Consider the following 57,671-nt stretch of genomic DNA (forward strand, 5'->3'; position numbering starts at 1 on the left):
GTGGTTTAGGGCACCTTTGCGTCTGCTCGCGCTACCCCGCGGCCAGCCCGGCCCGCAGGAAGTCGGCGATCTGTGCGATGACGTGGTCGAGGCCGCCGGGCAGCGGAGCACCGCCCTGGGCCGGCAGCAGCACCACCATGGTCATGGCGACCATGACTTCACCGAGCACCTGGGTGTCCAGCCCCGGCCGCAGGTACCCGGCCTGCACCCCGTGATCGATCTGGTGCTGCCAGTCCCGCGCCACCGATTCGACGATCTCGATGACGCGGTTGGTCAGCGCATCGTCGATGGCCGCGGCGTCGAAGACGATCAACGACACCAACCGGTTGTTGACCATCGCGAACTCGTGCAGCGCCCGCAACGGCGCCGTCATGCCCTCGAGGAACTCCTCGAGGGTGGTGGCCGGCTCTGTGGGCGGCGTCAGCTGCGGGCCCAGCGACTCCAGCCCGTAGTCGATTGCGGCATCGAGGATCTCGCGTTTGTTGGTGAAGTAGTTGTAGAAGGAGCCGTGGCTGACGCCGGCCGCGGCGGCGATGTCGGCAACCGCGGTGTTGCGATATCCGCGGCTGGTGAACACCTCGAACGCAGCCTCGGCCAGCTGCGCGCGGCGGTCGATGGCTGCGGTCATTGCTCGGGTACCAGCAACGCGTGTTTGACGAAGTCGACGATGGCGTCGCGGTAGCGGGCACGGGCCGCCGTATCGAGCTGGCCCAGCACCTCCCGCAGCCCCGGCGGCAGCAGCATTTTCGTCACCAGCAGTCCGCACACCTGCGGGTCGACGCCCGGCCGCAACAATCCGGCCTCCTGGGCGTCCTCGCAGAGCCGCGCCGTCATCCGCGCGACGGTGGCCTCCAGGCCCAGCATCCGCAGCTTGAGCTCCTCGTCCATCGCGGCCGCCTCGACCGCGACCAGCGACAGCAACTCCGGACGCCGGCTGAACAGATCGGACAGCGCATCCATGGCCGCGTCGAAACGCCCCAGCAGCGCGGCCGGGTCGCTCGGCGGCTCGTCGAGTCGCAGCGCCGGTTCGGTGGCGCCGATGACCTCTTCCACCGAATAGTCGAAGACCAGATCGAGCAGTTCACGCTTGCTGGGCACGTATCGGTAGAGGGTGCCCTGACCGATGCCGGCGTGCTGGGCGATGTCGGCCATGGTGGTGTCCTGGTAACCGCGTTCGGTGAACACCTCGACCGCGGCCGAAATGATCTGGGCCCGACGGCGATCCTCGAGGCCGGGGCTGGGCGGACGGCCGCGACCACGGCGCGGGGCGCCGCGGCGATCGGCATCGACGGTCACCCTGACCTCCTTGCGAGCTGGTGGTGTCGAAAGTCTCGATGCTGTGCCACTATGAGTCCGGAATTGCCCGACTGGGTTGTCAATATTTACCCGAAATATAGCACCAGCAGGGGAGGCGCGGTGGCTGACACAGCTGATCAGACGCCGTTGCCGACGTCGCGGGTCAGCCGCGGCGCCGCGCTGGGCAAGCTCGCCGCCAAGCAGACCCTGCGCCGCGTCGTGATCAAGGCGGGGACGATCGCGGTATCGGAGACCCGGCGTGCCCAGCTGCTGGATGCCGCCGACCAGCGGATGGCCCGCGACTTCGTCGCCGTGCTCGGCGACATGCGCGGCGCGGCGATGAAGATCGGCCAGCTGCTGTCGTTCATCGACCTCGGCATCGTCGACGAGGCGTCCCGGGCGGCGTTCAGCCGGCAGCTGTCCCGGCTGCAGGGCTCGGTGGACGCCATGCCGTTCGCGATGCTGCGCCCGGTCATCGAAGCCGAACTGGGTCCGCTGGAGCAGGCGTTCGCGTCGTTCGAGACGACCGCTTTCGCGGCCGCGTCGATCGGCCAGGTGTACCGGGCCCGCACCCGTGACGGCCGGGCGGTCGCGGTCAAGGTGCAGTACCCCGGGGTGCGGGCAGCGGTGCGCGCCGACCTGAAGAACCTGGCGCTGTTCCTGCGGATGTGGAAGTCGCGGGTGCCGACGGTCGCCGCCCAGGACTTCCTCGACGAGATCAGCGCCGAGCTGACCCGCGAACTGGACTACCGGCAGGAGTTCGCCAACCAGGCGCGGGCCGCTGAGCGCTTCGCCGGCCACCCGTTCATCCACGTGCCGGCGCCGATCGCCGAACTGTCGTCGGACTCGGTGCTGACCACCGAATACGTCGAGGGGCTGACCGCCCAACAGGTGGCCGAGCTGCCCGACGCCGAGCGGGACCGGGTCGGCGAGATCATCTACCGGTTCTATCTGGGCTCGCTGTTCCGCGACGGCGAATTCAACGGCGACGCCCATCCCGGCAACTTCCTCTACCTGCCCGACCGGCGGGTCGCGTTCCTGGATTTCGGCTTGTACAAACGGATGCCGCCGGAGGCGGTCGAGGTGGAACGACGGGTGGCCCAGTTGTGCATCGCCGCCGACGGCGCGGGGTTGCGCGATCTGCTGGAGCAGACCGGGGTGCTGGGTCCCGACTCGACGGTCACCGCCGAGGAGTGCATGCAGTACACGCTGGATGCCGCCGGCTGGAACTTCGTCGACGACTACATCCGCATCAAGCCGCTCGATGTGAGCGCCGCGATGCTGGGCGCCACCTACCCCGGCAGCCGCTCATTCGAGGCGATGCGCAACGAACGGCTGCCACCCGAGCACCTGTTCTCCCGGCGGCTGGACTTCCTGGTGTTCGGCGCCATCAGCCATATCGGCGCGGGTGGCAACTGGTTTCGGGTGGCCTGCGAGTGGGTCTACGACGCGCCGCCGGTCACCGAGCTGGGCATCGCCGAGGCCGCCTGGCGCGCCGCCCAGATCCCGCGAGATTGAATCCTGGTACATGCGGGTGGCCCCGTGCCTGGCTGCAATTTCGGCGGGTAAAGGACTCAGCGCTGGTAGACGTAGTCGTCGAGGTCGAACGTCTTCGACGCGCGGGTGGCCTGGTAGGCGGTGGTGGGCCGCAGGAACGAGAAGTCGCCGTTGCGGTCCAGGTAGTAGCTGTTGGAGCCCACGCAGGCCGAACCGTGCATCAATGTCTGCGCGCCGGCCTTGGACACGAAGCGGTGGAAGCGATCGTTGGCCGCCTCCGAGATCTCCACCGCGGTCGCGTCCCGGCGCAGCGTTTCGTCGATGACGCGCAGCGCGTGCCGGGTGGCGTTCTCCACCATCACATGCCAGGAGCTGCCCGACCACGAGTACGGGCCGAAGATCATGAACGTGTTGGGCAGCCCCGGCATCGACACCCCCTCATAGGCGGCGGCGCGCTGTGTGTCGTAGAACGCGGCCAGGTCGAATCCGTTGCGGCCCTTGACCGGACGATGCCGGTACACCAGCGGGCTGTTGGACATCTCGAAGCCGGTCGCCAGCACCAGCACGTCGACGTCGCGCTGTCGGCCGTCGCGGGTGCGGACCCCGGTCGCGGTGATGGCCTCGATCGGGTCGGTCACCAGCTCGACGTGCTCGGCGGTGAAGGTCCGGTAGTAGATGTTGGAGACACTCGGACGCTTGCAGCCGAATCCGTAGTCGGGCGTCAGCTTGCGGCGCAGTTGCCGGTCGCGCACCTGGGTGAACAGGTAGGCCCGGCAGGCCCACTGGGCCGCCTTGGCGATCGGCTCGATCTGCTTGCCGTACACCGTGATCCCGACCAGTCCCATTTCCACCAGTCCGGCGACCGCGCCGCGGACCAGCGTCTGGGTGAACGGCAGATACGCAAAGATGCGTTGAACGGCGGTCGGGATTCCGAAGTCCGGTTTGGCGAACACCCAGATGCCGCGCCGCTGGTAGACGTCGAGCTGGGCGGCGACCTTGGCCAGCTGCGGGACCGCCTGCACCGCGGTCGCGCCGGTGCCGATCACCGCGATGCGCTTGCCGGTCAGGTCGAGGCTGTGATCCCAGGCCTGCGTCTGGATCACCGTACCGGCGAAGTCCTGCAGCCCGGCGATGTCGGGCACCCGCGGTTCGACGAATGCCCCCAGCGCGGTGATGACGAAGCGGGCCGTCACGGTATTGCCGTCGCTCAGGCGCAGCAGCCAGCGGTGGTTGTCCTCGTCCCATTCGCGGCTCATCACCTCGGTGCGCAGCCGCAGATGGGCATGCAGCCGGTACTTGTCGGCTAGGCCCGCGATGTAGGCCCGCACCTCGGCGCCCTTGGGGAAGGTCCGCGACCAGTTCGGGTTCTTCTCGAAGGAGAACTGGTAGACGATGCCCGGGATGTCGACGGCGACATCGGGATAGCGGTTGGTGTGCCAGGTGCCGCCGATCTCGTCGGCGCGCTCGAAGATGGTGAAGTCGGTGTAGCCGGCCCGCTGCAAGGCGATGGCCGCGCCCAGCCCGCCGACGCCGCCGCCGATGATCGCGACCAGCATGTCCGGGGCGGCGCTCATCGGGCCTGCTCCGGCGCCTCGTGCGCGTTGGCCTCGATGCGGGCGTCGTACTCGGCGCGCGCCGCCCGGTCGATCGGGCCCATGGTGCGGTCGGCGTTGACGGTGCGCCGACCGATCAGCCACAGCCGTTCCGGGACCAGGTTCGCCGCCGTCAGCAGCGGCGTGATGCCGGCCGGTGCCCCGGCCACCGGCGGGCGGGTCCGCACCGTGGTGACGATGCGCCGGGCCACCGTGGCCGGCTGGATCACCCCGGCCCGCAGCGAGCCCAGCGGGATGCCGTCCACCAGTTGGGTGTTGACCGCCGACGGCAGCACCGCGGTGACCGAGACACCGTCGGCGCGGACTTCTTCGCGCAGGCTGCGGCTGAACGCCAGGGCGGCATGCTTGGCCGCGGTGTAGCTGGCCAGCCCCGGGGAGTGCAGCCGGCTGGCCGCCGACGTGACGTTGACGATGTGCCCGCGGCCGCGGCCGATCATGGCCGGTGCCACCACCCGCGCGGCATGAAAGTGCGCGAACACGTTGACCGCGAACGTCGCCGCGGTGACATCCTCGGGCTCGTCGAGGAATGCCCCGATCGGCATGATCCCGGCGTTGTTGACCAGCACGTCGATCGGCCCCAGGTCGGTGTGCACCGCGTCGGCGAATTGCTGGTAGCTCTCGCGGTGGGCGACGTTGACCTGATAGCCGCGCGCCCCCGAGCCGATGGCGCACGCGGCGGCCTCGGCGCCGGCCCCGTCCAGATCGCCCAGCGCCACCACGGCGCCGCGCGCGGCGAACCGTTGCGCGGTGGCCAGCCCGATCCCGCGGGCCGCCCCGGTCACCGCGACGACGGCCCCCGACAGCGGGATCGGCGGATAGCCCCGGGTCACCGCGCCACCTGTGCGACGGCGTCTTCGTCGCCGGAGCCGGGCTCGGCGGCCTGGGCCGCCAGCGGGCGCCAGTCGTAGTCGCCGAACGGATACGACGTCGCGGCCCGCCGCGACTGCAGCGCGGTGGTCGGCCGCACATAGGGCATGTCGCCCTGGGAGTTGACGTAGTAGGTGCGCAGCCCCTTGTTGCGGACGCCGAAGTAGTGCTGGATGTTGCGGCCCTGCCGCTGAATCTTGTCGTGGTAGCCGCGCTGTGCCTCGGCGGTGACCTCCACCACGGCGGCACCGCGGCGGTCGGCCTCGCAGATCGCCCGCACCGCGTGCGCGGCCGAGGACTCCACCATGAAATGCCAGCCGGTGCCGGTCCAGGAGTACGGGCCGACCAGCATCCACCGGTTCGGCAGGCCGTGCACCGCGACGCTCTCGTAGGCCTGCAACCGGTGCTGGGCGTAGAACTCGCCGAGGTCGAAACCGTCGGCTCCGACCACCGTGCCGCGGCGGTAGGTCTCCGGGTCGGAGAACAGCTGGTAGCCGACCGCCAGCACCAGCGCGTCGAGCCGGTGCAGCCGCCCGTCGGCGGTGCGTACCCCGTCGCGGGTGATCTCGGTGACCGCCTCATCGGCCAGGGTGACGTTGTCGCGGTTGAACGCCTGCAGGAAGGTGTTGGACAAGGTGGGCCGTTTGCCCAGCACCCCGTAACGGGGGAGCAGGGCGCGCCGGGTGCGGCGGTCGCGGACGGCGACCCGCAGATAGCTGCGGTACAGCCCGCGGGCGCAGCGATCCATCACCGCCGCCCCGATCCGGCCCAGCGCCGGCGGGCTGTAGACCACCAGCCGGGTCAGCGCCTCGACCAGGGCCAGGGCGCCGCCGCTGACGGCGGTCTCACCGGCCCGCGACCCCAGCAGCGCCCCGAGCCGGACGTCGGGCTTGGGCCAGCACCACACCGGGGTGCGCTGGAAGACGGTCAGATGCTCCACCCGCGGCGCGATGGACGGGGTGATCTGCACCGAACTGGCGCCGGTGCCGACGATGCCGACGCGCTTGCCGGCCAGGTCGTAGTCGTGGTCCCAGTCCGTGGGCCGCAGCACCTTGCCGGCGAACGCGTCGAGGCCGGGAACGCCCGGGTCGGTCTTGGGGGTGATGAACGCCCCGATGGCGGACAGCACGAACCGGGCGGTGATCTGCTCACCGGCGGCGGTGTGCACCCGCCACAGCTGGGCCGCGTCGTCCCAGGTCTCCTTGACCACCTCGACGCCGAACCGCATGTGTGGGTAAAGCCCGAGGTCGCGGGCCACCTGCACGTGGTAGCCCTTCACCTCGGCGCCGCGCGGAAAAAGCCGTGACCAGGACGGGTTTTTGGCGAACGAGTACTGGTAGGTGAAGCAGGGCACGTCGACGCCGATGCCGGGGTAGTCGTTGTCACGCCAGCTGCCTCCGGGCTCAGCCGCCCGCTCGAGGATGACGAAGTCATCGTGGCCAGCTTGTTTGAGGCGGGCGCCGGCGGCGATCCCGCCGGGGCCGGCGCCGATCACGGCAACGAGGTAGTCCGGTTCTGACACGTTTGAATAATCGGACTGATGTATCACTCTGTCAAGCGGCCCGCCGGGGCGGCAGGCAGTGGGTGGAAATAGCGGGTAAACCCGGCGCGTCACCTCTTGACGCACGGGCGCAAACGGGTCACTCTGTTTCCCAGCATGGGTGCACGGGTAGGACAGGACGCCAGCCAGCGTCGATACACCCCGGTGCGCCGCGGTTGAGGAATGCGCGCTCCTGCGCTAGTGTTGGACGTTGCGCTGGCTACCTCCTGCCCACCTCACCGCACCCGACACCGTCGTCACACGCCTGAGCTCCTCGCATTCGGCGTCTGTGCGCGTGCGTGAGATCCGGACAGATCGTCCGCCAGCCGAACCGACACAGATATCGCGGCGCACGGACTTGGACCTTTCCAGGCTCGCCAGTCGCATGAGGTGCTGGAAGGATGCATCTTGGCAGTCTCGCGCCAGAGCAAGTCCGCTGAAACTACTAGCTCCAATTCCTCCGTTCCCGGAGCCCCTAACCGAATTTCCTTCGCCAAGCTGCGTGAACCGCTGGAGGTTCCCGGCCTGCTCGACATTCAGATCGACTCGTTCCAGTGGTTGATCGGTGCGCCGGGGTGGCGTGAGAAGGCGATCGCGCGTGGTGAGGCCACGCCGGTCGGTGGCCTCGAGGAGGTCCTCGAGGAGCTCTCGCCGATCGAGGACTTCTCCCAGTCGATGTCGCTGTCGTTCTCCGATCCGCGCTTCGACGAGGTCAAGGCGCCGGTCGACGAATGCCGCGACAAGGACATGACCTACGCGGCCCCGCTGTTCGTCACCGCGGAGTTCATCAACAACAACACCGGCGAGATCAAGAGCCAGACGGTGTTCATGGGTGACTTCCCGATGATGACCGAGAAGGGCACCTTCATCATCAACGGCACCGAGCGTGTCGTGGTGTCCCAGCTGGTGCGTTCGCCGGGCGTCTACTTCGACGAGAGCATCGACAAGTCCACCGAGAAGACGCTGCACAGCGTCAAGGTGATCCCCGGGCGCGGCGCGTGGCTGGAGTTCGACGTCGACAAGCGCGACACCGTCGGTGTGCGCATCGACCGCAAGCGTCGCCAGTCGGTCACCGTGCTGCTCAAGGCGCTGGGCTGGACCAACGAGCAGATCCGGGAGCGGTTCGGCTTCTCCGAGATCATGATGTCCACGCTGGAGAAGGACACCACCGCCGGCCCCGACGAGGCGCTGCTGGAGATCTACCGCAAGCTGCGCCCGGGCGAGCCGCCGACCAAGGAATCCGCGCAGGCCCTGCTGGAGAACCTGTTCTTCAAGGACAAGCGCTACGACCTGGCCCGGGTGGGTCGCTACAAGATCAACAAGAAGCTGGGCCTGAAGGCCGCGGCGACCGAGGTCACCACCACGACGCTGACCGAAGAGGACGTCGTCGCCACCATCGAGTACCTGGTCCGCCTGCACGAGGGCCAGTCCACGATGACGGTGCCCGGCGGCGTCGAGGTGCCCGTCGAGGTCGACGACATCGACCACTTCGGTAACCGCCGGCTGCGCACCGTGGGCGAGCTGATCCAGAACCAGATCCGGGTCGGCCTGTCCCGGATGGAGCGCGTGGTCCGCGAGCGGATGACCACCCAGGACGTCGAGGCGATCACGCCGCAGACCCTGATCAACATCCGCCCGGTGGTCGCCGCGATCAAGGAGTTCTTCGGCACCAGCCAGCTCTCCCAGTTCATGGACCAGAACAACCCGCTGTCGGGTCTGACCCACAAGCGCCGCCTGTCGGCGCTGGGCCCGGGTGGTCTGTCCCGTGAGCGGGCCGGCCTGGAAGTTCGCGACGTGCACCCGTCCCACTACGGCCGGATGTGCCCGATCGAGACCCCGGAAGGCCCCAACATCGGTCTGATCGGCTCGCTGTCGGTGTACGCGCGGGTCAACCCGTTCGGCTTCATCGAGACGCCGTACCGCAAGGTGGTGGACGGTGTTGTCACCGATGAGATCCACTACCTGACCGCCGACGAGGAGGACCGCCACGTCGTGGCGCAGGCCAACTCGCCGATCGACGGCAGCGGCAGGTTCACCGAGCCGCGCGTGCTGGTCCGCCGGAAGGGCGGCGAGGTCGAGTACGTGTCCTCGGCCGAGGTCGACTACATGGACGTCTCGCCGCGCCAGATGGTGTCGGTCGCGACCGCGATGATCCCGTTCCTCGAGCACGACGACGCCAACCGCGCCCTGATGGGTGCCAACATGCAGCGCCAGGCGGTTCCGCTGGTGCGCAGCGAGGCACCGCTGGTGGGCACCGGGATGGAGCTGCGTGCGGCCATCGACGCCGGTGACGTCGTGGTGGCCGACAAGGCCGGCGTCATCGAGGAGGTGTCGGCGGACTACATCACCGTGATGGCCGACGACGGGACGCGGCAGACCTACCGGATGCGCAAGTTCAACCGGTCCAACCACGGCACCTGCGCCAACCAGCGTCCGATCGTGGACACCGGCCAGCGGGTGGAGGCCGGCCAGGTCGTCGCCGACGGTCCCTGCACCGACAACGGTGAGATGGCGCTGGGCAAGAACCTGCTCGTGGCGATCATGCCGTGGGAGGGCCACAACTACGAAGACGCGATCATCCTGTCCAACCGCCTGGTTGAGGAGGACGTGTTGACCTCGATCCACATCGAGGAGCACGAGATCGACGCCCGCGACACCAAGCTGGGCGCCGAGGAGATCACCCGGGACATCCCGAACGTCTCCGACGAAGTCCTCGCCGATCTTGATGACCGCGGCATCGTCCGCATCGGCGCCGAGGTCCGCGACGGCGACATCCTGGTCGGCAAGGTCACCCCGAAGGGTGAGACCGAGCTGACCCCGGAGGAGCGGCTGCTGCGGGCGATCTTCGGTGAGAAGGCCCGCGAAGTCCGCGACACCTCGCTGAAGGTGCCGCACGGCGAGTCCGGCAAGGTCATCGGCATCCGGGTGTTCTCCCGCGAGGACGACGACGAGCTGCCCGCCGGGGTCAACGAACTGGTCCGGGTCTACGTCGCGCAGAAGCGCAAGATCTCCGACGGTGACAAGCTGGCCGGCCGGCACGGCAACAAGGGTGTTATCGGCAAGATCCTGCCGGTCGAGGACATGCCGTTCCTGCCGGACGGCACCCCGGTCGACATCATCCTGAACACCCACGGTGTGCCGCGACGGATGAACATCGGCCAGATCCTGGAAACCCACCTGGGCTGGGTCGCCAAGGCCGGCTGGCAAGTTGACAGCTCGGCCGGGATTCCGCCCTGGGCGGCCAAGCTGCCCGCGGATCTGCTGTCGTCCGAGCCGGACAGCATCGTGTCCACCCCGGTGTTCGACGGGGCGCAGGAGGCGGAGCTGCAGGGTCTGCTGGCCTCGACGCTGCCCAGCCGCGACGGCGAGGTGCTGGTCGACGGTGACGGCAAGGCGCGACTGTTCGACGGTCGCTCCGGCGAGCCGTTCCCGTACCCGGTGACGGTCGGCTACATGTACATCATGAAGCTGCACCACCTGGTGGACGACAAGATCCACGCCCGCTCCACCGGTCCGTACTCGATGATCACCCAGCAGCCGCTGGGCGGTAAGGCGCAGTTCGGTGGCCAGCGGTTCGGTGAGATGGAGTGCTGGGCCATGCAGGCCTACGGCGCGGCGTACACGCTGCAGGAGCTGCTGACCATCAAGTCCGACGACACCGTCGGCCGGGTCAAGGTGTACGAGGCGATCGTCAAGGGCGAGAACATCCCCGAGCCGGGTATTCCCGAGTCGTTCAAGGTGTTGCTCAAGGAGCTGCAGTCGCTGTGCCTCAACGTCGAGGTGCTGTCGAGTGACGGTGCGGCGATCGAGCTGCGCGAAGGCGAGGACGAGGACCTGGAGCGCGCTGCCGCGAACCTGGGTATCAACCTGTCCCGCAACGAATCCGCCTCCGTTGAGGATCTTGCGTAGATCTGGCCTTATTCGAAATTTCCACTGAAAACCCGCAAGGGGAAAGGGAGTTACGTGCTCGACGTCAACTTCTTCGATGAACTCCGGATCGGCCTGGCTACCGCCGAGGACATCCGGCAATGGTCCTACGGCGAGGTCAAGAAGCCGGAGACCATCAACTACCGCACGCTCAAGCCGGAGAAGGACGGCCTGTTCTGCGAGAAGATCTTCGGACCGACTCGCGACTGGGAGTGCTACTGCGGCAAGTACAAGCGCGTCCGCTTCAAGGGCATCATCTGTGAGCGCTGTGGCGTCGAGGTGACCCGCGCCAAGGTGCGTCGTGAGCGGATGGGCCACATCGAGCTGGCCGCCCCGGTCACCCACATCTGGTACTTCAAGGGTGTGCCGTCGCGGTTGGGTTATCTGCTCGACCTGGCGCCCAAGGATCTCGAGAAGATCATCTACTTCGCCGCCTACGTCATCACCGCCGTCGACGACGAGATGCGCCACAACGAGCTGTCCACGCTGGAAGCCGAGATGGTCGTCGAGAAGAAGGCCGTCGAGGACCAGCGCGACGCCGACCTGGAGGCCCGGGCCCAGAAGCTGGAAGCCGACATGGCCGAGCTGGAGGCCGAGGGCGCCAAAGCCGATGTGCGCCGCAAGGTTCGCGACGGTGGCGAGCGCGAGATGCGTCAGCTCCGGGACCGTGCCCAGCGTGAGCTGGACCGGCTGGAGGAGATCTGGAGCACCTTCACCAAGCTTGCCCCCAAGCAGCTGATCGTCGACGAGAACCTCTACCGCGAGCTCATCGACCGCTACGGCGAGTACTTCACCGGGGCGATGGGTGCGGAGTCGATCCAGAAGCTGATCGAGAACTTCGACATCGATGCCGAAGCCGAGCTGCTGCGCGAGATCATTCGTAGCGGCAAGGGCCAGAAGAAGCTTCGGGCGCTCAAGCGGCTCAAGGTGGTCGCCGCCTTCCAGCAGTCCGGCAACTCCCCGATGGGCATGGTGCTCGACGCGGTGCCGGTGATCCCGCCGGAGCTGCGTCCGATGGTGCAGCTCGACGGTGGCCGGTTCGCCACCTCCGACCTCAACGACCTGTACCGCCGCGTGATCAACCGCAACAACCGGCTCAAGAGGCTGATCGATCTGGGTGCGCCCGAGATCATCGTCAACAACGAGAAGCGGATGCTGCAGGAGTCCGTGGACGCGCTGTTCGACAACGGACGTCGCGGCCGTCCGGTCACCGGGCCGGGCAACCGTCCGCTCAAGTCGTTGAGCGATCTGCTCAAGGGCAAGCAGGGCCGGTTCCGGCAGAACCTGCTGGGCAAGCGTGTCGACTATTCGGGCCGTTCGGTCATCGTGGTCGGCCCGCAGCTCAAGCTGCACCAGTGCGGTCTGCCCAAGCTGATGGCGCTCGAGCTGTTCAAGCCGTTCGTGATGAAGCGGCTGGTCGACCTGAACCACGCGCAGAACATCAAGAGCGCCAAGCGGATGGTGGAGCGGCAGCGTCCGCAGGTGTGGGATGTGCTGGAAGAGGTCATCGCCGAGCACCCGGTGCTGCTGAACCGTGCACCCACGCTGCACCGCCTCGGCATCCAGGCCTTCGAGCCGATGCTGGTGGAAGGCAAGGCCATTCAGCTGCACCCGCTGGTGTGTGAGGCGTTCAACGCCGACTTCGACGGTGACCAGATGGCGGTGCACCTGCCGCTGAGTGCCGAGGCGCAGGCCGAGGCCCGCATCCTGATGCTGTCTTCGAACAACATCCTGTCGCCGGCCTCGGGTCGCCCGCTGGCCATGCCGCGTCTGGACATGGTGACCGGGCTGTACTTCCTGACCACCGAGGTTCCGGGGGAGACCGGCGAGTACGTGGCCGCCGCCAAGGACCGTCCCGAGCACGGCGTGTACGCCTCGCCGGCCGAGGCGATCATGGCCGCCGACCGCGGCGCGCTGAGCGTGCGGGCCAAGATCAAGGTGCGTCTGGACCAGCTGCGTCCGCCGGCCGAGATCGAGACCGAGGTGTTCGGTGAGAACAACTGGCGGCCCGGCGATTCCTGGATGGCCGAGACCACCCTGGGTCGGGTGCTGTTCAACGAGCTGCTGCCGGTGGGCTACCCGTTCGTGAACAAGCAGATGCACAAGAAGGTGCAGGCCGCGATCATCAACGATCTGGCCGAGCGCTATCCGATGATCGTGGTCGCCCAGACCGTCGACAAGCTCAAGGACGCTGGCTTCTACTGGGCCACGCGTTCGGGGGTGACGGTGTCGATGGCCGACGTTCTGGTGCCGCCGGGCAAGAAGGAGATCCTGGACCGGCACGAGGAGCGGGCCGACAAGGTGGAAAGGCAGTTCCAGCGTGGTGCGTTGAACCACGACGAGCGCAACGAGGCGCTGGTGGAGATCTGGAAGGAAGCCACCGAAGAAGTCGGTAAGGCGCTCGAGGAGTACTACCCCGAGGACAACCCGATCATCACGATCGTGAAGTCGGGTGCCACCGGTAACTTCACCCAGACGCGGACGCTGGCCGGCATGAAGGGCCTGGTGACCAACCCGAAGGGTGAGTTCATCCCGCGCCCGATCAAGTCGTCGTTCCGTGAAGGCCTGACGGTGTTGGAGTACTTCATCAACACCCACGGCGCCCGAAAGGGTCTGGCCGACACCGCGTTGCGCACCGCCGACTCGGGTTACCTGACCCGTCGTCTGGTGGACGTGTCGCAGGACGTGATCGTGCGCGAGCACGACTGCGGCACCGAACGCGGCATCATCGTGACGCTGGCCGAGCTCGGCGCCGATGACGTGCTGATCCGCGACCCGTTCATCGAGACCTCGGCCTACGCCCGCACATTGGCGACCGACGCGGTCGACCAGAAGGGCAACGTCGTCGTCGAGCGTGGCCACGACCTGGGCGACCCGGCGATCGAGGCGCTGCTGGCGGCGGGCATCACCAACGTGAAGGTGCGCTCGGTGCTGACCTGCACCACCGGCACCGGCGTGTGCGCGACCTGCTACGGCCGGTCGATGGCCACCGGCAAGCTGGTCGACATCGGTGAGGCCGTCGGTATCGTCGCCGCCCAGTCGATCGGTGAGCCCGGTACCCAGCTGACCATGCGTACCTTCCACCAGGGTGGCGTCGGTGAGGACATCACTGGTGGTCTGCCCCGGGTGCAGGAGCTGTTCGAGGCCCGGGTGCCGCGCGGTAAGGCGCCGATCGCCGACGTCACCGGGCGGGTCCGCCTGGAGGAGGGCGAGAAGTTCTACAAGATCACCATCGTGCCCGACGACGGGGGCGAGGAAGTGGTCTACGACAAGCTCTCCAAGCGTCAGCGCCTGCGGGTGTTCAAGCACGACGACGGGACCGAGCGACTGCTCACCGACGGCGACCACGTCGAGGTCGGCCAGCAGCTGATGGAGGGTTCGGCCGACCCGCACGAGGTGCTGCGGGTTCAGGGCCCCCGCGAGGTGCAGATCCACCTCGTCAAGGAGGTCCAGCAGGTCTACCGGGCCCAGGGTGTGTCGATCCACGACAAGCACATCGAGGTGATCGTCCGGCAGATGCTGCGCCGGGTCACGATCATCGACTCGGGTTCCACGGAGTTCCTGCCCGGCTCGCTGACCGAGCGCGCCGAGTTCGAGTCCGAGAACCGTCGGGTGGTGGCCGAGGGCGGCGAGCCCGCCGCCGGTCGTCCGGTGCTGATGGGGATCACCAAGGCGTCGCTGGCCACCGACTCGTGGCTTTCTGCGGCGTCGTTCCAGGAGACCACCCGCGTGCTGACCGATGCGGCGATCAACTGCCGCAGCGACAAGCTGCAGGGTCTGAAGGAGAACGTGATCATCGGCAAGCTGATCCCGGCCGGCACCGGGATCAACCGGTACCGCAACATCACCGTGCAGCCGACCGAGGAGGCCCGGGCCGCCGCGTACACGATCCCGTCGTATGAGGATCAGTACTACAGCCCGGACTTCGGCACGGCGACCGGTGCCGCGGTTCCGCTGGACGACTACGGGTACTCCGACTACCGGTAGCGCTTCCTAGCGCTTCCCAGCGCGAGCAGACGCAGATTCGCACTCTGGCCCTAGGCCGAGTGCGAATCTGCGTCTGCTCGGCGTTATCCACAGGGTGAGTGGCGAGTCACGCATGATCGCCGCACGCTTCGGTGATGTATACCGACGCCCTGACCTTGCTTCGAGAATGCGGGGGATTTGCAACCGCTGCTCAGTTGACGACGGTGATGACGCGCCAGGAGCTCGATGTCCAAGTACGAACGGGCGGTCTCACCAGAGTTTGGTACGGCGTGTACGCCGCCGCGGAGCCGGACACGCTCGGCCGATTAGCCGCTCTGGATCTCTTTATGGGACGGCACGCTGTTGCCTGCATGGCAACAGCGGCTGGCCTGTACGGCTTCGACGTTGAAAACCCCAGCGCTGTACATGTATTGGATCCCGGGGTCCGCATGCGGCCAACCAGGCGACTGATGGTGCATCAGCGCAGCGGTGCGCCATTGCGCCGGGTCCGGGGGAGACTTGCAACCGCGCCGGCGTGGACGGCGGTCGAGATCGCCCGGACCCTGCGTCGGCCTCGGGCGCTGGCGACGCTTGACGCCGCGCTGCACATCGGGGCGTGTACCACGGCCGAATTGCACGCGGCGATCATCGAACAGAAGCGTCGGCGCGGCATCGTCAGGGTGCGGGAGCTGATCGAGTACGCCGACGGTCGCGCCGAGTCGCCGATGGAGAGTGAGGCGCGGCTGGTGTTCATCGACGGCGGACTGCCGACGCCGGAGCTGCAGTACGAAATCGTTGACCGGTACGGGAAGGTGTGGCGGGTCGATTTCGCCTGGCCAGAAGCAATGGTCGCCGCCGAATACGACAGTCTGCTATGGCACATGAGCCGTGACGGGCTCTTGCATGACCGGCTGAAGATCGCCCGGCTGCAGGAGTGCGGATGGACGAGTATTCCGATGACGGTCGACGACATCCGGGGTGATCCGGTCGGTCTGGTCGCACGTATCGACAGCCATCTGTTGAGGTCTCGTCTGGTGGGGTGAGGGGCGAGCAGACACAGAATCGCATCCGCGGTGCCGCTGGAGTGCGATTCTGTGTCTGCTCGCGAGCAAGGAGGCGCCCCTACACTGGAGGCCGTGCTCATCGGTTCGCATGTCAGCCCGGCCGATCCGTTGGCCGCCGCGGCAGCCGACGGTGCCGACGTCGTGCAGATCTTCCTGGGTAACCCGCAGAGCTGGAAAGCGCCCAAGCCGCGCGAAGACGCCGCGCAGCTGCGCGCGGCGGCGTTGCCGGTCTACGTGCACGCGCCCTATCTGATCAACGTGGCCTCGGCCAACAACCGGGTCCGCATCCCGTCCCGCAAAATCCTGCAGCAGACCTGCGACGCCGCCGCCGACATCGACGCGGCGGCGGTGATCGTGCACGGCGGCCACGTCACCGCCGACGATGATCTGGAAACCGGATTCGAGCGCTGGCGCAAGGCGCTCGACCAGCTCGAGTCCACGGTTCCGGTGTATCTGGAGAACACCGCCGGCGGTGACTACGCGATGGCGCGCCACTTCGACACCATCGCGCGGCTGTGGGAGCACATCGGCGACACCGGCATCGGTTTCTGCCTGGATACCTGCCACACCTGGGCGGCCGGGGAGGAGCTACCCGACGCCGTCAACCGGATCAAGGCCATCACCGGCCGCATCGACCTGGTGCACTGCAACGACTCCAAGGACGCCGCCGGGTCCGGTCGCGACCGCCACGCCAACGTCGGTACCGGGCAGATCGATCCGCAGCTGCTGGTCGCGGTGGTCAAGGCCGCCGGTGCCCCGGTGATCTGCGAGACCGCCGAGGAGGGCCGCAAAGACGACATCGCGTTCCTGCGCGAGCAACTGGGCTGACCGGGCGGGCTTCGCCGCCGCGACGTGGCCAACCGTATTACAACCCTTGTGCAGCTGTCGTAAAAGTGTAATATTCCTGGCATGGCCGACACGCACACCGTCACCAACCAGGTCCCCCCGTTGGAGGGCCACAACCCGGCGGCGTCGCCGGTGCTCATCGAGGCACTGATCCGCGAAGGCGGACAGTGGGGCGTCGACGAGGTCACCGAGGTCGGTGCCCTCTCCGGCAGCGCACAGGCACAACGCTGGGGCGAGCTGGCCAACCGTAACCGGCCGATCCTGCACACCCATGACAGCACCGGCCACCGCGTCGATGAAGTGGAATACGACCCGGCCTACCACGAGCTGATGCGCGCGGCGATCGCGCACGGGCTGCACGCCGCGCCGTGGGCCGATGATCGCCCCGGAGCGCACGTGGTGCGGGCAGCCAAGACCGGCGTGTGGACCGCCGAACCCGGTCACATGTGCCCGATCTCGATGACGTACGCCGTCGTGCCCGCGCTGCGCAACAACCCGGAGCTGGCCGCCGTCTACGAGCCGCTGCTGACCAGCCGCGTCTACGACCCCGAATTGAAACTGGCCACCGCCAAGCCGGGAATCACCGCGGGCATGTCGATGACCGAGAAGCAGGGCGGCTCCGACGTGCGCGCCGGCACCACCTCGGCCACTCCCAACACCGACGGCAGTTACTCGCTGAGGGGGCACAAGTGGTTCACCTCGGCGCCGATGTGCGACATCTTCCTGGCCCTGGCACAGGCACCCGGCGGGCTGAGCTGCTTCCTGGTTCCGCGGGTGCTGCCCGACGGCACCCGCAACCGAATGTTCCTGCAGCGGCTCAAGGACAAGCTGGGCAATCACGCCAACGCCTCCTCGGAGATCGAATACGACGGTGCGATCGCCTGGCTGGTCGGGGAGGAGGGCCGCGGCGTGGCCACCATCATCGAGATGGTGAACCTCACTCGACTGGACTGCACACTGGGCAGCGCCACCAGCATGCGTACCGGCCTGACCCGGGCGATGTATCACACCCAGCACCGAAAGGCGTTCGGCGAGTATCTGATCGACCAGCCGCTGATGCGCAATGTGTTGGCCGACCTGTCGGTGGAAGCCGAGGCCGCCACCATCGTCGCCATGCGGATGGCCGGTGCCACCGACCGGGCTATCCGGGGCGACGAACGCGAAGGACTGTTGCGCCGCATCGGCCTGGCGGCGTCGAAGTACTGGGTGTGCAAACGCTCCACCCCGCACGCGGTGGAAGCGCTGGAATGTCTGGGCGGCAACGGCTACATCGAGGACTCCGGCATGCCACGGCTGTACCGGGAGGCGCCGCTGATGGGCATCTGGGAAGGGTCGGGCAACGTGAGCGCACTGGACACCCTGCGCGCCATGGCAACTCGTCCCGACTCCATCGAGGTGCTGTTCGACGAACTGGGCCAGACCGCCGGGCAGGACGCGCGCCTGGACGCACACCTCGACAAGCTCAAGTCCCAGCTGAAGGACTTCGAGTCCGCCGAATACCGGGCCCGCCAGGTCGCCGAGGACATCTGCCTGGCGCTGCAGGGCTCACTGCTGGTGCGACACGGACACCCGGCCGTCGCCGAGGCGTTCGCGGCCACCCGGTTGGGCGGCAGCTGGGGTGGGGCGTTCGGCACCTTGCCGACCGGCCTGGACCTGGCGTCGATCCTCGAGCGGGCGTTGGTCAAGGGGTGAGTACCCGCGCGCACAACGATGCCAAGCGAAGTACTGACGAGGAGCGGCGCCGATGACCCACGCGATCAGGCCGGTCGATTTCGACAACCTGAAGACGATGACCTATGAGGTCACCGACCGGGTAGCCCGAATCACCTTCAACCGCCCCGACAAGGGCAACGCGATCGTCGCCGACACCCCGCTGGAGCTGTCGGCGCTCGTCGAGCGCGCCGACCTGGACCCCGCCGTGCACGTGATCCTGGTTTCCGGTCGCGGCGAGGGCTTTTGCGCCGGCTTCGATCTGTCCGCCTACGCCGACGGGTCCTCGTCGGCCGGTGGGGACCGCGGCTACAAAGGCACCGTGCTCGACGGCAAGACCCAGGCCGTCAACCACCAGGCCGACCAGCCGTGGGACCCGATGATCGACTACCAGATGATGAGCCGGTTTGTGCGCGGGTTCTCCTCGCTGATGCATGCCGACAAGCCGACCGTCGTCAAGATCCACGGCTACTGCGTGGCCGGCGGCACCGACATCGCGCTGCACGCCGACCAGGTGATCGCGGCATCGGACGCCAAGATCGGCTACCCGCCCACCCGGGTGTGGGGGATCCCGGCGGCCGGGTTGTGGGCGCACCGGCTTGGTGATCAGCGGGCCAAACGCCTTCTGCTGACCGGGGATTGCATCACCGGCGCGCAAGCCGCCGAATGGGGCCTGGCGATCGAAGCCCCCGCCCCGCAGGACCTCGACGAGCGCACCGAGCGGCTGGTGGCTCGCATCGCCGCGATGCCGGTCAACCAACTGATCATGGCCAAGCTCGCACTCAACGCCCCGCTGCTGCAACAGGGGGTGGCCACCAGCCGGATGGTCAGCACGGTGTTCGACGGCGTCGCCCGGCACACCCCGGAAGGGCACGCCTTCGTGGCCGACGCGGTGCAGCACGGCTTCCGTGAGGCGGTGCGGCACCGCGACGAGCCCTACGGCGACTACGGCCGCCGCGCCTCGCAGGTCTGACCCGCAACCATGTCGACGGCTCCCGCCCGCGGACACCACAGTCCCCGATCCGAGACTGCGGGACCGGCACGGCCGGAGACGCTGGCGCGCATGACGGCCCGCTCGGTGGTGCTGTCGGTTCTCCTGGGCGCCCACCCCGCCTACGCCGCCGCCGGTGACTTGGTCCGGCTGACAGCCGATTTCGGCATCAAAGAGGCGACGCTGCGGGTGGCTTTGACCCGGATGGTCGCCGGCGGTGACCTGGTCCGGTCGGCGGACGGTTACCGGCTCTCCGACCGGTTGCTGGACCGCCAGCGCCGCCAAGACGACGCCGTGTGGCCGCGCGTGCACACCTGGCGCGGCGGCTGGATGATGCTGGTCATCACCAACATCGGTGCCGATGCCCGGACCCGCTCCACGTTGCGGACCACCTTGCAGCGCAGCCGGTTCGCCGAGTTGCGTGAAGGTGTGTGGATGCGGCCGGAGAACATCGAGGTCACCTTCGATGCCGACACCCTGTCACGGGTGCGGTTGCTCAACGCCCGCGACGACCGACCCGCCGAATTGGCCGGGCAGCTCTGGGATCTGCCGACCTGGATGCAGACCGGAGACGACCTGATCGCCGCCATGGCCGAGGCCGACGACGTCCCCGGACGATTCGTCGTGGCGGCGGCGATCGTGCGGCACCTGCTCACCGATCCGGTACTGCCCGACACGCTGCTGCCGCCCGGTTGGCCCGGTACCCGACTGCGCGGCGCCTACACCGACTTCGCCGCCGAACTCGGCCGGCGACTGGACTGATCGACGAGGGAGGCGAGATGAGCGATCCGGTGCGGGTGGAACGCAACGGCGCGGTGACCACGGTGATCCTGGACCGGCCGCACGCGCGCAATGCCGTCAACGGCCCCACCGCGGCAGCCCTGTATGCGGCATTCGACGAATTCGACCGGGACGACACCGCAGCGGTGGCGGTGCTGTGTGGGGAGAGCGGAACCTTCTGCGCCGGAGCTGATCTCAAGGCGATCGGCACCCCCGAGGGCAACCCGGCGCACCGCACCGGCCCAGGCCCGATGGGGCCGTCGCGGATGGCGCTGTCCAAGCCGGTGATCGCCGCGGTCAGCGGTTATGCGGTCGCGGGGGGCCTGGAGCTGGCGCTGTGGTGCGACCTGCGGGTGGCCGAGGAGGACGCGGTGTTCGGGGTGTTCTGCCGGCGCTGGGGCGTGCCGTTGATCGACGGCGGAACCGTGCGGCTGCCCCGGCTGATCGGGCACAGCCGGGCAATGGATCTGATCCTCACCGGTCGCGCCGTGGACGCGGCCGAGGCCCTGGCGATCGGCCTGGCGAACCGCGTCGTACCCAAGGGGCAGGCGCGGCAGGCGGCTGAGGAATTGGCCGCGCAACTGGCCGCGCTACCGCAACAGTGCCTGCGCTCGGACCGCAACTCGGCGATCAACCAGTGGGGGATGAGCGAATCCGAGGCCATGGACGTTGAATTCGGCAGCCTGGCGCGGGTGGCTACCGAAACTCTCGCGGGCGCAAAGCGATTCGCCGACGGTGCTGGCCGGCACGGTGCCCCGACCTGACCTGCGGGCGCAGCCGAGCTCGGATTAGCCGGACACCCGCATGATGCGGTTGGTCATCTGAAGCTGGCGGCCGACGTCGTTGATGTAGGGGTCGCCGGTGTGGTAGAAGACCGTCTGGTCGTAGCCGTACACGGTGATGTCGTTGACCACGTTGTCGGCGATGACGGTGTTCGAGGAGCCCTGGGTGTTGATCGCCCAGCAGCTGCCCAGCGCGTGGATGATGTTCTGCGAGCCGTTGACGAACAGGGTGGAGTCGTTGCAATCCAGCGTCTGCACCACGCCCTGCCCGGTGATGTGGGTGTCGCCGTTGATGGCGTGCGCAATCGGGGTCCCGAGCGCCAAGCCGATGGGCAGGGTCATCGCACAGGCCATCAGCGCCCCACCCAGGGAGATCGATTTCACTGTCGGGCCCCTCTCGTCATCGGTCCGGTTGGAGCCTACGTCCAACGCGGCTGTGGATGGTCGGGTTGTCCCACTTAGCGGACGAATCTCGGCAAAACGGCTCGCAAGCGCCTAGAAAAGGCTTTGCGGCGGGCGCACCGCGGGCCCGCCGCGTCAACTAGAGTTCTTCGCTGATCGGCCTGCGCTGAGGTCGGTCAGGCCAACTGAAGGGCGAGCGTTATGGCAGCAGGACCAGTACCGCAGGCAGCGGGTGGTCGTTCGCGTGCCGGCGGAAAGCCGTCCCGGTCGGTCAAGCTCAGCCGCGACATCATCGTCAACGCCGCGCTCACCTTCCTGGACCGGGAGAGCTGGGACGCGCTGACCATCAACGCGCTGGCGACGCAGCTCGGCACCAAGGGTCCGTCGCTGTACAACCACGTGCACAGCCTCGAGGACCTGCGCCGCGCGGTGCGGATGCGGGTCATCGACGACATCATCGGCATGCTGAACCAGGTCGGTGAGGGTCGTAGCCGCGACGACGCGGTGCTGGTCATGGCCGGCGCCTACCGCAGCTACGCCCACCATCACCCGGGCCGGTATTCCGCGTTCACCCGGATGCCGCTGGGTGGTGACGACCCGGAGTACACCGCCGCCACCCGGGGAGCGGCCGCGCCGGTCATCGCGGTGCTGTCGTCCTACGGCATCGACGGCGAGGAGGCGTTCTATGCAGCGCTGGAGTTCTGGTCGGCGATGCACGGTTTTGTGCTGTTGGAGATGACCGGGGTGATGGACGGCCTGGACACCGACGCGGTGTTCTCCGACATGCTGCTGCGGCTGGCCGCCGGCCTGGAGCATCGCAGCAAATAGCCGGGTGCGGTGCCGTGACCTGCGGCTCTGATGGACCGGACGGGCTCACCTAGACTCGGGGCAGCCGACTCACCGACCCCGACATGCTGGAGCTGATAGCACCATGCACCAGGCGATCGAGCTTGCGTCCGCCACCCATCTCAGCGTGAACCTGGCCTGGCTGGCCGGTGCGATCACCGGTGCCTATCTGTTGGGCTGGGCGTTGTCGTGGGTGGTGCGCCCCATCTGCCGGCGCAGCGGGTTGATCCACGACCTGGAGCTGCTGACCCGCCGGTCGTTCCGCGTGCTGCTGATGGTGATCGCCGCGCACATCACCGTCGACAGCACCATCGATGCGTCGGTGTCCTGGCGGGGCGAGCTCGACCACCTGCTGCGGATTCTGACGATCGCCGCCGTTACCTGGTTGTTCGCCAGTCTGGTTCGGGTTGCCGAACGACGCATCGTGGCCCGGTTCGCGGCCGGGGACGCGGCCATCGCCGATGTCAATCGTCAACACCGGCGAATCCGAACCCAGGCGATGACGCTGCGCCGGCTGGCGATCGCTGTCCTGTTCGTGCTGGGTGGCGCTGCGGTACTGATGACGTTCCCGTCGTTCACCCAGGTCGGCAAGACGCTGTTCGCCTCGGCCGGCGTGGTCTCGGTGGTGGCCGGCCTGGCTGCCCAGACCTCATTGGGCTCGGCGTTCGCCGGAATGCAGATCTCGTTTTCCGACGCGATCCGGGTCGGCGACGTCGTGGTGCTGGAAGGCGAATGGGGTCGTATCGAGGAGATCACCTTGACCTACGTGGTGGTGCAGGTCTGGGATCAGCGGCGTCTGGTGCTGCCGACCACCTATTTCACCACCACCCCGTTCGAAAACTGGACGCGATACAGCACTGACCTGCTCGGCACCGTGGTGTTCGACCTGGACTTCACCGTTCCCGTCGATGAGATGCGCGCCGAGTTGCAACGCCAGCTCGCCGACAGCGATCTGTGGGACGGCCGGTCCGGCTCGCTGGTGGTCCTCGACGCGGTGGGCGGCTTCCTGCAGGTGCGCATCACCGTGAGCGCATCCAACTCCGACGCGCTGTTCACCCTGCGCTGCAACATCCGGGAAGGCATGGTCGACTGGTTGCAGCGCGCGCACCCCGAAGCCCTGCCACGCTGGCGGTTCGAACCTCCGCAGCTGCGTGCCGACGAGGAACTAGTGTGGGCCGGTAACGGGCGCGACCGAGCACGCCAGCGGGGCCCGGGCCAGCCGTAGCGTGCGCGGCTGCTCCTGCTTTGACCTGCCCAAGCTCCGGCGGGTATTGTGATAGCTCGTGCCTGGCCGCGTGCGGCGCGTTTGGTGACATAAAACGCGCACGCCGGGCCACTTCGCATGTCCAGTGTGCAACGGAGCGAGTCCGTGACCGACGCGTGCGACACGCCCGGCCGCGGGGTAACGCGACAGGGCATAACTGCAGTACAGAGACGTAAAGCCGTAAAGAACACAGGAAGCCGGTAGATGCCAACCATTCAGCAGCTGGTCCGTAAGGGTCGCCGCGACAAGATCGCCAAGGTCAAGACCGCGGCCCTCAAGGGCAGCCCGCAGCGACGCGGAGTGTGCACCCGCGTGTACACCACCACCCCGAAGAAGCCGAACTCGGCGCTTCGGAAGGTCGCGCGTGTGAAGCTGACCAGCCAGGTGGAGGTCACCGCCTACATCCCCGGTGAGGGCCACAACCTGCAAGAGCACTCGATGGTGCTCGTGCGTGGTGGCCGGGTGAAGGACCTGCCCGGTGTCCGGTACAAGATCATCCGCGGCTCGCTGGACACCCAGGGTGTCAAGAACCGCAAGCAGGCTCGCAGCCGTTACGGCGCCAAGAAGGAGAAGAGCTAATGCCGCGCAAGGGGCCCGCGCCGAAGCGCCCGCTGGTCAATGACCCGGTCTACGGATCGCAGCTGGTCACCCAGCTCGTCAACAAGGTCCTGCTCCAGGGCAAGAAGTCGCTGGCTGAGCGCATCGTGTACGGCGCGCTCGAGCAGGCCCGCGACAAGACCGGCACCGACCCGGTGGTGACGCTCAAGCGTGCCCTGGACAACGTCAAGCCGGCGCTGGAGGTGCGTAGCCGACGCGTCGGTGGTGCCACCTACCAGGTGCCAGTCGAGGTACGGGCCGACCGGTCCACCACGCTGGCCCTGCGCTGGCTGGTCAGCTTCTCGCGGCAGCGCCGGGAGAAGACCATGGTCGAGCGACTGGCCAACGAGATCCTGGACGCCAGCAACGGCCTGGGCGCCTCCGTCAAGCGACGCGAGGACACCCACAAGATGGCCGAGGCGAACCGGGCCTTCGCGCACTACCGCTGGTGATCACGTCGGCGGCTGCCGACGTGGCCGCCGGGTGCAATCCAACACCTAATCAAGCAATCGAAAGAGTGGGATAACTGCCGTGGCACAGGACGTGCTGACCGACCTGACCAAGGTCCGCAATATCGGCATCATGGCGCACATCGATGCCGGTAAGACGACGACGACCGAGCGCATCCTCTACTACACCGGTATCAGTTACAAGATCGGTGAGGTGCACGACGGTGCCGCCACGATGGACTGGATGGAGCAGGAGCAGGAGCGGGGTATCACCATTACCTCGGCCGCGACGACCTGCTTCTGGGACGGCAACCAGATCAACATCATCGACACCCCCGGCCACGTCGACTTCACCGTCGAGGTGGAGCGGTCGCTGCGGGTCCTTGATGGCGCGGTCGCGGTCTTCGACGGCAAAGAGGGTGTGGAGCCGCAGTCCGAGCAGGTGTGGCGGCAGGCCGACAAGTATGACGTGCCGCGGATCTGCTTCGTCAACAAGATGGACAAGATCGGCGCCGACTTCTACTTCTCGGTGCGCACCATGGAAGAGCGGCTCGGCGCCAACGTGATCCCGATCCAGCTGCCGGTCGGTTCCGAGGGCGGGTTCGAGGGCGTCGTCGACCTGGTCGAGATGAACGCCAAGGTGTGGCGCGGTGAGACCAAGCTCGGCGAAACCTACGACACCATCGAAATTCCTGCCGAGCTTCAGGACAAGGCCGACGAATACCGCAACAAGCTGCTCGAGGCGGTCGCCGAGACCGACGAGGTGCTGCTGGAAAAGTACTTCGGCGGAGAAGAGCTCACGGTCGCCGAGATCAAGGGCGCGCTGCGGAAGCTCACCATTAGTTCCTCGGCGTACCTGGTGCTGTGCGGTAGCGCGTTCAAGAACAAGGGCGTGCAGCCCATGCTCGACGCCGTCATCGACTACCTGCCCTCGCCGCTGGACGTGCCGGCGGCCATCGGCCACGCTCCGGGCAAGGAGGACGTCGAGGTCGTGCGCAAGCCGTCGACCGACGAGCCGTTCTCCGCGCTGGCGTTCAAGGTCGCCACGCACCCGTTCTTCGGCAAGCTCACCTACGTCCGGGTGTACTCGGGCAAGGTCGACTCCGGCAGCCAGGTCGTCAACGCCACCAAGGGCAAGAAGGAGCGGCTGGGCAAGCTGTTCCAGATGCACTCCAACAAGGAGAACCCGGTGGACACGGCCAGCGCCGGGCACATCTACGCGGTGATCGGGCTGAAGGACACCACCACCGGGGACACCCTGTGCGACCCCAACGACCAGGTGGTGCTGGAATCGATGACCTTCCCGGCCCCGGTCATCGAGGTCGCCATCGAGCCCAAGACCAAGAGCGACCAGGAAAAGTTGTCGCTGTCGATCCAGAAGCTCGCCGAAGAGGACCCCACCTTCAAGGTGCACTTGGATCAGGAAACCGGCCAGACCGTCATCGGCGGTATGGGTGAGCTGCACCTGGATATCCTGGTGGACCGGATGCGCCGCGAGTTCAAGGTCGAGGCCAACGTCGGCAAGCCGCAGGTGGCCTACAAGGAGACCATCAAGCGGGCGGTGGACAAGGTCGAGTACACCCACAAGAAGCAGACCGGTGGGTCGGGTCAGTTCGCGAAGGTGCTCATCGCGCTCGAACCGCTGGTCGACGGCGAGGACGGTGCGACCTACGAGTTCGAGAACAAGGTCACCGGTGGTCGCGTTCCCCGCGAGTACATCCCGTCGGTGGACGCCGGCGCCCAGGACGCCATGCAGTACGGCGTGCTGGCCGGCTACCCGCTGGTGAACCTGAAGGTGACCCTGCTCGACGGTCAGTACCACGACGTCGACTCCTCCGAGATGGCCTTCAAGATCGCCGGCTCGCAGGCCCTGAAAAAGGCTGCGGCGCAAGCTCAGCCGGTCATCCTGGAACCGATCATGGCCGTCGAGGTCACCACGCCCGAGGACTACATGGGCGACGTGATCGGCGATTTGAACTCCCGTCGTGGCCAGATCCAGGCCATGGAAGAGCGCAGCGGTGCGCGTGTTGTCAAGGCGCACGTGCCGCTGTCGGAGATGTTCGGCTACGTTGGAGACCTTCGGTCGAAGACCCAGGGCCGGGCGAATTACTCGATGGTGTTCGACTCTTACGCCGAGGTACCGGCTCAGGTGTCGAAGGAGATCATCGCGAAGGCGACGGGCGAGTAGGCCGCCAGGCTTACGCGTAGTAATCCCCGGCCGCTACGGTGGCAACAACAAAAAAGATCAACCTGCTGTAACTCAGCACCAACAGTCCAGGAGGACACAGAAGTGGCGAAGGCGAAGTTCGAGCGGACGAAGCCGCACGTCAACATCGGGACCATCGGTCACGTTGACCACGGCAAGACCACACTGACCGCGGCTATCACCAAGGTTCTGCACGACAAGTACCCCGACTTGAACGAGTCGCGCGCATTCGACCAGATCGACAATGCGCCCGAAGAGCGTCAGCGTGGTATCACCATCAACATCTCCCACGTGGAGTACCAGACCGACAAGCGGCACTACGCCCACGTCGACGCTCCCGGCCACGCCGACTACATCAAGAACATGATCACCGGTGCCGCCCAGATGGACGGCGCGATCCTGGTGGTGGCCGCCACCGACGGCCCGATGCCGCAGACCCGCGAGCACGTGCTGCTGGCCCGTCAGGTCGGTGTGCCCTACATCCTGGTGGCGCTGAACAAGTCCGACGCCGTTGACGACGAGGAGCTCCTCGAGCTCGTCGAGCTGGAGGTCCGCGAGCTGCTGGCCGCCCAGGACTTCGACGAGGACGCCCCGGTTGTCCGCGTGTCGGCGCTCAAGGCGCTCGAGGGCGACGAGAAGTGGGTCAAGTCCGTCGAGGAGCTGATGGAGGCCGTCGACGAGTCGATCCCGGACCCGGTCCGCGACACCGACAAGCCGTTCCTGATGCCCGTCGAGGACGTGTTCACCATCACCGGTCGTGGCACCGTGGTGACCGGCCGTGTCGAGCGCGGCGTGGTCAACGTGAACGAGGAAGTCGAGATCGTCGGCATCAAGACCTCAACCACCAAGACCACCGTCACCGGTGTGGAGATGTTCCGCAAGCTGCTCGACCAGGGTCAGGCCGGTGACAACGTCGGTCTGCTGCTGCGTGGTATCAAGCGTGAGGACGTCGAGCGTGGCCAGGTTGTGGTCAAGCCCGGCACCACCACCCCGCACACCGAGTTCGAGGGCCAGGCCTACATCCTGTCCAAGGACGAGGGTGGTCGCCACACGCCGTTCTTCACCAACTACCGCCCGCAGTTCTACTTCCGCACCACCGACGTGACCGGTGTGGTGAGCCTGCCGGAGGGCACCGAGATGGTGATGCCCGGTGACAACACCGAGATGAGCGTGAAGCTGATCCAGCCCGTCGCCATGGACGAGGGTCTGCGGTTCGCCATCCGTGAGGGTGGCCGCACCGTCGGCGCCGGCCGGGTCACCAAGATCATCAAGTAGTAACCCCGTCGGAAGCCCCCGAATCCGCAAGGATTCGGGGGCTTCTGCGTCTGCCCATCACGGGCCGATGCGGGCACCCCTTCGCCGAGTGGCAATCTCACGACGCGTCGCGGGCATGTCGCGTCGTGAGATTGCCACTGGAGGCGGAGGCATTCCGCACGGCGGGGCGCACTGCCCCGCGGGTTGGCTGCGCGCCCGATAAGGTGTGGCGATGTTGTGGCGTTATGTGAAGGCCCAGGCCATGGTGCTGCTGTGCGGCGGGCTGGTGGGGCCGATCTTCCTCATCGTCTATTTCGCGGTGGGCCAGCAGTCCGTGATGAAGTGGATGCTCTACGCCGGGCTGCTGGTCACCATCGCCGACGTTCTGGTCGCACTGCTGCTGACGAATTTCGGCGCGAAATCAGCTGCCAAGAGTCAATTCCTGGAACAGAACGGGGTGCTGGCGCTGGCGCAGGTGACCGGGATGCACGAGACCGGAACCCGGATCAACGAGCAACCGCTGATCAAACTCGACCTGCACATCGAGGGGACCGGGCTGGCGCCGTTCGACACCCAGGATCGGGTCCTCGCGTCGGTGACACGGCTGCCGATGATCTCCAGCCGCAAGCTGGCCGTCCTCGTTGATCCCGCCACCAACAACTATCAAATCGACTGGCAGCGCAGCGCATTGCTCAGCGGTACGGTCCCGGCCCAGTTCACCCTCGCCGAGGACAACCGGACCTATGACCTCACCGGTCAGGCCGGCCCGCTGATGGAGATCCTGCAGATTCTGCGGACCAATGGTGTGGCGGCGGCCCACGGCACGATGGACATCCGATCCAACCCGGTGGTGCGTCAACAGGTGTCGGCGGTGGTCCGACGCGCCGCCGAGCAGCGCACCGGGGGCGGCACCGCGGAGCCACGGTCGGCGGCGCAGCGTCTGCAGGAGTTGGACGCGTTGCGGATCGCCGGTGTCGTGACCGACGACGAGTACGCACAGAAACGGCAGCAGATCATCGCCGAATTATGAGGGTTGGCGGACAGTAGAACACGTTCTAATTCTGCTGCTAGCCTATTGACGTGAACGCTAACGGGACTTTGCAGGGACGGGTCGCCTTCATCACCGGGGCCGCGCGCGCACAGGGTCGGGCTCACGCGGTGCGACTGGCGCGAGAGGGTGCCGACATCATCGCCTCCGACATCTGCGCTCCGGCTTCCGAGACGATCACCTACACGGCGGCGACGCCGGAGGACCTCGCCGAGACGGTACGCGCGGTGGAAGCCGAAGGACGCAAGATCCTGGCGCGCCCGGTCGACATCCGCGACGACGCGGCGCTGCGCGAGCTGGTTGCCGACGGCGTCGAGCAGTTCGGCCGGCTCGACATTCTGGTGGCCAACGCGGGCGTGTTGAGCTGGGGGCGCCTGTGGGAACTGTCCGACGAGCAGTGGGACACCGTCATCGACATCAACTTGTCCGGGACCTGGCGCACGGTGCGCGCGGTGCTGCCGGCGATGATCGACGCCGGCAACGGCGGCTCGGTGGTGATCGTCAGCTCGTCGGCCGGACTGAAGGCCACCCCGGGCAACGGCCATTACTCGGCGTCCAAGTACGGGCTGGTCGCGCTGACCAATTCGTTGGCGCTGGAGGCCGCCGAATTCGGTATCCGGGTCAACTCGATCCACCCGTACTCGGTGGACACCCCGATGATCGAGCCGGAAGCGATGATGAAGGTGTTCGCCGAATACCCCCACTACGTGCACAGCTTCGCACCGATGCCGCTGCAGCCGAAGGGCTTCATGCGCCCCGACGAGGTGTCCGATGTGGTGGCCTGGTTGGCCGGCGACGGGTCGGGAACCCTGTCGGGGGCCCAGATCCCGGTCGACAAGGGTGTGCTCAAGTACTGACCCGTCCGCGCTCATCGGTGCGATTGCGGTGAGGGCTGCGATGCGTGCCCGATCCACGACCCTGGACGCGATCTCAATGTCCGGCGGAATCAGCCAGCACCTGTGCGAACTGGTCCACGGCCCAGTCGATCTCCGCTGCGGTGATCACCAGCGGGGGAGCGAAGCGCAGCGTCGGGCCGTGGGTGTCCTTCGCCAGCACCCCGTGTTGGGCTAGCCGCATGCTGATCTGTCTGCCGGAGCCCAGGCGTGGATCGATGTCGACCCCCATCCACAACCCACGGCCGCGTACCGCCAGCACCCCACGACCGCGCAACTCCCGCAGGCGTTCCTGCATCAGCGCGCCGAGCTCGGTTGCGCGGTGTTGGAACTCGCCGCGATTCAGCATCGACACGACGGTGCTGCCGATCGCGGCGGCCAACGGATTTCCGCCGAACGTCGAACCGTGTTCGCCAGGTCGAAGTACGCCCAGGATGCCGCGGTCGGCCACCACCGCCGACAGCGGCACCACCCCACCGCCGAGCGCCTTGCCCAGCAGGTAGATGTCGGGCACCACACCCCAGTGGTCGCAGGCGAAGGTGCGTCCGGTCCGGGCCAGGCCGGACTGGATTTCATCGGCGATCAGCAGCACGTTGGCCGCGGTGCAGATCGCCCGCACCGCGGGCAGGTAGTGCTCGGGCGGCACGATGATCCCGGCCTCTCCCTGAATCGGCTCCAGCAGCACCGCGACGGTATCGGCGTCGATCGCGGCCGCCACCGCGTCGGCGTCACCGAACGGCACCGACCGGAAGCCGGGGGTGAACGGCCCGAAGCCGCGGCGCGCCGTCTCGTCGGACGAGAAGCTGACAATGCTGATGGTCCGGCCGTGAAAGTTGTTGTCGGCAACCACGATGTTCGCCCGGCCCGCCGGAACGCCCTTGACGTCGGTTCCCCACTTGCGGGCAACCTTGATCCCGCTCTCCACCGCCTCGGCGCCGGTGTTCATCGGCAACACCATGTCCTTGCCGCAGAGCCCGGCGAGCGCCGCGCAGAACCGTCCCAGCGCCTCGGCGTGCACGGCACGGCTGACCACCGTGACCGCGTCCAGTTGTGTGTGAGCCGTCGCGGTGATCTCCGGATTGCGATGCCCGAAGTTCACCGCCGAGTAGGCGGCCAGGCAATCCAGGTAGCGGCGACCCTCGACGTCGGTGATCCACACGCCCTCGGCGCGGGCCGCCACCACCGGCAGCGGGGCGTAGTTGTGCGCGGCGTAGCGCATGTCCAGCGCGACCGCCGCCGCGGTGCGCGTGCCCGGGCTTTCCAGCACCGTCACGAATACACCTCCAGCGTGCAGCATTTCACCGATCCGCCGCCCTTCAGCAGTTCGGACAGGTCGACGCCGATCGGCACGAACCCGGCATCGCGCAACTGCCCGGCGAACCCGACCGCGGCGGCGGGATGCACCACGTGGCGCCCGTCGGACACCGCGTTGAGGCCGAGGACGTCGGCGTCGCTGCCGGCGACCACGATCGCGTCGGGAAACAGCGACTCCAGCTGGGCGCGGGCGGAAGCGGCGAACGCGGGCGGGTAGTAGGCGATGGTGGCGTCGTCCAGCACGGCCAGCGCGGTATCGAGATGGTAGAAGCGCGGATCGACCAGTTCCAGGCTGACGACCGGCATTCCGACCAGAGCGGCGATCTCGGCGTGAGCGCGGACGTCGGTGCGGAAACCCGTGCCCGCCAGCAGGATTCCGCCAATCGCAATCAGATCGCCCTGCCCCTCGTTGAGGTGAAGCGTACTGACCGGGCTATAGCCGTGCGACGCCATCCACCGCGCGTAGGCGACGGATTCGGCCCGGCGTTGCGGATAGGTGAACCGAGCGACAATCGCGGTGTCGTGGATGATCAGCCCGCCGTTGGCGGCGAACACCATGTCCGGTAGCCCGGCGACCGGCTCGACCAGGTCGACGGTGTGGCCCAGCCCCCGGTAGACGTGGCACAGGTGCTCCCACTGGGTGAGCGCGGCGGCCGTGTCGACGGGCGTGGTGGGGTTCATCCACGGGTTGATCGCGTACCGGATGTCGAAGTGTCTCGGCGGGGTCATCACGTAGTGGCGGGGCCGCGCGGTGCGTTCGGGGTGCCGCGCGGGCGCGCCGGCCGTGACGACATCGAAAATCGTCATAATCCGACGATATGAGCCCACGCGGAGACAATCAATCACCGGCTGTTGCGTTGATGATCCATATTTATTGCATAGAATCGCAGAAGATAGCAGTCTGTTGCGTCCGAAAGGGGGCCGGCTGGTGGGGATGGACCGGCTCGATGCCGTCGACGACCAGATTCTCGCCGAGCTCGCCAAGCATGCACGGGCAACGTTCGCCGAGATCGGGGAGCGAGTGAACCTGTCGGCGCCGGCGGTAAAACGTCGGGTCGACCGGTTGATGGATAGCGGTGTGATCAAAGGATTCACCACCGTCATCGACCGCAACGCCCTGGGCTGGCGCACCGAGGCCTACGTTCAGGTCTACTGCCATGGCCGGATCGCACCCGACGAGCTGCGGCGGGCCTGGGCGGACATTCCCGAGGTGGTCGACGCCGCCACCGTCACCGGCACCGCCGACGCCATCCTGCACGTGCTGGCCCGCGACATGAGTCACCTGGAGGAGGCACTGGAACGCATCCGCGGCAGCGCCGACATCGAACGCAGCGAGAGCATCGTCGTGCTGTCCAACCTGATCGATAGGTCCCGGGCTGGCGGGGTAACGAACCATTCTGTTCCGTAATCGTGTAGAAACGCCAGGTGACTACTAGCGCATCCAGCAACGGCATCGTGATCGTTGGCGGGGGGTTGGGCGCTGCTCGCACCGCCGAGCAACTGCGTCGGTCGGACTACGCGGGTCCGGTGACCATCGTCAGCGACGAGGTGCATCTTCCGTATGACCGGCCGCCGCTGTCCAAGGAGGTCCTGCACAGCGGCGTCGACGACGTGACGCTCAAACCGCGAGAGTTCTACGACGACAACAACATCACGCTGCGGTTGGGCTCGGCGGCCACCGGCATCGATACCGCCGCCCAGGCGGTGACCCTGGCTGACGGCTCCGTGATCGGCTACGACGAACTCGTCATCTCCACCGGCCTGGTGCCGCGCCGCATCCCGGCCTTCCCCGACCTGGAAGGCATCCGGGTGCTGCGGTCGGTCGAGGAGAGCCTCGCGCTGCGCCAGCACGCGTCGACCGCGCGGCACGCCGTCATCGTCGGCGCCGGCTTCATCGGCTGCGAGGTCGCGGCCAGCATGCGAGCGCTGGGCATCGAGGTGGTGCTGGTGGAACCGCAGCCCACCCCGCTGGCCTCGGTGCTCGGTGAGCAGATCGGCGCGCTGGTGACCCGACTGCACCGCGAGGAGGGCGTCGACGTGCGTACCGGCGTCGGGGTCGCCGAGGTGCGCGGTCAACACCACATCGAGGCCGTGGTGTTGACCGACGGCACCGAGCTGAGCGCCGACCTGGTGGTGGTCGGCATCGGCTCGCGACCGGCCACTGACTGGCTGGCAGACAGCGGCCTGCAGGTCGACAACGGAATCATCTGCGATGCTGCCGGACGTACCAGCGCGCCGCATGTGTGGGCGCTCGGCGACGCCGCCTCGTGGCGGGACTCGGCCGGACATCAAGTGCGCGTGGAGCATTGGAGCAACGTCGCCGAGCAGGCCCGGGTCGTGGTGCCGGCGCTGCTGGGGCACGAATCCGAACCCAAAGTGGTCGTGCCCTACTTCTGGAGCGATCAGTACGACGTCAAGATCCAGTGCCTGGGTGAACCGCTGGCCACCGACACCGTGCATCTGGTGGAGGACGACGGGCGCAAGTTCCTCGCCTACTTCGAGCGTGCGGGTGCGCTGGTGGCGGTGGTCGGCGGCGGGATGTCGGCCAAGGTGATGAAGGCCCGGTCCAAGATCGCCGCCGGCGCGCCGATCTCCGAGGTCCTGGGCGGGTAGGCTTCCGAGCGCGAGCGTGCGCAGAATGCCAGATTTCGTGGCGTGTTGGCGTACAACTGCGCACGGTCGCGCGACGGGACGGCCACTCACTCCCAGGTGACCGGCGGGCCGTGCGGCGCGCTGACTCCGAGGATCTCGTCGGTGTGCTCCGGCCAGCAGCGGGCCCGCACCAGAAACTCGTGCGGTGAGCCGGGTGTGCGGCGTTGAGGTTCCAGGGTCAGCCACACGAATGGCGCTGTGACATCGGCGTGCTCGGCGAGTGCGGTGACTGCGACATCGACCCGCCGCTGTTCGGCCGCGCTCAGGTACTGCCACATCACCGAGTGCCACAGCACGGTCAGGGTGCCGCGGGCGACGCGTAACCCGCTGACGGCCTCGGCTGCTGATATCCGGTCCAAACCCGCGGGAACTCGTCGCGCAATGTCGATCGCCGCCTGCAACCGGTGCAACCGCACCGGCATGTCCGGCCAGACATAACTGAGCAGCCGGAGTCGGCCGTCATCGTCGGTGATGTCGACGGGCGCGATATCGAAGCCCTGCCGTTCGACGATCCGCAGGCCCGCATCGGGTGGGCGCGTGCCGCGCCACGCGTCATCGACCACGACCGGCGAACCGGCCGGGCCCCAGCCGCCGCCGGTGAAGCGGTATCGGAAATGGTCGGCGCGCAGATTGAGGCCGGCACTAGACCCGATCTCGAAAAGCCGTACCGGTAACGGGAACCGGTGCAATACGAAGAGCAACCCGCCGATCAACGCGGCAGACCGGCCGACCTCGTTGGTCTGCGGCGGATGCTCCAGCGCCGTCCGCAGCGGTGCGATCTGGCGTCGCGCGGCACCGACCACATCCGGCCAGGCGGACGCGGCGTGCCAGGCACCGCCGACGCTGGGGTACCAGCGGCGCAACGCCGGCGCGCGGCCGTCGAGAACCAACCGGTGCAGGCCACCGAGCAGCCGCAGGGCCAGCGCTGAGGCGCCGGGATCGTCCTCGTGGCCGGTGAGAATCTCGCCGAACACCCCGTCGGCCGCGACATCGTCGATGATCTGCGTCAGCAGCTCCGCATACATCGGCGAACCGAGCCCCCGGCAGGCCTGTGCCTGCACGGTGAGGGCGGCCAACAGGCGCTCACGGCTCACCGAGCCGGCTCCAGCTGGCGGTCCAGATCAGGTCGAAGGCGTCGCCGAGTGCCTCCGTCAGCGACTGGCCTTCATCGGCCAGCCAGTACTCGTAGGCGCTGAGCGCGACCCCGAGCATGGTCCAGGCGACCGTCTGCGGCTGCAGGTCGGCGGGCTTGGCGCCGGACCGCTTGGCCACGAACTCCGCGATCACCCCGCGCCAGCCGGCATACATCGTCATCGAGTACGCCTGCAGCTCGGCGGTCTGCAGAATCACCCGCATCCGCCGGCGGTGCCGCGCGCTCTCGGAATCGTCGAAGGTGTTGAACGCCAACAGCGCCGCGCGCAGCGCATCACCCAGCGGGACATCCGGCTCAACCGCGTCAAGCAGCTGACGCAACGTCTGCAGATGCGCGTCGAAGTCACCCCAGGGGATCGCGTTTTTGGAGGCGTAGTAGCGGAACAGGGTGCGGCGGGCAATCCCGGCGGCCTGTGCGACGTCGTCCACACTGACCTCGTCGAAGCTCCGCGCCGCGAACAGGTCGATGGCCACGTCGGTGATGTGATGCGGCGTCGTGGAGCGGCGCCGCCCGGCCCGTGGCCGGGACTGCGATCCCGCGGCACGCCCCATCCGGCAGTCCCTCTTTCTTTACGGCACTCGATGCCATATTCTGTCCAAGATTGTGACCGACACGACAGTGACTTGTCGAACCCGACTATGGAGGCCAGCGTCATGGACCAGAACCAGAAGATCGATAGCGCCGCCGGAGCCACTTCGCCGGCGACATCGAGCACAGAGCTCGTGACCGAGACCCTGGTCGAAGAGGTGTCCATCGACGGTATGTGCGGGGTCTACTGACCGTGCCCGAGGCCGCCCTGCGGCCGGACACCCCGGTGTTCGACCCCGATCGCAGCTGGGGCCTGCACCCGCAGGTGGCACTGCGACCCGAGCCGTTCGGTGCACTGCTGTACCACTTCGGCACCCGCAAGTTGTCGTTTCTGAAGAACCGCACCATCGTCGAGGTGGTGCGGTCCCTGGCGGATCACCCCGATATCCGATCCGCCTGTCGCGCAGCCGGAGTCGACGACGCCGACCAGGGTCTGTACCTGCACGCCCTGGGCGTGCTGGTGGACTCGAAAATGCTGATTCCCAGGGAGGGACAATGACGTCCGTGGCACCGGTGCCCCGTCTCATCGAGCAGTTCGAGCACGGGCTGGACGCGCCGATCTGCTTGACGTGGGAGCTGACCTACGCGTGCAACCTGGCCTGCGTGCACTGCCTGTCGTCGTCGGGCAAACGCGATCCGCGCGAGCTGTCCACCAGGGCGTGCAAGGACATCATCGACGAGCTCGAACGCATGCAGGTGTTCTACGTCAACATCGGTGGTGGCGAACCCACTGTGCGCCCGGACTTCTGGGAGTTGGTGGACTATGCCACCGCCCATCATGTCGGGGTCAAGTTCTCCACCAACGGCGTGCGGATCACTCCCGAAGTCGCGTCCCGGCTGGCCGCCAGCGACTACGTCGACGTCCAGATCTCGCTGGACGGCGCCACCGCGGAGATCAATGATGCGGTGCGGGGCGAGGGTTCGTTCGAGATGGCGGTGCGCGCGCTGGAGAACCTCGCCGCCGCGGGGTTCCGCGACGCCAAGATCTCGGTGGTCGTCACCCGGCACAACGTCGATCAGCTCGACGACTTCGCCGCGCTGGCCAGCCGCTACGGCGCCACCCTGCGGATCACCCGGCTGCGGCCGTCGGGCCGCGGCGCGGACGTGTGGGACGACCTGCACCCCACTGCCGCTCAGCAGGTTCAGCTCTACGACTGGCTGGTGGCCAAGGGCGAGGGGGTCCTCACCGGCGACTCGTTCTTCCACCTGTCCGGGCTGGGTGCACCCGGTGCGCTGGCCGGGCTGAACATGTGCGGGGCCGGACGGGTGGTGTGCCTGATCGATCCGGTCGGCGACGTGTACGCCTGCCCGTTTGCCATCCACGATCGGTTCCTGGCCGGAAATGTGTTGTCCGATGGCGGTTTCGACAACGTCTGGAAGAACGCTCCGCTCTTCCGCGAGTTGCGTGAACCGCAGTCCGCCGGCGCCTGCGGCAGCTGCGATCACTACGACAGCTGCCGGGGTGGCTGCATGGCGGCCAAGTTCTTCACCGGGCTTCCGCTGGACGGTCCTGACCCGGAGTGTGTGCAGGGTTACGGCGCCCCGGCGTTGGCCGCGGAACGCGACAAGCCGCGCCCGGCTGCCGACCATTCCCGCGGCAAACCGATCACCGGTCCGGTGCCGTTGACGCTGTCGATGCGTCCGCCGGCCCGCCTATGCAATGAAAGCCCAATTTAGATTATGGCTCGTGATGTTTGGTTCGAGACGGTCGCCATCGCCCAGGAACGGGCGCGCAAACGGCTGCCGAAATCCGCTTACTCCTCGCTGATTTCCGCCAGTGAGAAGGGCGTGACGGTCGGCGACAACGTCGCAGCGTTCAGCGAGCTGGGCTTCGCCCCGCACGTCGTTGGCGCTCCAGCCAAGCGAGATCTGGCAACAACGGTTATGGGGCAAGAGATCTCGTTGCCGGTGATGATTTCTCCCACCGGTGTCCAGGCCGTCGACCCAGATGGCGAAGTGGCCGTGGCGCGGGCGGCGGCGGCTCGCGGGACCGCGATGGGGTTGTCGTCGTTCGCCAGCAAGCCGATGGAAGACGTCATCGCCGCCAACCCGAAGACGTTCTTCCAGATCTACTGGCTGGGCGGTCGCGACGCGATCGCCGAACGGGCCGAACGGGCCCGGGCGGCCGGCGCGGTGGGCCTGATCGCGACCACCGACTGGAGCTTCTCGCACGGCCGGGACTGGGGTAGCCCCAAGATTCCGGAAAAGATGAACCTGGCCACCATCGTGCGGATGTTGCCCGAGGTCATCACCAAGCCGCGTTACATGTGGAGCTGGGGCAAGACTCTTCGGCCACCCACACTGCGCGTGCCCAACCAGGCCCGACGCGGCGAGCCCGGACCGCCGTTCTTCGAGGCGTACGGGGAGTGGATGGGCACGCCGCCGCCCACCTGGGAGGACATCGCCTGGCTGCGCGAGCAGTGGGGCGGACCGTTCATGCTCAAAGGCGTGATGCGCGTCGACGATGCGAAAAGGGCTGTCGACGCGGGGGTTACAGCGATTTCGGTGTCCAATCACGGCGGTAACAACCTGGACGGCACCCCGGCTGCGATCCGTGCGCTGCCGGCCGTCGCCGAGGCCGTCGGTGACCAGATCGAGGTGTTGCTGGACGGCGGCATCCGGCGCGGCAGCGACGTCGTCAAGGCGCTGGCCCTCGGCGCACGCGCGGTGATGATCGGCCGGGCCTATCTGTGGGGCCTGGCGGCCGCCGGGCAGCCGGGCGTCGAGAACGTGCTCGACATCCTGCACGGTGGCATCGACTCGGCGCTGATGGGCCTGGGCTGCGCCTCGGTGCACGACCTCACCCCCGACCACATCTTGATCCCGGACGGGTTTGCTCGAGCCCTCGGCGTACCCGCCGGCTAGGCCGGGCGGGCGGAGCGGCCCGGCCCCGACCGCCGGCCCCGCGGGCGGGCCCAGCGGGCAGGGGGCGCTGGCCGGCGCCAGGCGTCGCGCCGTGGTACGGGCGGGACAGGCGTGGCGGACGTGGTCCGACGGACGTCCGACGGGCCGGAATCGCCGAAAAAATTTCAGCTCACCCTGCGAACAATCTATGCACGGCAGGTGAATTCGTCCTACCATCGGCGGGTGGCTGTGCACGGCGAACTCGGCAATGCGACGTCGAGCCAGCTACCGGGCCAATGGCCGACGCTGCTGATCCCGCTGGGGTCCACCGAACAGCACGGGCCTCACCTGCCGCTGGACACCGACACCCGCATCGCGACCGCGGTTGCCCGCGCCGTCGCGGCGCGGCTGTCGAGCGCGGCACCGACGGGCGAGCCGCCGGCGCAGTGGTTGGTGGCGCCCCCGCTCGCCTACGGCGCCAGCGGCGAGCACCAGAGCTTCCCGGGGACGATCTCGCTGGGTACGGAGGCCTTGACGACGCTGCTGGTCGAGTACGGCCGCTCCGCCACCTGCTGGGCGCTGCGGCTGGCGTTCGTCAACGGCCACGGCGGCAATATCGAGGCCCTGACCACCGCGGTACGCAGGCTGCGAGCCGAAGGCCGCGACGTCAGTTGGTGCCCGTGCGCTGCGGCCGGCGCCGATGCCCACGCCGGCCACACCGAAACCTCGGTACTCCTGCACCTTTCGCCGGCCGATGTGCGCACCGACCGCTGGCGTGCGGGCAACAGTGCGCCATTGTCCGAGCTGATATCGACGATGCGCCGCGGGGGAGTAGCGGCGGTGAGCGAGGTTGGTGTGCTGGGGGACCCCACAACAGCGACCGCCGGGGAGGGCGAGCGCATCTTCACTGAGATGGTCGACGGCGCCGTCCGCCGGATCAGTGGCTGGACGCCGAGCGCCGACGGGATGCTGGCATGACCCAGACCCGACTGCCCGATGGGTTTGCTGTGCAGGTCGACCGACGGGTGCGGGTGTTGGGCCGTGGCTCGGCGCTACTGGGCGGATCGCCCACCCGCCTGCTCCGGTTGGCGCCCGCCGCTCAGGACATGTTGACCGGTGGCCGCCTGGAGGTGCGTGACGCGGTCAGTGCGCAGCTGGCCCGTACCCTGCTCGACGCGACGGTGGCGCATCCCCGGCCGTCGGGCGGCCCTTCTCACCGCGATGTCACCGTCGTTATTCCGGTGCGGGACAACCGTTCTGGTCTGCATCGGCTGGTGTCGTCGTTGCGTGGCCTGCGGGTGGTGGTGGTGGACGACGGGTCGTCGGTTCCGGTCAGCCACGACGATTTCGCCGGTGCGCATTGCGACGTCGAGGTGCTGCGGCATGCGGTCAGCAGGGGGCCGGCGGCGGCCCGCAACACCGGCCTGGCGACCTGCACGACCGACTTCGTCGCGTTCCTGGACTCCGACGTGGTGCCGCGTCGCGGCTGGCTGGAGGCCCTCCTCGGGCACTTCTGCGACCCCACGGTCGCGTTGGTCGCCCCGCGCATCATCAGCCTGACCCGCAGCGATCATCTGGTCGCGCGTTACGAGGCGGTGCACTCCTCGCTGGACCTGGGGTTGCGCGAGGCGCCGGTCATTCCCTACGGTCCGGTGTCCTACGTTCCGAGTGCAGCAATCATTTGCCGACGCTCCGCGATGTCCGGGATCGGCGGGTTCGACGACACCCTGCAGTCCGGTGAAGATGTCGACTTATGTTGGCGTCTGGTCGAATCCGGTGCACGGTTGCGCTACGAGCCGGTCGCGCTGGTGGCGCATGACCACCGAACCGTGCTGCGGGACTGGATCGTGCGCAAAGCGTTCTACGGTGGCTCGGCGGCCCCCCTGGCGATCCGGCACCCGGACAAGACGGCGCCGTTGGTGATCTCCGGGTGGACGCTGGTGCCCTGGGTGCTGATGGCCCTGGGGTCGGCGCTGGGGTATCTGGTCTCCCTGGTGGTGGCGGGGCTGACCGGCAACCGGGTCGCCGACGCCCTGCGCGGCCCCGACACCAGGCCGTGGGATGTCGCGGTGGTGACAGCCCGGGGTCTGGGCGCCGGCGGCCTGCAGCTGGCATCGGCGATCTGCCGCCACTACTGGCCGGTCGCGCTGCTCGCTGCCTTGCTGTCGCGTCGGTGTCGCCAGGTGGTGATCATCGCCGCCATCATCGACGGGGTGGTCGACTGGTTGCGCCATGCCCGGACCCGCAACGACGACTCGGCGCCCATCGGCCTGCTGGCCTATGTGGTGCTCAAGCGGCTGGACGACCTGGCCTACGGGGCCGGCCTGTGGGGCGGGGTGGTGCGGGAGCGCAACATCGCCCCGCTCAAGCCGCAGATCCGAACCTGACCAGGTGACCGCACCGCTACACAGCGACGTCCTGATCGTCGGCGCGGGTAGTGCTGGATCGGTTCTGGCCGAGCAGCTTTCCGCGGATCCCAGCTGCACGGTCATCGTCCTCGAGGCGGGCGTCGGTCTGACAGATCCGGGCTTGCTCAGCCAGACAACCGACGGGACGCGACTGCCGATCGGGCTGGCCAGTCGGCTGGTGCACCGCTATCAGGCCGACCTGACCGAGGAGCGCGCCAGCGCGGTCACCCTGGTACGGGGCGCGACGGTGGGCGGCTCCGGTGCGGTCAACGGGGGCTATTTCTGTCGCGGACTGCCACGTGATTTCGATTCGTGGGGCGTGCCCGGCTGGGGGTGGTCGGACGTGCTCGACGACTTTCGGGCGATCGAGACAGACCTTGATTTCGATGGTCCCGCCCACGGTGCCAGCGGACCGATTCCGGTGCGCCGTACCAGCGAAATAGAGGGTATTACAGCGGCATTCGTTTACGCTGCGCGCGAGATGGGATTCAGCTGGCTTGCTGACCTCAACGACGTCGGTGCGCAACGAGGCATGCCGCGCGGTGTGGGCGCCGTGCCCCTCAACATCGTTGACGGGGTGCGCACCGGTCCCGGCGCCGGGTATCTGCTGCCGGCGCTGACCCGACCCAACCTGGCGGTGGTACCCGAGACGAAGGCGGTGCGACTGCGGCTTTCATCCGGGCGCGCGTTGGGTGTGGATGCGGTCGGTCCCAACGGAGCGGTCGAGGTGCTGGCCGATCGGATCGTGTTATGCGCCGGCGCGATTGAGTCGGCGCGTCTACTGATGCTGTCCGGTGTAGGCGATGAGGCCATGTTGCGGGCGGTCGGAATCGACCTGGAGTTGCCGCTGCCGGTCGGAACAAGCTGCATCGACCATCCCGAATGGGTGCTGCCGGTCGATTGGCCGGTAGCGGCCGGGCGCCCGGTGCTGGAGGTGGTGCTGAGTACCCCGGACGATCTCGAGATACGGCCCTACACCGGTGGATTTTCGGCGATGGTCGGTGATGGCGTCACCGGGCACATCGACTGGCCGCATCTCGGGGTGGCGTTGATGCAGCCGCGGGCGCGGGGGCGGATCACGGTGCTGTCGGCCGATCCGACAGTCGCGCCCCGAATAGAGCATCGCTACGACAGCGAACCGCAGGATGTCGCCGACTTGCGGCGGGGCGCGGAGCTGGCACGCGAATTGACCGGCGGTGCAATGGAAGTTGGCCCGGCGATCTGGGCCACCTCGCAGCACCTGTGCGGCACCGCGCCGATGGGCACCGAGCATGACGAGCGGGCGGTGGTCGATGAGCGGTGTCGGGTCCGCGGTATCGACGGGCTCTGGGTGGTCGACGGTTCGGTGCTGCCGGGCATTCCCAGCCGCGGTCCGCACGCCACGATCGCGATGCTCGGGCACCGCGCTGCCGGGTTCATTCGAGACGGCTGACTCGGGCGCGGTCCCGTCGGGCGGCGAGTAGGGCGAGAAGGTGACGGACCGGACGCAGCTGCCGCCCGTCGCGGCCGGGCGCCCACAGTGCGATCAATAGCGCCGCGACCGCCAGGATGCACGCCATCGTCCAGGTCGAGTACTCGACGGCCACCAGGAAAGCGGATTTGGCGTTCTGGGCCAGCGGGGTGCCGGCCGGGCCCAACTGCTTGGCCGCCTGCAATGCCTCGGCGAGCGAGTGGGTGGCCGGTGCCCGCATTGCCTCTGGAAACGCGTTCAGGTGCGGGCTGAGTTCGCGGGTGTACTGAGCCGCCAGCAGGGAACCCGACAGCGCGATGCCGAGCGCGGCACCGACTTCGCGGGTGGTGTCGTTGACGGCTGACGCCACGCCCTGCTTGTCGTCCGGTGTCGCTGTCATGATCGCGGACGTGGGTGGGGCAGTGCACATTCCGATACCGGTGCTCATGATCAGCAGCGGCCAGGCCAGATCTCGGTAGGGTGAGTCGACTTCGAGGACATGCAGGCAGGCGAATCCGGCTGCGATCACCAGCAATCCGACACCGAGGGTCAACCGCAGGCCCAGGCGCGGTACCAGCCAGGGCGACAGCACCGACAACGTCAGCACCGGTGCCATCAGCGGGCTGAGCGCCAACGCGGTTTTCATGGCGCTGTAGCCCATCACCAGCTGAATGTGCTGCATCGCCACGTAGAAGAAGCCGAAGTTGGCGAAGAACATCATCGTCACGGTCGCGGCACCGGTGGCGAACCCGGGGTTGCCGAACAGCCGGATGTCCAGCAGCGGATGACGCCTGCGGAGCTCGACCACCGCGAAAGCCGCCGCCAGCGCAACCCCGGTCGCCAGACAGCCGTAAACCAGCGGATCCGTCCAGCCGCGGACCGGAGCCTCGACGATGCCGAACACGAACACCGCAACCGATCCGGCGATCAGGACCGCGCCGGGCCAGTCCAACGGCGTGGCATGCGCGTCACGCGAGGATCGGATGGTGAAGGTCAGCGCGGTCAGTAGGGCGCCGGCCCCGGTGAACGCCCAGAAGATGGACTGCCACGGCCAAAGCAGCAGCAGCACGCCCGATCCCAGCATGCCGAGCACCGCCCCCGACCCGGCCAGGCCGGCCCAGATTCCGATCGCCTTGGAGCGCTGTGATTTTGGATACGCCGCGGTCAACAGCGACAGGGTGGCCGGCATGACGAACGCGGCGCCGGCGCCGGCGGCGGCCCGGGCCAGGATGATCTGCATCGGCGTGTCGAACATGGTGGGCGCCAACGACGCCAGCGTGAAGATCGACAAACCGACCAGCAGTGCGCCACGCCGGCCGTAGCGGTCGCCGATGGCACCCGCGGGCAACAGCAGGCACGCCAGGACGAGCGTGTAACCGTCCACCACCCAGGTGAGCTGGGTCTGGGTCGCCGAGGTCGCGACCGCGATATCGCCCAGTGCGGTGTTGAGCGCGATCATCGAGCTGATCACCAGGGTGACGCCCATACAGGCCACGATCAGCGTCCAGGTCCGGGCCCGGGAGGACCCCAGGGCAGACGCGGCGTGCTGATCGGAGTCGGTCAGCGTCTCGACCATCTGCACATCCTTACCCCCGTCGGATCCAACTTATGAGACTAATAGTCTCGGTCCAAGATTGATAGTCTTGTTTCTCGGAGGTGGACGTTGATCGCGCGGACCAGTGACCCCAGACCGGCGCGCTCGCGGGCCAGGCTGCTGGAAGCGGCGGCGGCGCTGTTGCGCTCCGGTGGACCCAGCGCGGTGACCGTAGACGCGGTCACGCGGGCCGCGAATGTCGCGCGGGCGACCTTGTACCGGCACTTTCCCAGCGGAGATGACTTGCGCGCAGCGGCCTTTCAGACCCTGCTGCCGCGCAGCCCGATGCCGCCGGCGCAGGGCTCGTTGCAGGAGCGGTTGACCGCGCTGGTGCTGGAGTGGGCGCAGGTGATCTCCGAAACGCCGATCACCGTGACCGCCATGTCGTGGCTGGCGCTGGGCAGCGGACTGGAACAGGTGCCCAACCCGGTCGACACCGGTGAGGTCCGCACGTTGCGGGAGCGCGTTGCCCAGCTCTATGCCGAGCCGTTCGACGCCATCTTCGACAGCCCGCAGGCGACGGCCGAGTTACGCGACGTCGATCGTGGCCAGGCGGTGGCGCTGCTGCTCGGCCCGGTCGTGGTGGGCAAGCTCAGCACGCTGGCCGACTTCGACTACCAGGCGTGTGCCCGCGCGGCGGTGGCAGGCTTCCTGTACGCCTTCGCCAAGAGCGACGAGGTTCAGACGAGCTGATAGCGAACCGGTAGATGCTTGAGCCCACCGACGAACGTGGTGGCGATCAGTTGCGGGTCACCGTTGAAATCAATGGATTTCAGCCGTGGCAGCAGTTCGGTGAAGAAGCTGCTGATCTCCATGCGGGCCAGCGCCGCACCCATGCAGAAGTGCACGCCGTACCCGAACGCCAGGTGATGGTTGAGCGCGCGGCCGACGTCGAAGCGGAACGGGTCGTCGAACACCTCCTCGTCCCGGTTGGCCGACACATACGACAGGTACACCGATTCGCCGGCGGCGATCGGCACTCCCCGCACCGCGGTGTCCGCGGTGGCGGTGCGCATGAACTCCTTGACCGGGGTGACCCAGCGGATCATCTCCTCGACGGCGGTGGGCATCAGATCGAGGTCGTTACGCAGCCGGTCTTGCTGGTCGGGGTGCTCGATCAGCGCGCGCAGCCCGCCGGAAATGGTGGCGCTGGTGGTGTCGTGTCCGGCGGTGGCGATGATGACGTAGTAGGACGCGGTATCGACGTCGGACAGCGGCTCGCCGTCGATGCGGGCATTGGCGATCGCCGACGCCAGGTCGTCGGTCGGCTGCTCGCGGCGGGCGGCGGTGAGCCGGTTGAAATAGCCGAAGAAGTCCATCAGCACTTCCAGTTGCTCCTGCAGGCTGGTGCCGCGCTTGAACTCCTCGTCATCGCCGCCGAACAACTCCTGGGTGAGCTTGAGCATCCGCGGAAAGTCCGATTCCGGCAGGCCCAGCAGCGACATGATGACGAACAACGGATAGTTGACCGCGACCTCCTGCACGAAATCGCATTCCGGCCCGGCGGCCGCCATCCGATCGACGTACGTCTTTGCCAGCTCGTCGACGCGCACCTTGAGCGCGCGCATTGCCTTGGGGCGGAACCAGTCCGCGCCGATGGCCCGCACCACCCGATGCTGCGGGTCGTCCATGTGGATCAGGGTGCGCAGCCCCATACCCGAGTCCAGCAGGCCCTGCGCCATGTCGTCGGCCTCGGCGGTGGCCAGCACCGGCCTTGGTCCGTTGAGCCACAGGGCGTTGTCCCGCTCGATGTCCATGACGTCGGCGTGCTTGGTGATGGCCCAGAACGGGCGGTAGGGCGGGCAATCGACCAGCGAAACCGGCGCATGGGCGCGCAGGTGCGTCATCGCCGCGTGCAGCCGGGGCTCGTCGGCGTAGGCGGTCGGGTCGGCGAAGACCTGGGCGGCCTGGTCCACGATGGGCGTGCTCATCGGTGCTCCTCAACGCTCGGCGGGGGTTTTGACACATGTCAACTTCCTCAGTGTCGGTGATCGGCGCGGCGTGTGCGGCGGTTTGCGCGGATCCGTTTGCCCGCTCGTGCCTTACCCTCGGAAATGTGCCAACCGGATCAGGGGGCCGCGCAGCGACGCGCGCCATCGCGCTGCTGATGGCCGTCCCTGCGCTGATCGCGGTGGCGGGATGCGGGCGCGGCGACAGCGCGACGCCGCAAACCACGCCTCCCGGTGCCGCGCGTCCGATCAATCCCGCTGTGGTGAGCATCGGCACCGGAGAGCTGCGGGGCGTCGTCGACGCGGATTACCGCTTCTTCGCCGGTATCCCGTATGCCGCCCCGCCAGTCGGGGAGCTTCGGTGGCAGCCACCGCGGCCGGCCGCGCCGTGGCCCGGAGTCCGTGATGCCAGCAAACCGGGCCCCTGGTGTGTGCAGGCCAACGGCAACCGCGAGCTGGCGACCAGCGAGGACTGCTTGACCCTGAATGTGTGGACGCCGCCGCTGAGCCCCGCCCAGAAGCGTCCGGTCATGGTGTGGGTGCACGGTGGCGGCTTCATCAACGGCAGCGGCGACATCTACAACGCCCGGTGGCTGGCCGCGCAGGGCGACATCGTCGTCGTCACCTTCAACTACCGGCTGGGAGCGCTCGGATTTCTGGCCCACCCGGCGCTGGGGGCGGTCGGCAATTACGGGCTGGCCGATCAGCAGGCGGCGCTGCGCTGGGTCCGCGACAACATCGCCAACTTCGGCGGTGACCCGACCAAGGTCACCATCGCCGGCGAATCGGCGGGCGGAATGTCCGTGTGTGATCACCTGGTGGCGCCCGGATCGGCCGGGCTGTTCCGGGCGGCCATCATCCAGAGCGGGCCGTGCCAGGCGCAGGTGGATGTTGCGGCCGCGCAGCGGATCAGCCAGGATTACGCGGCGCTGGTGGGCTGCCCGGATGCCGGCGGGGCCGAACAATGCCTGCGCGCGTTGCCGGCTACCAAACTGGCCGAGCCGCTGTGGTACGCCCGCTTCGGCAGCGACCGGCTCAGTGGCCCGGTCACCGGGTCGCGAGTGTTGCCCGTCGACCCGATGACGGTGTTCCGGGACGGCGGGGCGGCGCGGGTGCCGGTGCTGATCGGCACCACCCAAGACGAATTCACCATGTTCGTCGCACTGCAGTACCTGCGGGCCGGCCGGGAGATCACCGCCGCGGAGTATCCCGGCGTCCTGTCCGACACCTTCGGCGCCGCCGAAGGGCCCGTGGTCCTCGCGCAGTACCCGCCCGAGCGCTACGGCGGCAGTGTGTCGCTGGCCTACTCGGCGGCTGCCACCGATGACATCTTCGCCTGCCTGGCCGACCGGATGGCCGACGGGCTGGCCCGCAGCGCACCGGCGGTCTACGGCTATGAGTTCGACGACCGCAATGCCCCCACGCCGGAGTTGTACCAACGGGTGCCGTTCCCGGTGGGCGCCACCCATTCGCTGGAGTTGCGCTATCTGTTCGACGTCGGCGGCGCCCCGCCGCTCAATCACGAGCAGCAACAGCTGTCCAGGCAGATGATCAGCTACTGGAGCCAGTTCGTCACCACCGGTTCCCCGAAGGTCGGGGGGCAACCCGCATGGCCGAAGGTCGGGCACGAACCCGACCGGGCGTGGCTGTCGCTGCGCACCGACGGAAGCCGGGTGACGACGGCCTACGCCGCCGAGCATCAGTGCCGGTTCTGGGCCGACGTGCGGGGTTGAGTGTTCTTGCGCCGAGATCGACGTTGGTGCGGAAAAGTACGAGTGGACGTCACGGAAACGTCGACCTCGACGGGATAGCGGGACGCAGCCCGCTCAGGCCGGTGTCACCCAGGTGGTGATGTCGGCGTGTACCACCTCGAGCCCGGCCCGGTCGGTGATGCTGATCGGCACCACCACCTCAAACCCCTTCTGCAGCCCTTCGGGCAAAGCGGCGAAGTCGGGTGGGTCCAGGCGGGCGGTCGCACGCAGCGACGTGGTGGCCTTGGCCAGGTAAGCCACGCTCATCGCCTTGGGGATCCAGCGGTGGCTGCGCGGCACGGTGGCCTCCATCAGCATCCCCATCGCGACCTCGGCGGCATTGCAGGACGCGATCGCGTGCACGGTGTGCAGGTGGTTGTAGACGAAGAACCACTTGGGCACCTTCACCTCCGCCAGCCCGGGCTCCATGCGCACCACGTGGGGCAGGATCGACGCGAAATAGGGGACCCGGGCCATCGCGGCCGCGGAGAACAAGAGGGTGCCGCCGGGGCGGCCGGAGAGCCGCTTCCAGGCCTGGTAGGTGCCGGTGGAGGAAGTCACGACCGTTGATCTTACTCCGGAGTAAGATCAGCACCGCGTTGACTCTGCGCTGACGGCGTAGTCCACTCGATGTTTCGCGCCCTGGACGCAGAGTCGGCGATGGGGGCGGGGCCGCCGCCCGGGATTTGGCGGCCAACCCGATCTGGGGCATACTGTTCGGGTTGCCCTGCGCCGGGTTCGCGCCTGGCCGGGCATACGACCGGCGCCCACACGGCGCGTCCGGTCCCATCCTCGTCAGTGCACGAAATATCGCCGCTGACGAGGCGCGAGCGGGCGACACGCCCGACCGCGGGGGTCGGTGAACCAGGACAGGTAAACAGCGGCGGCAACATCCCGCGCGACGCCACCCGGCGAGCGTGGGCCACAAGCAGGAGCGAGGTAGCAGAAGCGTGGCGGGACAAAAAATCCGCATCAGGCTCAAGGCCTACGACCATGAAGCCATTGACGCGTCGGCGCGCAAGATCGTCGAGACGGTGACCCGTACCGGCGCCAGTGTGGTGGGTCCGGTGCCGCTGCCGACCGAGAAGAACGTGTACTGCGTCATCCGGTCCCCGCATAAGTACAAGGACTCGCGGGAGCACTTCGAGATGCGTACCCACAAGCGGCTGATCGACATCCTCGACCCGACGCCGAAGACCGTTGACGCTCTGATGCGCATCGATCTGCCGGCCAGCGTCGACGTGAACATCCAGTAGGAGCCTGAAAAAACCATGGCACGTAAAGGCATTCTGGGTACCAAGCTGGGCATGACGCAGGTGTTCGACGAGAACAACAAAGTTGTGCCGGTGACGGTGGTCAAGGCCGGTCCCAACGTGGTGACCCGCATTCGCACGCCCGAGCGCGACGGCTATTCCGCCGTGCAGTTGGCGTACGGCGAGATCAGCCCGCGCAAGGTGACCAAGCCGGTCACCGGTCAGTACAACGCGGCCGGGGTCAACCCGCGCCGCCACCTCGCCGAGCTGCGTCTCGACGACGAAGCCGCAGCCGCCGAGTACGAGGTCGGCCAGGAGCTGACCGCCGAGATCTTCGCCGACGGCAGCTACGTCGACGTGACCGGCACCAGCAAGGGCAAGGGCTTCGCCGGCACCATGAAGCGGCACGGTTTCCGCGGTCAGGGCGCCAGCCACGGTGCTCAGGCGGTGCACCGCCGTCCCGGCTCCATCGGTGGCTGCTCCACGCCCGGTCGGGTGTTCAAGGGCACCCGGATGGCCGGCCGCATGGGCAACGACCGGGTCACCACGCAGAACCTGCTGGTGCACAAGGTCGACGCCGACAACGGTGTGCTGCTCATCAAGGGCGCAATCCCCGGCCGCAACGGTGGGCTCGTCCTGGTCCGCAGCGCGATCAAAAAGGGTGAGAAGTAATGGCTTCCTTGAAGATTGACGTCCACACTCCGGCAGGCAAGAAGGACGGCTCGGTCGAGCTGCCCGCCGAGCTGTTCGACGCTCCGGCCAACATCGCACTGATGCACCAGGTCGTCGTCGCCCAGCGGGCCGCGGCGCGCCAGGGCACGCACTCGACCAAGACCCGCGGTGAGGTCAGCGGTGGTGGCCGCAAGCCGTACCGGCAGAAGGGCACCGGTCGCGCCCGCCAGGGTTCGACCCGCGCACCGCAATTCACCGGTGGTGGTGTGGTGCACGGCCCCAAGCCGCGCGACTATAGCCAGCGCACCCCGAAGAAGATGATCGCCGCCGCGTTGCGCGGTGCGCTCTCGGACCGGGCGCGCAACGGCCGCATCCACGCGATCACCGAGGTGGTCGAAGGCCAGGCGCCGTCGACCAAGAGCGCCAAGGCGTTCCTGGGAACGCTCACCGACCGCAAGCAGGTGCTGGTGGTCATCGGCCGCAGCGACGAGACCGGCGCCCGCAGCGTGCGCAACCTGCCGGGTGTGCACATCCTGTCGCCCGACCAGCTCAACACCTACGACGTGCTGCGCGCCGACGATGTGGTGTTCAGCGTCGAGGCGCTCAACGCCTACATCAGCGCGAACACCAAGCAGGAGGTTGCGTCCTGATGACGAACATCGCCGACCCGCACGACATCATCCTGTCGCCGGTTATCTCGGAGAAGTCCTACGGACTGATCGAGGACAACGTGTACACGTTCATCGTGCACCCGGACTCGAACAAGACGCAGATCAAGATCGCGATCGAGAAGATCTTCTCCGTCAAGGTCGCCTCGGTGAACACCGCCAACCGGCCGGGCAAGCGCAAGCGGACCCGCACCGGTTACGGCAAGCGCAAGAGCACCAAGCGCGCCATCGTCACCCTGGCAGCCGGCAGCAAATCGATCGACCTGTTCACAGCACCGGCCTAGTCGGAGCGAGAGAGAGACTTAAGTCATGGGAATTCGCAAGTACAAGCCGACGACCCCGGGTCGTCGCGGTGCCAGCGTCTCCGATTTCGCCGAGATCACGCGTTCCACTCCGGAGAAGTCGCTGGTGCGGCCCTTGCACGGCAAGGGTGGGCGCAACGCACACGGCCGGATCACCACCCGGCACAAGGGTGGCGGTCACAAGCGCGCCTACCGGGTGATCGACTTCCGTCGCAACGACAAGGACGGCGTCAACGCGAAGGTCGCGCACATCGAGTACGACCCGAACCGCACCGCGAACATCGCACTGCTGCACTACCTGGACGGCGAGAAGCGTTACATCATTGCGCCGCAGGGGCTGCAGCAGGGCCACATCGTGGAGTCGGGACCCAACGCCGACATCAAGCCGGGTAACAACCTGCCGTTGCGCAACATCCCGGCCGGTACCGTCATCCACGCGGTCGAGTTGCGGCCCGGCGGTGGCGCCAAGATGGCCCGCTCGGCCGGGTCCAAGATCCAGCTGCTGGGCAAGGAAGGCAACTACGCGTCGTTGCGTATGCCGTCGGGTGAAATCCGGCGCGTCGACGTGCGTTGCCGCGCCACCGTGGGCGAGGTCGGCAACGCCGAGCAGTCCAACATCAACTGGGGTAAAGCCGGCCGTATGCGGTGGAAGGGCAAGCGTCCCACCGTCCGTGGTGTGGTGATGAACCCGGTCGACCACCCGCACGGTGGTGGTGAGGGTAAGACCTCCGGTGGTCGCCACCCGGTCAGCCCGTGGGGCAAGCCCGAGGGCCGCACCCGCCGGCGCCACAAGCCGAGCGACAAGCTCATCGTCCGACGCCGGCGCACCGGCAAGAAGCACCGGTAAAGCGGAGGAGACTTAAGCGATGCCACGCAGCCTCAAAAAGGGTCCGTTCGTCGACGACCACCTGCTCAAGAAGGTCGACGTTCAGAACGAGAAGAACACCAAGCAGGTCATCAAGACCTGGTCGCGCCGGTCGACCATCATCCCGGACTTCATCGGGCACACCTTCGCCGTCCACGACGGTCGCAAGCACGTGCCGGTGTTTGTCACCGAGGCGATGGTCGGTCACAAGCTCGGTGAGTTCGCGCCGACCCGCACCTTCAAGGGCCACATCAAAGACGACCGGAAGGCGAAGCGCCGGTGAGCGTTACGACTGAATATCCCTCCGCGGTCGCCAAGGCCCGCTTCGTGCGGGTGTCGGCGTCCAAGGCGCGCCGGGTGATCAACCTGGTGCGCGGCAAGTCGGTGTCCGATGCATTGGACATCTTGCGCTGGGCGCCGCAGCAAGCGAGCGAGCCGCTGGCCAAGGTGATCGCCAGTGCCGCGGCCAACGCGCAGAACAACAACGGGTTGGACCCGGCCACCCTGGTGGTGGCCACGGTCTTCGCCGACGAGGGGCCGACGGCCAAGCGGATCAAGCCGCGCGCCCAGGGGCGTGCGTACCGGATTCGCCGTCGCACCAGCCACATCACCGTGGTGGTGGAGAGCCGGCCGGTGAAGCAGGCCGGCGCCGGGTCGGCGAGTGCGACCCGCGCGCGTCGGGCGCAGGCCAGCAAGGCCGCCGCCGCCAAGAAGGCGCCGGCCAAGGCTGCGACCAAGAAGGCCGAGACTTCCGAATCGAAGGGAGGCTCGCAGTAGTGGGCCAGAAGATCAACCCGCACGGCTTCCGCCTCGGAATCACCACCGACTGGAAGTCCCGCTGGTACGCCGACAAGCAGTACGCCGACTACGTCAAGGAAGACGTCGCGATCCGCCGCCTGCTGGCCACCGGGCTGGAGCGCGCCGGGATCGCCGACGTGGAGATCGAGCGCACCCGCGACCGCGTCCGCGTCGACATCCACACCGCCCGGCCGGGCATCGTGATCGGCCGCCGCGGCACCGAGGCCGACCGGATCCGCGCCGACCTGGAGAAGCTGACCGGCAAGCAGGTGCAGCTGAACATCCTGGAGGTCAAGAACCCCGAGGCGACCGCGCAGCTGGTGGCGCAGGGCGTCGCCGAGCAGCTCAGCAACCGGGTGGCGTTCCGACGCGCGATGCGCAAGGCCATCCAGTCGGCGATGCGTCAGCCGAACGTCAAGGGCATCCGGGTGCAGTGCTCGGGTCGTCTGGGCGGTGCTGAGATGAGCCGTTCGGAGTTCTACCGCGAAGGCCGGGTTCCGCTGCACACCTTGCGGGCCGACATCGACTACGGCCTGTACGAGGCCAAGACCACCTTCGGCCGTATCGGCGTGAAGGTGTGGATCTACAAGGGCGACGTCGTCGGCGGCAAGCGCGAGCTGGCGGTTGCCCCGCCGTCGGGCGCCGACCGTCCGCGCCGGGAGCGTCCGACCGGTACCCGGCCGCGTCGTAGTGGCGCCGCCGGCACCACCGCGACGAGCACCGATGCCGGACGGGCCGCGTCGGGCGCCGAAAGCACCGAGGCGTCCGCTCCCGCTGAGCCGGCCGCAGAAGTTAGCACGGAGAGCTAAATCATGTTGATTCCCCGCAGGGTTAAACACCGCAAGCAGCACCACCCGAAGCAACGCGGGATCGCCAGCGGTGGCACTTCGGTGACCTTCGGTGACTACGGCATCCAGGCACTGGAACACGCCTACATCACCAACCGGCAGATCGAGTCCGCGCGTATTGCCATCAACCGGCACATCAAGCGTGGCGGCAAGGTGTGGATCAACATCTTCCCGGACCGCCCGCTGACCAAGAAGCCCGCCGAAACCCGGATGGGTTCGGGTAAGGGTTCGCCGGAGTGGTGGGTCGCCAACGTCAAGCCGGGCCGGGTGCTGTTCGAGCTCAGCTACCCCAATGAGGCGATCGCGCGGGCCGCGTTGACCCGTGCGATCCACAAGCTGCCGATCAAGGCACGCATCGTCACCCGAGAGGAGCAGTTCTGATGGCAGTGGGAGTTTCCGCTGGCGAACTGCGTGAGCTGAGCGCCGACGAGTTGGTCGAGCGGTTGCGCGAGTCCAAGGAAGAGCTGTTCAACCTGCGCTTCCAGATGGCGACCGGTCAGCTCAGCAACAACCGGCGCCTGCGCGTGGTGCGCCACGAGATCGCGCGTGTCTACACCGTGCTGCGTGAACGTGAACTGGGCCTGGCAGCTGGTCCCGATGGTTCTGAAGGTGAGGAATCGTAATGGCAGAGGCTAAGGGCCCCAAGCACACCCCGGCTACCGTCAAGCCGCGTGGTCGCCGCAAGACCCGTATGGGTTACGTGGTCAGCGACAAGATGGACAAGACCATCGTCGTCGAGCTGGAAGACCGCGCACGGCACCCGAAGTACGGGAAGATCATCCGGACCACCACCAAGGTCAAGGCGCACGACGAGAACAACGGCGCCGGCATCGGCGACCGGGTGTCGTTGATGGAGACCCGTCCGCTGTCGGCCACCAAGCGCTGGCGGCTCGTCGAGATTCTCGAGAAGGCCAAGTAGCCTTTCCCGCGAGTCCCCGCGAGCAGACGTAAAAGTGCCCTTTTCCGCATCGAAAGGGGCACTTTTGCGTCTGCTCGCGCTGATGGCCGGTACTGTGCGAGGCGTTGCCGGGGGCTGCACGAGCGGAGTGGGCGATGTCGGGTTTTGGCGGCAGGGTAGAGCTGGATATCCGGGATTCCGAACCCGATTGGGGTCCGTTCGCCGCGCCCACCGCCCCCGAGGGCGCGCCCAACGTTCTCTACATCGTCTGGGACGACGTCGGTATCGCCACCTGGGACTGCTTCGGCGGGCTGGTGGACATGCCCAACATGACCCGCATCGCCGACCAGGGTGTGCGCCTCTCCCAATTCCACACCACCGCGCTGTGCTCACCGACCCGGGCGGCGCTGCTGACCGGACGCAACCCGACCAGCGTCGGGATGGCCACCATCGAGGAGTTCACCGACGGATTCCCCAACTGCAGCGGCCGCATCCCCTATGAGACGGCGCTGCTGTCGGAGGTGCTGGTCGAACGCGGCTGGAACACCTACTGCGTCGGCAAATGGCACCTGACCCCGCTGGAAGAGTCCAACCTGGCTGCCACCAAACGGCATTGGCCGCTGGGCCGTGGGTTCGAGCGGTTCTACGGGTTCCTCGGCGGCGAGACCAACCAGTGGTATCCGGACCTGGTCTACGACAACCACCGCGTCGAACCGCCGGCCACCCCGGAGCAGGGATACCACCTGTCCAAGGACATCGCCGACAAGACAATCGAATTCATTCGCGACGCCAAGGTGATCGCACCGGACAAACCGTGGTTCGGCTACGTGTGCCCGGGCGCGGGCCACGCACCGCACCACGTGTTCGCCGAATGGGCCGACCGCTACGCCGGCCGCTTCGACATGGGCTACGAGCGTTACCGCGAGATCGTGCTGGAAAACCAGAAGCGGCTGGGCCTGGTGCCGGGGGACACCGAGTTGTCGCCGATCAACCCCTACGCCGACGCCACCGGCGCCGACGGTCAGCGGTGGCCGCTGCTGGACACGGTGCGGCCCTGGGAGGGCCTCAGCGACGACGAGAAGCGGCTGTTTTGCCGGATGGCGGAGGTGTTCGCCGGTTTCTTGAGCTACACCGACGACCAGATCGGCCGCATTCTGGACTATCTCGAGGAAACGGGTCAGCGGGACAACACGATCGTCGTGGTGATCTCCGATAACGGCGCCAGCGGCGAGGGCGGGCCCAACGGCTCGCCCAACGAGAACAAGTTCTTCAACGGCTACCTCGACTCCGTCGAAGAGGCGATGAAGCTGTCCGACCGACTGGGCAGCCCGGACACCTACAACCACTATCCGATCGGCTGGGCGATGGCGTTCAACACGCCCTACAAGCTCTACAAGCGGTACGCCTCGCACGAGGGCGGGATCGCCGACCCCGCCATCATCTCGTGGCCGCGCCAGATCACCGCGCACGGCGAAGTCCGCGACACCTACATCAACGTCTGCGATGTGACCCCGACGATCTATGACCTGCTGGACATCATTCCGCCGGCCACCGTTCGGGGCATTGCGCAGAAGCCGTTGGAGGGAACGAGTTTCAAAGCGGCCCTGGGTGACGCGCAGGCCGCCACCGGCAAGCAGACCCAGTATTACGCGATGCTGGGCACCCGCGGTATCTGGCATCAGGGCTGGTTCGCCAACACCGTCCACGCGGCCGCGCCGGCGGGGTGGGGGAGCTTCGACGACGACCGCTGGGAGCTCTACCACATCGACGCGGATCGCAGCCAGGCTCACGACCTGGCAGAGGAGCACCCGGACAAGCTCGAGGAGCTTCAACGACTCTGGTTCGCCGAAGCCGCCAAGTACCACGGCCTGCCGCTGGCCGACCTCAACGTGCTGGAGATGCTGGGCCGGTGGCGTCCGTACCTGTCCCGCGACCGCGCCAGCTACACCTACTACCCGGATATCGCCGAGGTTCCGATGGGTGCGTGCGTGGAACTGCGCGGCCAGTCGTTCGCGCTGCTGGCCCGCGTCACCGTCGATGCCGCCGATGCCCACGGTGTGCTGTTCAAGCACGGGGCACGCCACGGCGGTCACGCCCTGTTCATCCAGGACGGCCGACTGCACTACGTCTACAACTTCCTGGGTGAGCGGGAGCAGTGGCTGTCGTCGCCGGAACAGATTCCGTTGGGGCAGCACGTGTTCGGCGTACGCTATGAACGGTCGGGGACCGTTGAAGGATCTCACACGCCGATCGGAGCGGCATCGCTGTACATCGACGACGCCGTCGTCGCGACGCTGCCGGACATGATCACCCAGCCAGCCGCGTTCGCGTTGGCCGGCGGGGGAATCAGCGTCGGACGAAACACCGGGCAGGCGGTTTCGGCGGCGTATCAGGCCCCGTTCGGTTTCCGCGGCGGCCAGATCACCGACGTGACCGTCGATATCAGCGGCACCCCCTACATCGATGTGGAACGGGAACTGGCGGCTGCGTTCTCGCGCGACTGAACACCGCCGGGCGCCCTACCCTGAAGACATGCTGACCGAACTCGTCGACCTGCCCGGCGGAGCATTCCGGATGGGGTCGACGAGCTTTTATCCCGAAGAGGCGCCGATCCACACCGTGGCGGTGTCCGGCGTCGCGGTGGAACGCCATCCGGTGACCAACGCGCAATTCGCCGCGTTCGTCGCGGACACCGGCTACCGCACCGTCGCCGAGCAGCCGATCGACCCGAATCTGTATCCCGGCGCCAACCCGGCCGACCTGGTGCCCGGTGGAATGGTCTTCACCCCGACCGCCGGCCCGGTCGACCTGCGGGACTGGCAGCAGTGGTGGCGTTGGGTGCCCGGTGCCACCTGGCGGCACCCGTTCGGGCCCGACAGCGACATCGGCGACCGGGCCGACCACCCCGTCGTGCAGGTGGCCTATCCCGACGCCGCGGCCTACGCCCGGTGGGCCGCGCGGCGGCTGCCCACCGAGGCCGAATGGGAATACGCCGCCCGCGGCGGGACGGCCACCACCTACCCGTGGGGCGAGGACGCCGCCCCCGACGGGCGGCTGTACGCCAACACCTGGCAGGGTGCCTTCCCGTACCGCAATGACGGCGCCGCCGGATGGGTGGGCACGTCGCCGGTGGGCGCCTTCCCACCGAACGACTTCGGCCTGCTCGACATGATCGGCAACGTGTGGGAGTGGACGAGCACCAAATTCTCGGCCCATCACCGGCCGGAGCAGCCGAACAGCTGCTGCTCGCCGTCCGGGCCGGGCGATCCGAACGTCTACCAGGCGTTGAAGGGCGGTTCGCACCTGTGCGCGCCGGAATACTGCCATCGCTACCGCCCGGCGGCGCGCTCCCCGCAATCGCAGGACACCGCGACCACCCATATCGGATTCCGCTGCGTCGCCGACCGCTGAGCCGTCGTGAAGGTGGGTTCACGTTGGGCATCGAGTGTGAAGACAACTGCACGCTGGGCGAGTGTGAACGCGACAATTTGGCGCTGAGCAGGTGATCCCCTAGACTCTAGGGGTTGCCGTGGGCAGACCTCGGCCGGTGCGAATCGGCCCTGCGTGCCCTTCGGCGATGAAGACCGCGCACGTCAGGCCCTACTAGGCGTTTGCCGTGCACACGTTAACCAGGCCTGCGAGATGTAGGAGAGATCGAGTGATTCAGCAGGAATCGCGGCTAAAGGTCGCCGACAATACGGGCGCCAAGGAGATCTTGTGCATCCGGGTGCTCGGTGGCTCGTCGCGGCGCTACGCCGGCATCGGCGACATCATTGTGGCCACCGTCAAGGACGCCATCCCCGGCGGCAACGTCAAGCGTGGTGAC

Annotated in this window: 54 protein-coding genes and 1 pseudogene (1 of these 55 running past the window's edge); 42 read left to right on the forward strand and 13 right to left on the reverse strand. The window is 67.6% G+C overall.

Annotated elements, in window-relative coordinates:
• Window positions 1–31: 31 nt before the first annotated feature.
• Together AC5Y36_RS15230 and AC5Y36_RS15235 are read right to left on the reverse strand one after the other, a co-directional pair.
• Complete coding sequence (locus AC5Y36_RS15230; RefSeq protein WP_500041765.1) at window positions 32–628, reverse strand: TetR/AcrR family transcriptional regulator; 597 nt, start codon at window positions 626–628, stop codon at window positions 32–34.
• A 418-nt stretch (window positions 629–1,046) separates the two neighbouring features.
• A pseudogene (locus AC5Y36_RS15235) lies at window positions 1,047–1,206 on the reverse strand (helix-turn-helix domain-containing protein); the annotation flags it as partial.
• 210 nt (window positions 1,207–1,416) lie between these two features.
• Between AC5Y36_RS15235 and AC5Y36_RS15240 the strand changes: the two are divergent.
• Entirely contained in the window at window positions 1,417–2,814 is a 1,398-nt protein-coding gene (locus tag AC5Y36_RS15240) for an ABC1 kinase family protein (protein WP_500041766.1), read from the forward strand.
• A gap of 56 nt (window positions 2,815–2,870) precedes the next feature.
• On the opposite strand, the gene AC5Y36_RS15245 is transcribed toward AC5Y36_RS15240, so the two are convergent.
• From AC5Y36_RS15245 to AC5Y36_RS15255, 3 genes are read right to left on the reverse strand one after another with little or no spacing between them, the layout of a single operon-like run.
• A complete protein-coding gene (locus tag AC5Y36_RS15245) occupies window positions 2,871–4,367 on the reverse strand; it encodes a flavin-containing monooxygenase (RefSeq protein WP_500041767.1) in 1,497 nt (498 codons plus the stop codon).
• Window positions 4,364–5,236 (reverse strand): SDR family NAD(P)-dependent oxidoreductase, encoded by an 873-nt coding sequence (locus AC5Y36_RS15250; RefSeq protein WP_500041768.1) that lies wholly within the window; start codon window positions 5,234–5,236, stop codon window positions 4,364–4,366. Before AC5Y36_RS15250 ends, AC5Y36_RS15245 begins: the two co-directional genes overlap by 4 nt.
• Window positions 5,233–6,795 carry a flavin-containing monooxygenase gene (locus AC5Y36_RS15255; RefSeq protein WP_500041769.1) on the reverse strand — a complete coding sequence of 521 codons (1,563 nt, stop codon included), beginning with the start codon at window positions 6,793–6,795 and terminating at the stop codon, window positions 5,233–5,235. Before AC5Y36_RS15255 ends, AC5Y36_RS15250 begins: the two co-directional genes overlap by 4 nt.
• Before the next feature lie 426 nt (window positions 6,796–7,221).
• Between AC5Y36_RS15255 and rpoB the strand changes: the two genes are divergently transcribed.
• The 8 genes from rpoB to AC5Y36_RS15295 all read left to right on the forward strand — a co-directional run bounded on the left by rpoB (window position 7,222) and on the right by AC5Y36_RS15295 (window position 20,861).
• Complete coding sequence (gene rpoB, locus AC5Y36_RS15260) at window positions 7,222–10,722, forward strand: DNA-directed RNA polymerase subunit beta (RefSeq protein WP_500041770.1); 3,501 nt, start codon at window positions 7,222–7,224, stop codon at window positions 10,720–10,722.
• Window positions 10,723–10,776: 54 nt separating this feature from the next.
• A complete protein-coding gene (locus AC5Y36_RS15265; protein ID WP_500041771.1) occupies window positions 10,777–14,727 on the forward strand; it encodes a DNA-directed RNA polymerase subunit beta' in 3,951 nt (1,316 codons plus the stop codon).
• A gap of 134 nt (window positions 14,728–14,861) precedes the next feature.
• Window positions 14,862–15,749: a type IV toxin-antitoxin system AbiEi family antitoxin gene (locus AC5Y36_RS15270; RefSeq protein WP_500041772.1), complete on the forward strand. Its 888-nt coding sequence runs from the start codon at window positions 14,862–14,864 to the stop codon at window positions 15,747–15,749.
• Between the two features lie 93 nt (window positions 15,750–15,842).
• Entirely contained in the window at window positions 15,843–16,598 is a 756-nt protein-coding gene (locus AC5Y36_RS15275; RefSeq protein WP_500041773.1) for a deoxyribonuclease IV, read from the forward strand.
• Window positions 16,599–16,679: 81 nt separating this feature from the next.
• Entirely contained in the window at window positions 16,680–18,308 is a 1,629-nt protein-coding gene (locus AC5Y36_RS15280; RefSeq protein ID WP_500041774.1) for an acyl-CoA dehydrogenase family protein, read from the forward strand.
• A gap of 52 nt (window positions 18,309–18,360) precedes the next feature.
• Complete coding sequence (locus AC5Y36_RS15285) at window positions 18,361–19,299, forward strand: crotonase/enoyl-CoA hydratase family protein (RefSeq protein ID WP_500041775.1); 939 nt, start codon at window positions 18,361–18,363, stop codon at window positions 19,297–19,299.
• An 81-nt stretch (window positions 19,300–19,380) separates the two neighbouring features.
• Window positions 19,381–20,079 (forward strand): PaaX family transcriptional regulator C-terminal domain-containing protein, encoded by a 699-nt coding sequence (locus AC5Y36_RS15290; protein WP_500041853.1) that lies wholly within the window; start codon window positions 19,381–19,383, stop codon window positions 20,077–20,079.
• Between the two features lie 17 nt (window positions 20,080–20,096).
• A complete protein-coding gene (locus AC5Y36_RS15295) occupies window positions 20,097–20,861 on the forward strand; it encodes a crotonase/enoyl-CoA hydratase family protein (protein ID WP_500041776.1) in 765 nt (254 codons plus the stop codon).
• Window positions 20,862–20,885: 24 nt separating this feature from the next.
• On the opposite strand, the gene AC5Y36_RS15300 is transcribed toward AC5Y36_RS15295, so the two are convergent.
• The gene (locus AC5Y36_RS15300) at window positions 20,886–21,233 is read right to left on the reverse strand and encodes a DUF3060 domain-containing protein (protein WP_500041855.1); all 348 of its coding nucleotides are present in this window, start codon (window positions 21,231–21,233) and stop codon (window positions 20,886–20,888) included.
• Between the two features lie 249 nt (window positions 21,234–21,482).
• Here AC5Y36_RS15300 and AC5Y36_RS15305 point away from each other — a divergent pair, with 249 nt between their 5' ends.
• The 8 genes from AC5Y36_RS15305 (at window position 21,483) to AC5Y36_RS15340 (ending at window position 29,802) form a co-directional block, all read left to right on the forward strand.
• Entirely contained in the window at window positions 21,483–22,109 is a 627-nt protein-coding gene (locus AC5Y36_RS15305) for a TetR/AcrR family transcriptional regulator (protein WP_500041777.1), read from the forward strand.
• Between the two features lie 103 nt (window positions 22,110–22,212).
• Window positions 22,213–23,352: a mechanosensitive ion channel family protein gene (locus AC5Y36_RS15310; RefSeq protein ID WP_500041778.1), complete on the forward strand. Its 1,140-nt coding sequence runs from the start codon at window positions 22,213–22,215 to the stop codon at window positions 23,350–23,352.
• Between the two features lie 243 nt (window positions 23,353–23,595).
• On the forward strand, window positions 23,596–23,970 hold the full coding sequence (rpsL, locus tag AC5Y36_RS15315; protein ID WP_007167812.1) for a 30S ribosomal protein S12: 375 nt from the start codon (window positions 23,596–23,598) through the stop codon (window positions 23,968–23,970).
• Window positions 23,970–24,440, forward strand: a complete 471-nt coding sequence (gene rpsG, locus AC5Y36_RS15320; RefSeq protein ID WP_066986953.1) for a 30S ribosomal protein S7 — start codon at window positions 23,970–23,972, stop codon at window positions 24,438–24,440. The genes rpsL and rpsG overlap by 1 nt, the downstream gene beginning before the upstream one ends.
• Window positions 24,441–24,519: 79 nt before the next feature.
• On the forward strand, window positions 24,520–26,625 hold the full coding sequence (fusA, locus tag AC5Y36_RS15325) for an elongation factor G (RefSeq protein WP_500041779.1): 2,106 nt from the start codon (window positions 24,520–24,522) through the stop codon (window positions 26,623–26,625).
• Window positions 26,626–26,727: 102 nt separating this feature from the next.
• Window positions 26,728–27,918, forward strand: coding sequence for an elongation factor Tu (gene tuf / locus AC5Y36_RS15330; protein WP_500041780.1), 1,191 nt, complete (start codon window positions 26,728–26,730; stop codon window positions 27,916–27,918).
• Between the two features lie 211 nt (window positions 27,919–28,129).
• Window positions 28,130–28,927 carry an SHOCT domain-containing protein gene (locus AC5Y36_RS15335; protein WP_500041781.1) on the forward strand — a complete coding sequence of 266 codons (798 nt, stop codon included), beginning with the start codon at window positions 28,130–28,132 and terminating at the stop codon, window positions 28,925–28,927.
• A 50-nt stretch (window positions 28,928–28,977) separates the two neighbouring features.
• Entirely contained in the window at window positions 28,978–29,802 is an 825-nt protein-coding gene (locus AC5Y36_RS15340) for a mycofactocin-coupled SDR family oxidoreductase (protein ID WP_500041782.1), read from the forward strand.
• 73 nt (window positions 29,803–29,875) lie between these two features.
• Here the strand turns inward: AC5Y36_RS15340 and rocD are convergent, their stop codons facing one another.
• Both rocD and ddaH read right to left on the reverse strand, forming a co-directional pair.
• On the reverse strand, window positions 29,876–31,135 hold the full coding sequence (gene rocD, locus AC5Y36_RS15345) for an ornithine--oxo-acid transaminase (RefSeq protein ID WP_500041783.1): 1,260 nt from the start codon (window positions 31,133–31,135) through the stop codon (window positions 29,876–29,878).
• Complete coding sequence (gene ddaH, locus AC5Y36_RS15350; protein ID WP_500041784.1) at window positions 31,108–31,959, reverse strand: dimethylargininase; 852 nt, start codon at window positions 31,957–31,959, stop codon at window positions 31,108–31,110. The genes rocD and ddaH overlap by 28 nt, the downstream gene beginning before the upstream one ends.
• Window positions 31,960–32,086: 127 nt before the next feature.
• On the opposite strand from ddaH, the gene AC5Y36_RS15355 reads away from it, so the two are divergent.
• Both AC5Y36_RS15355 and AC5Y36_RS15360 read left to right on the forward strand, forming a co-directional pair.
• Window positions 32,087–32,560 (forward strand): Rv2324 family transcriptional regulator, encoded by a 474-nt coding sequence (locus AC5Y36_RS15355; RefSeq protein ID WP_500041856.1) that lies wholly within the window; start codon window positions 32,087–32,089, stop codon window positions 32,558–32,560.
• Between the two features lie 17 nt (window positions 32,561–32,577).
• Window positions 32,578–33,765 carry an NAD(P)/FAD-dependent oxidoreductase gene (locus tag AC5Y36_RS15360; protein WP_500041785.1) on the forward strand — a complete coding sequence of 396 codons (1,188 nt, stop codon included), beginning with the start codon at window positions 32,578–32,580 and terminating at the stop codon, window positions 33,763–33,765.
• Window positions 33,766–33,851: 86 nt separating this feature from the next.
• Here the strand turns inward: AC5Y36_RS15360 and AC5Y36_RS15365 are convergent, their stop codons facing one another.
• A complete protein-coding gene (locus AC5Y36_RS15365) occupies window positions 33,852–34,898 on the reverse strand; it encodes a DUF2332 domain-containing protein (RefSeq protein WP_500041786.1) in 1,047 nt (348 codons plus the stop codon).
• Window positions 34,888–35,508, reverse strand: coding sequence for a mycofactocin system transcriptional regulator MftR (gene mftR, locus AC5Y36_RS15370; protein ID WP_500041787.1), 621 nt, complete (start codon window positions 35,506–35,508; stop codon window positions 34,888–34,890). Before mftR ends, AC5Y36_RS15365 begins: the two co-directional genes overlap by 11 nt.
• Window positions 35,509–35,610: 102 nt before the next feature.
• Here mftR and mftA point away from each other — a divergent pair, with 102 nt between their 5' ends.
• From mftA to mftG, 7 genes are all read left to right on the forward strand, one after another.
• Window positions 35,611–35,736 (forward strand): mycofactocin precursor MftA, encoded by a 126-nt coding sequence (gene mftA, locus AC5Y36_RS15375; RefSeq protein WP_500041788.1) that lies wholly within the window; start codon window positions 35,611–35,613, stop codon window positions 35,734–35,736.
• Entirely contained in the window at window positions 35,721–36,044 is a 324-nt protein-coding gene (mftB, locus tag AC5Y36_RS15380) for a mycofactocin biosynthesis chaperone MftB (RefSeq protein ID WP_500041789.1), read from the forward strand. The genes mftA and mftB overlap by 16 nt, the downstream gene beginning before the upstream one ends.
• Window positions 36,041–37,222 (forward strand): mycofactocin radical SAM maturase, encoded by a 1,182-nt coding sequence (mftC, locus tag AC5Y36_RS15385; RefSeq protein ID WP_500041790.1) that lies wholly within the window; start codon window positions 36,041–36,043, stop codon window positions 37,220–37,222. The genes mftB and mftC overlap by 4 nt, the downstream gene beginning before the upstream one ends.
• 3 nt (window positions 37,223–37,225) lie before the next feature.
• A complete protein-coding gene (mftD, locus tag AC5Y36_RS15390) occupies window positions 37,226–38,410 on the forward strand; it encodes a pre-mycofactocin synthase MftD (RefSeq protein ID WP_500041791.1) in 1,185 nt (394 codons plus the stop codon).
• Window positions 38,411–38,608: 198 nt separating this feature from the next.
• On the forward strand, window positions 38,609–39,367 hold the full coding sequence (gene mftE / locus AC5Y36_RS15395; RefSeq protein WP_500041792.1) for a mycofactocin biosynthesis peptidyl-dipeptidase MftE: 759 nt from the start codon (window positions 38,609–38,611) through the stop codon (window positions 39,365–39,367).
• Entirely contained in the window at window positions 39,364–40,776 is a 1,413-nt protein-coding gene (gene mftF / locus AC5Y36_RS15400) for a mycofactocin biosynthesis glycosyltransferase MftF (RefSeq protein ID WP_500041793.1), read from the forward strand. The genes mftE and mftF overlap by 4 nt, the downstream gene beginning before the upstream one ends.
• 4 nt (window positions 40,777–40,780) lie before the next feature.
• A complete protein-coding gene (gene mftG, locus AC5Y36_RS15405; RefSeq protein ID WP_500041794.1) occupies window positions 40,781–42,229 on the forward strand; it encodes a mycofactocin dehydrogenase MftG in 1,449 nt (482 codons plus the stop codon).
• On the opposite strand, the gene AC5Y36_RS15410 is transcribed toward mftG, so the two are convergent.
• Window positions 42,213–43,823: an MFS transporter gene (locus tag AC5Y36_RS15410; RefSeq protein WP_500041795.1), complete on the reverse strand. Its 1,611-nt coding sequence runs from the start codon at window positions 43,821–43,823 to the stop codon at window positions 42,213–42,215. The genes mftG and AC5Y36_RS15410 overlap by 17 nt on opposite strands.
• An 87-nt stretch (window positions 43,824–43,910) precedes the next feature.
• Here AC5Y36_RS15410 and AC5Y36_RS15415 point away from each other — a divergent pair, with 87 nt between their 5' ends.
• Complete coding sequence (locus AC5Y36_RS15415; protein ID WP_500041796.1) at window positions 43,911–44,534, forward strand: TetR/AcrR family transcriptional regulator; 624 nt, start codon at window positions 43,911–43,913, stop codon at window positions 44,532–44,534.
• Here the strand turns inward: AC5Y36_RS15415 and AC5Y36_RS15420 are convergent.
• Window positions 44,522–45,772, reverse strand: coding sequence for a cytochrome P450 (locus AC5Y36_RS15420; RefSeq protein WP_500041797.1), 1,251 nt, complete (start codon window positions 45,770–45,772; stop codon window positions 44,522–44,524). The two genes, AC5Y36_RS15415 and AC5Y36_RS15420, sit on opposite strands and share 13 nt — an antisense overlap.
• Before the next feature lie 176 nt (window positions 45,773–45,948).
• Here AC5Y36_RS15420 and AC5Y36_RS15425 point away from each other — a divergent pair, with 176 nt between their 5' ends.
• Window positions 45,949–47,523 (forward strand): carboxylesterase/lipase family protein, encoded by a 1,575-nt coding sequence (locus tag AC5Y36_RS15425; RefSeq protein WP_500041857.1) that lies wholly within the window; start codon window positions 45,949–45,951, stop codon window positions 47,521–47,523.
• Between the two features lie 93 nt (window positions 47,524–47,616).
• Here the strand turns inward: AC5Y36_RS15425 and AC5Y36_RS15430 are convergent, their stop codons facing one another.
• On the reverse strand, window positions 47,617–48,102 hold the full coding sequence (locus AC5Y36_RS15430; RefSeq protein ID WP_500041798.1) for a hotdog fold domain-containing protein: 486 nt from the start codon (window positions 48,100–48,102) through the stop codon (window positions 47,617–47,619).
• A gap of 389 nt (window positions 48,103–48,491) precedes the next feature.
• Between AC5Y36_RS15430 and rpsJ the strand changes: the two genes are divergently transcribed.
• The 14 genes from rpsJ to rplN form a co-directional block, all read left to right on the forward strand.
• The gene (gene rpsJ, locus AC5Y36_RS15435; protein WP_003883485.1) at window positions 48,492–48,797 is read left to right on the forward strand and encodes a 30S ribosomal protein S10; all 306 of its coding nucleotides are present in this window, start codon (window positions 48,492–48,494) and stop codon (window positions 48,795–48,797) included.
• A 15-nt stretch (window positions 48,798–48,812) separates the two neighbouring features.
• A complete protein-coding gene (rplC, locus tag AC5Y36_RS15440) occupies window positions 48,813–49,466 on the forward strand; it encodes a 50S ribosomal protein L3 (RefSeq protein ID WP_500041799.1) in 654 nt (217 codons plus the stop codon).
• Window positions 49,466–50,116, forward strand: a complete 651-nt coding sequence (gene rplD / locus AC5Y36_RS15445) for a 50S ribosomal protein L4 (protein WP_500041800.1) — start codon at window positions 49,466–49,468, stop codon at window positions 50,114–50,116. Before rplC ends, rplD begins: the two co-directional genes overlap by 1 nt.
• Window positions 50,116–50,418, forward strand: coding sequence for a 50S ribosomal protein L23 (rplW, locus tag AC5Y36_RS15450; protein WP_500041801.1), 303 nt, complete (start codon window positions 50,116–50,118; stop codon window positions 50,416–50,418). Before rplD ends, rplW begins: the two co-directional genes overlap by 1 nt.
• A 25-nt stretch (window positions 50,419–50,443) precedes the next feature.
• On the forward strand, window positions 50,444–51,283 hold the full coding sequence (rplB, locus tag AC5Y36_RS15455) for a 50S ribosomal protein L2 (RefSeq protein WP_500041802.1): 840 nt from the start codon (window positions 50,444–50,446) through the stop codon (window positions 51,281–51,283).
• 19 nt (window positions 51,284–51,302) lie between these two features.
• Window positions 51,303–51,584, forward strand: coding sequence for a 30S ribosomal protein S19 (gene rpsS / locus AC5Y36_RS15460; protein WP_010908582.1), 282 nt, complete (start codon window positions 51,303–51,305; stop codon window positions 51,582–51,584).
• Window positions 51,581–52,078 carry a 50S ribosomal protein L22 gene (gene rplV, locus AC5Y36_RS15465; protein ID WP_500041803.1) on the forward strand — a complete coding sequence of 166 codons (498 nt, stop codon included), beginning with the start codon at window positions 51,581–51,583 and terminating at the stop codon, window positions 52,076–52,078. Before rpsS ends, rplV begins: the two co-directional genes overlap by 4 nt.
• Complete coding sequence (gene rpsC / locus AC5Y36_RS15470) at window positions 52,078–52,908, forward strand: 30S ribosomal protein S3 (RefSeq protein ID WP_500041804.1); 831 nt, start codon at window positions 52,078–52,080, stop codon at window positions 52,906–52,908. The genes rplV and rpsC overlap by 1 nt, the downstream gene beginning before the upstream one ends.
• Window positions 52,909–52,911: 3 nt before the next feature.
• The gene (gene rplP, locus AC5Y36_RS15475) at window positions 52,912–53,328 is read left to right on the forward strand and encodes a 50S ribosomal protein L16 (RefSeq protein ID WP_500041805.1); all 417 of its coding nucleotides are present in this window, start codon (window positions 52,912–52,914) and stop codon (window positions 53,326–53,328) included.
• Window positions 53,328–53,570, forward strand: coding sequence for a 50S ribosomal protein L29 (gene rpmC, locus AC5Y36_RS15480; protein ID WP_500041806.1), 243 nt, complete (start codon window positions 53,328–53,330; stop codon window positions 53,568–53,570). Before rplP ends, rpmC begins: the two co-directional genes overlap by 1 nt.
• On the forward strand, window positions 53,570–53,866 hold the full coding sequence (gene rpsQ / locus AC5Y36_RS15485; RefSeq protein ID WP_500041807.1) for a 30S ribosomal protein S17: 297 nt from the start codon (window positions 53,570–53,572) through the stop codon (window positions 53,864–53,866). The genes rpmC and rpsQ overlap by 1 nt, the downstream gene beginning before the upstream one ends.
• 134 nt (window positions 53,867–54,000) lie before the next feature.
• Window positions 54,001–56,349 carry an arylsulfatase gene (locus tag AC5Y36_RS15490; RefSeq protein ID WP_500041808.1) on the forward strand — a complete coding sequence of 783 codons (2,349 nt, stop codon included), beginning with the start codon at window positions 54,001–54,003 and terminating at the stop codon, window positions 56,347–56,349.
• A 28-nt stretch (window positions 56,350–56,377) separates the two neighbouring features.
• Complete coding sequence (locus AC5Y36_RS15495) at window positions 56,378–57,256, forward strand: formylglycine-generating enzyme family protein (protein WP_500041809.1); 879 nt, start codon at window positions 56,378–56,380, stop codon at window positions 57,254–57,256.
• Window positions 57,257–57,503: 247 nt separating this feature from the next.
• A protein-coding gene (rplN, locus tag AC5Y36_RS15500; RefSeq protein WP_500041810.1) for a 50S ribosomal protein L14 crosses the window boundary here: on the forward strand, window positions 57,504–57,671 show its 5' portion. 201 nt of this gene lie beyond the right edge of the window; 168 of the gene's 369 nt are visible here — the first part of the coding sequence; the start codon lies at window positions 57,504–57,506; its stop codon lies off the right edge, out of view.

The organism is Mycobacterium sp. NGS50 (assembly GCF_059812545.1).

Excerpts from the sequence above, each read along its gene's own strand:
- mftF (WP_500041793.1), top strand. The coding sequence starts at position 39,364 with ATGACCCAGACCCGACTGCCCGATGGGTTTGCTGTGCAGGTCGACCGA.
- AC5Y36_RS15300 (WP_500041855.1), bottom strand. The coding sequence starts at position 21,233 with ATGGCCTGTGCGATGACCCTGCCCATCGGCTTGGCGCTCGGGACCCCG.
- AC5Y36_RS15280 (WP_500041774.1), top strand. The coding sequence starts at position 16,680 with ATGGCCGACACGCACACCGTCACCAACCAGGTCCCCCCGTTGGAGGGC.
- rocD (WP_500041783.1), bottom strand. The coding sequence starts at position 31,135 with ATGCTGCACGCTGGAGGTGTATTCGTGACGGTGCTGGAAAGCCCGGGC.
- AC5Y36_RS15305 (WP_500041777.1), top strand. The coding sequence starts at position 21,483 with ATGGCAGCAGGACCAGTACCGCAGGCAGCGGGTGGTCGTTCGCGTGCC.
- rplW (WP_500041801.1), top strand. The coding sequence starts at position 50,116 with ATGACGAACATCGCCGACCCGCACGACATCATCCTGTCGCCGGTTATC.
- AC5Y36_RS15410 (WP_500041795.1), bottom strand. The coding sequence starts at position 43,823 with ATGGTCGAGACGCTGACCGACTCCGATCAGCACGCCGCGTCTGCCCTG.
- AC5Y36_RS15230 (WP_500041765.1), bottom strand. The coding sequence starts at position 628 with ATGACCGCAGCCATCGACCGCCGCGCGCAGCTGGCCGAGGCTGCGTTC.
- rplC (WP_500041799.1), top strand. The coding sequence starts at position 48,813 with ATGGCACGTAAAGGCATTCTGGGTACCAAGCTGGGCATGACGCAGGTG.
- AC5Y36_RS15245 (WP_500041767.1), bottom strand. The coding sequence starts at position 4,367 with ATGAGCGCCGCCCCGGACATGCTGGTCGCGATCATCGGCGGCGGCGTC.
- rplB (WP_500041802.1), top strand. The coding sequence starts at position 50,444 with ATGGGAATTCGCAAGTACAAGCCGACGACCCCGGGTCGTCGCGGTGCC.
- mftA (WP_500041788.1), top strand. The coding sequence starts at position 35,611 with ATGGACCAGAACCAGAAGATCGATAGCGCCGCCGGAGCCACTTCGCCG.
- ddaH (WP_500041784.1), bottom strand. The coding sequence starts at position 31,959 with ATGACGATTTTCGATGTCGTCACGGCCGGCGCGCCCGCGCGGCACCCC.
- AC5Y36_RS15270 (WP_500041772.1), top strand. The coding sequence starts at position 14,862 with ATGTATACCGACGCCCTGACCTTGCTTCGAGAATGCGGGGGATTTGCA.
- mftC (WP_500041790.1), top strand. The coding sequence starts at position 36,041 with ATGACGTCCGTGGCACCGGTGCCCCGTCTCATCGAGCAGTTCGAGCAC.
- mftD (WP_500041791.1), top strand. The coding sequence starts at position 37,226 with ATGGCTCGTGATGTTTGGTTCGAGACGGTCGCCATCGCCCAGGAACGG.
- rplD (WP_500041800.1), top strand. The coding sequence starts at position 49,466 with ATGGCTTCCTTGAAGATTGACGTCCACACTCCGGCAGGCAAGAAGGAC.
- AC5Y36_RS15295 (WP_500041776.1), top strand. The coding sequence starts at position 20,097 with ATGAGCGATCCGGTGCGGGTGGAACGCAACGGCGCGGTGACCACGGTG.
- rpsG (WP_066986953.1), top strand. The coding sequence starts at position 23,970 with ATGCCGCGCAAGGGGCCCGCGCCGAAGCGCCCGCTGGTCAATGACCCG.
- rplP (WP_500041805.1), top strand. The coding sequence starts at position 52,912 with ATGTTGATTCCCCGCAGGGTTAAACACCGCAAGCAGCACCACCCGAAG.
- mftR (WP_500041787.1), bottom strand. The coding sequence starts at position 35,508 with ATGGGGCGTGCCGCGGGATCGCAGTCCCGGCCACGGGCCGGGCGGCGC.
- rpmC (WP_500041806.1), top strand. The coding sequence starts at position 53,328 with ATGGCAGTGGGAGTTTCCGCTGGCGAACTGCGTGAGCTGAGCGCCGAC.
- rpsL (WP_007167812.1), top strand. The coding sequence starts at position 23,596 with ATGCCAACCATTCAGCAGCTGGTCCGTAAGGGTCGCCGCGACAAGATC.
- rpsS (WP_010908582.1), top strand. The coding sequence starts at position 51,303 with ATGCCACGCAGCCTCAAAAAGGGTCCGTTCGTCGACGACCACCTGCTC.
- AC5Y36_RS15335 (WP_500041781.1), top strand. The coding sequence starts at position 28,130 with ATGTTGTGGCGTTATGTGAAGGCCCAGGCCATGGTGCTGCTGTGCGGC.
- rpsQ (WP_500041807.1), top strand. The coding sequence starts at position 53,570 with ATGGCAGAGGCTAAGGGCCCCAAGCACACCCCGGCTACCGTCAAGCCG.
- AC5Y36_RS15285 (WP_500041775.1), top strand. The coding sequence starts at position 18,361 with ATGACCCACGCGATCAGGCCGGTCGATTTCGACAACCTGAAGACGATG.
- AC5Y36_RS15420 (WP_500041797.1), bottom strand. The coding sequence starts at position 45,772 with ATGAGCACGCCCATCGTGGACCAGGCCGCCCAGGTCTTCGCCGACCCG.
- AC5Y36_RS15355 (WP_500041856.1), top strand. The coding sequence starts at position 32,087 with ATGGACCGGCTCGATGCCGTCGACGACCAGATTCTCGCCGAGCTCGCC.
- AC5Y36_RS15490 (WP_500041808.1), top strand. The coding sequence starts at position 54,001 with ATGTCGGGTTTTGGCGGCAGGGTAGAGCTGGATATCCGGGATTCCGAA.
- AC5Y36_RS15425 (WP_500041857.1), top strand. The coding sequence starts at position 45,949 with ATGGCCGTCCCTGCGCTGATCGCGGTGGCGGGATGCGGGCGCGGCGAC.
- AC5Y36_RS15310 (WP_500041778.1), top strand. The coding sequence starts at position 22,213 with ATGCACCAGGCGATCGAGCTTGCGTCCGCCACCCATCTCAGCGTGAAC.
- AC5Y36_RS15495 (WP_500041809.1), top strand. The coding sequence starts at position 56,378 with ATGCTGACCGAACTCGTCGACCTGCCCGGCGGAGCATTCCGGATGGGG.